Here is a 57,671-nt window from a genome sequence, read left to right on the forward strand (position 1 = left end):
TCCGGGGCGGCGATCTTTTCGGTTCCGCTGCGTCAACCGCTTGCCGGTCGTCGGATGTTTTCCTTCGAGCAGAGCGTTGAACTCTTCCTTCTTGACCTGCGATCCTGCTCCCAAACCAAGAACCTCGGCGCCGCGGCCATGCCAATGACCGGCGACTTCCTGGCCGAGATAATAATCGCCTCGGGTCAGGACCTGATCAAAGTATTGCTGCGTTCCGGAGACGCTTTTTCCTTGCGTGGCGATGAGCATGTTGAACCATACGGATGACCCAAGAACGGGGCAACCAAGAGAAGCATTTTTCGATAGGCTTGTCTCCTAAGCAGTGCTTAGGCGGTTCAAGCGTGTCACGGATGACCTGCAACCGCAACGTGCCGAATAGGATTCAAGAAAAGTTATTCACAGGTTCCATCTTGAGGCGGGCCGACTTCCACCGCGACCAGCAGTCGCACGAGATCGGAGATTCGGCATTGATGCCGGGCACAGTGGATCTTGAGCCGCGTGTAAAGATCTTGGTCCATATCCAGCGTCAGACGCTTGGTCTTCTTGCGGGGCTCAGGCATAGGCTCCGGCGATCGGTTTTCGACCCAATCATCGGCTTGCGGTTTCGCCTGCGGGCGGACCGCCATTTTAATCTGCTTGCTCATGTCAACCTCCTTAGTTCATCCATGAATCGTTCGATCTCCTTCGTCGCCTTCTTGTCGGCTTGATCCAGCACGGTGCTGCCAGTGACGATGCTTTCGGCGAACGCGACCCGCTGCCCGATATCGCTGGAGAGAATCGGGACCTCCAGTTCCGCCAGCGTTGCCCGCACGTCCCGTCCGATCGCCGTATTGGCGATTTTACGATTGATCGCCAACACGCATTTCAGTTCCGGCTTGTAGACTTGAGCTTCCCGGATCAGATCGACCGTTTCCGCCGCCGCCCACACATCCATCGGCGAGGGCTGCAACGGAATAACGACCACATCCGCAGCCAGAATGATCGACCGCGCCAACTCCGCGAGCCGGGGAGGGCCGTCAATGACCACGTCGTCGTAGTCCGACGCCATCATCTCGATTTCTTTGTGAAGCGTCGCCTTTGCCATCCCGACGACACTGAAATCAGGCGTCTCCCGAAAGTTCGACCAAGCGAGAGCGCTCCCTTGAGGATCGGCGTCAATCAGCAAGACGCGCCGCCCATAGCGAGAAAGGGCAGCCGCCGTATGGATAGAAAGAGTCGTCTTGCCGACGCCTCCTTTTTGGTTCAGAAAAGCGTAAATCATCAATGCCGTATCGTCGTGTTGCCGCATTTGCGCGGTTACGACTTGACGGTATCAATCTCAATGAAATTTCGCAATGATCTAACGAAGGTTATCCACGAAGTTAGACTTCGCATAGCGCCCTTCGTAGGCTTTGGGGGTCTACTCCTTTATTTTTGCAAATGAACCGAGAACCGGATACATTCACAGTCTTCGATTTGAGAATGTGGGCGATATTGTTGTGGCCCGTCGAAGTATGGAATTTAAACGCGTATATCGCCAAGCGAAGAATCGACATGACCGCGAGGATACTCGAGCTAGACGCCATGGTGCGTTCAATCGAAGTCAACAAAGGATCTCCTCATGCACTTTTTCTTGGTGCAGGTGCATCGCTGACCTCCGGCGTGCCGTCAGCATGGACATGTGTGCTACGTTGGAAACGCAATATCTTTGAAACCAAAAATCCCGCATTAAAAACTGCAGTTTCGGAGATTAGTTTGCCGTCTGTGCAATCTCGCATTGACGATTGGTTGATAGCCAACGGGATTTGGCCCGACGATGATGAAGACGATTACAGTTACTTCATCGAGAAATGCCATCCTATCGAAGAGGACCGTCGAAGATTTTTTCAGAAGTTGATCAAATCTGCGAATCCTCATACGGGATATAAACTATTGGGATTGCTTGCTGAAGAAGGAGTTATTCGAAGCGTTTGGACGACAAACTTTGATGGGCTTGTCGCGAAAGCCTTACTTTCCAGTTCGACAATGTCTCCCGTAGAAATCGGCATTGACTGTCAGGGTCGTATTGATCGACAGGACGACACAAATGAACTCATTTGTGTTTCATTACACGGCGACTATCGCTATGACAAGTTAAAAAACACCGAGACTGAGCTTCAACTTCAAGAGGCCACTTTAGAAGCAAAGCTAGTTGAAACACTTAAAAGTCAATCACTTATAGTCTCGGGATACAGCGGCCGAGATCGCTCAATCATGGCCGCATTCGAGAAGGCAATCCTTAATCAAAAAAGCGGCGGCAACATATATTGGTGCGGCTTCTCAGAAACTCCCCCTAGTGCGGTCGATGATTTGCTTGCTCGCGCAATTCACGCTGGACGTCAAGCGTATTACATTCCTGACGTGAGCTTTGACGAACTAAACATAAGACTAGCTCATCAATGCCTAACCGGGGCAAAGGCAATCCAGGCGGATGAAATTATCGGATCGGCAACGCTCGTTTCCACTCCCCTGAAGACCGCTTTCTCGTTAGCCCCTTCTAAGACGACGGGACTTATAAGGAGCAATGCATTTGCGCTGACATTGCCGACGGAAGTCTACAGTTTTGCTCTCAAAGAGTGGCCAATTGAGGGGCGTTGGAAATGGCTTAGAACTCGATCCTCGAACAATGGATTTAACGCGGTCCCATTTTCCAATGCTGCGCTAGCAATAGGCACGCTAGATCAAATTAAGGATGAATTTGGCAATGAAATAGATGGTGAAATTCATCGTTCACCAATTACTGATACGGACATGAAGGTAGTTGATGGTGCTGTTTTTTCACTGGTTCAGAAGAGTCTGGTCCAATCAATTGCATCCCATCGCGGCCTTGATACCAATCACAGAGATCTAGTCTGGGATCCCGTTCAGATTGATAGCGTTCGACAAGGCAACGTGACGTATGGGATTTATCGCTGTGCACGCATCGAAATCCGATTGATCGATTCAAAAGTGCATATTACGCTGGATCCTACGTATTACGTGCCTGTTCCCGACGGGGACGTAAGCGACGGTCACCAAGAGGCGCGGAAGTACAAACTCGGCTACCAACATAACGCCGACTATGCCAGAGATCTCGAATACTGGCGCAAGATTCTGATTGGCGACACTCAAGTCACCGATGCGGTCGAGTTGGACTTTCCCCCCAACACTGCAGCATTCAAGTTTAGGCTAAATTTACGGCCTTCGTACGCAGTGATCAATGACGGCAAGGCTCAGGCAATCCCTTTATCCGACAATCACCGAGTATTGATCAAACACTCGGGGAAAGTCTTTCCAGAACCACAACTACTTTTCGCGACGGAGGCAGGCTGGAACCCTTCGAGTGATACTTTCCCTTTACGAGGACTGGCAAATCATGGTCCTTTTGATGCGGAATCGGTCAAAGCGATGCCACAGAATGACATTCAGCTTTCGATTATCTGCCCAAAGGCCGAAGCACAGATGCTCTCACAATTTCTTTCCACCAGTGATTGTAAAGCGAACGCGAAACGTCCAGGTGAATATGTCGTAGATTTCAAGGGATTTTCTGATGTGTTCCGTTGCAACCTAGTCATTCCAGGGTTGTCCGATCCAAACTGGATCACCTTGCCTGAACTCCGCTCGAATCAAGAAGCTCTTAACGGATGCCAAGAATTGACATCGAATTTGTGCGCGGCATTGACAACGGCATCAGCCCTGGGACGCTCTGTTGCATTAATCTTGACGCCCAATCGCTGGGAGAAATTCCGATCCGCAGAAACCGACGAGCACAACTTTGACGTACATGACGACGTTAAAGCCTTTGCCGTTCGAAAGGGGATTGCAACTCAGTTCCTAGATCAAGACACTCTCTCGCCTTACGACCAATCACGGATCTGGTGGTGGCTTTCTTTAGCTATTTATACGAAGGCCATGCGAACGCCTTGGGTACTGAAGTCTCTGGATACAGACTCTGCGTTTGTTGGTCTCGGGTATTCAATTGATCGTGGGTCCGACCGCGACCAGAAGATAGTCCTTGGGTGTAGTCATATCTACAATGCTCAAGGTCAAGGGCTGCAATTCCGGTTACGGAACATTCAGGATCCACGAATTCGAAGAGATAGAAACCCTTATCTAAACTTTAATGAAGCGAGGCAGCTGGGGGAAATGATCAGGCAGCTATTTTGGGAGTCGCACTATCGGCTGCCCAATCGGGTTGTCATTCACAAGCTATTTCCGTTCACCTACGAAGAGATCAAAGGAATCAAGGCAGGATTGAGCGGGGTGGCTATGCTTGAGTTGCTCGAAATCAATCATGAACCATCGCTTCGGTTCTTGAGCTCAAGGTTTCAAAATGGGCAGTTCCAGATCGATGGATACCCGGTAAAACGAGGTACAGCCCTTAAGTTGTCTAGCGATGAGCTACTGCTATGGGTTCATGGTGCAACATCGGCAGTAAACGACAAAAACACTTATTTTCAAGGAAAGCGTCGCATCCCCACGGCGATCGCACCATAAATCACGTCCCCAGCAACACTTCCAACAAGTAGGCGTCGTTCCTTCCAGCTTTTAGCCGCTTGTTCTTCACGCCCACCTTCGCCGTTTTGTTGTTCTTCAACAAGCTCAGGCTTGTTCTTCTTAGCAGACTGAAGTTGACGTCGGCGTGGCCTTTGCGGATTCGACTTTGGTCTTCGCCGAACGTTACGTCGAGTTGCCAGTGGAGCGAATTCTCAATGCTCCAGTGCCCTCGGACCGCTTCGGCGAAGCGTTTGCCGGTGAGATATTTGCTCACGATGTAGTAGCGTACTTCACTCGTCTCTTTGCCGTTTTGCTTGACGATATTGATCGTCATTCCGATCGCCTTCAGCTTCGTCCAACGCGAGGCGTACGGAAAATCATCGGCGTCGATTGGACAGAGATAGTAGTAACGCGACTCTTCGCGGCCATGCCCTTTCTCGTGCGTCTCGTGGCGGTGAACTTTCATTTTCGCAAAGTCGATTTCCATCGCAGCGGCGAAGTGATCGCGAATCGCTTGATGCAGATAACGCTGATTCCCTTTAATCGCCAGACAGTAATCACCGCCTGCGTTAACGATCTTGGCGGCGATCTCTTTCTGACAACCCATCGCGTCGATCGTCACCAAACAGCCGGAAACCTCGATGATTTCGAGCAATTTCGGAATCGCCGTGATCTCATTACTCTTCGCGTCAGTCGCGACTTGCCCGAGACTCACATGATTGGCGGTCGCCCAGGCGCTGACCATATGAATCGCGGCCTTGCTGCTGGCGGCGTCAAAGCTGCGCCGCAAAGTTTTGCCGTCGATCGCGATAATCTGCCCATCGGTAATCTCTTGCAACGAAGTGATCCAGCTAAGCAAACACTTCTCAAATTCAGCCGGCTTCAAAGCGCCGAGAATCGCGTTGAAGCGATCATGCGAAGGAACGCCGGTGCTCATGTCGAGGAACTGCGAAAGCCACTCTTTCTTGTCTTCGGCCCAGTCAGTGATCGCAACGAAATCATCTGCTCCACCTAGCACCGCACAGAGCGACATCGTGACGATGTTGACTAGCGGATAAGTTACCTTGCGAGTCCGCGGATCCGTCAGATCGGCGAAGTGTTCTTGAATCGAAGCGCGCGATGAAGACGACATGCTGAACAACTCTCGGCAAGACAAACGCTTGGCCGCGATCAAGCAATCACGAAACCGCCAAGACGCACTTGCCGGATTGTCGCAGGTTGCCCATCATGGCGCAATCGCCGTGGTCGCATCCCCAGTCCTGTCGTCATCCGTAGGTATGCAGGTACGTCTGATATTGCCATGATCGCCAACGAGATTCTTGGGTTATCGAAGATGGACTGGAATTCGGGGGAGCTCTACTCTCGGCTTCCGGCGACCGTCCAATCGTCCAAAACTATCGCTCGGATCGGCCGCCGACTTGCAGCTGTCGGCCATACGTCATTCGACTATCGCCTCTTTATGTGAGTGCCCATATCGCAATGCTCCATAACGCTTTCTCTAAAGGCACTCGGTGACACGGCAAGTCACTTTTGGAAATTACGCAATAGGTATTCGTCATGGCAAACGCTCCCAACAGCTGGTTCTCGCAGTGGTTTGATGAGGAGGAATGTATCATTGAAACAGTTACCGTGTTGAATGAGTCCGAAAACGGCCGTATCGCTGTATTTGAACAATTTGTTACGGTCGCCGTAGATCACGTAATTGGACTGAAAGTTATCGAGAGTCTTGGAGGGTTTCCACAATCGACACATGTTCTAAAAAACAGGGTGCCAGCCGGAAAAATTGCCCGGTCTGGGTTTCTTGGAGAGATCCTAGCAACGGAATACGTCGACGAAATCACGGAGTTTAATGTTCCGGTCCGCAGGCTACGACACCGAGATACTCGCAATCTTGCCATGCGTGGCGACGATGTGCTTGGCTTTCACGTTGAGGAGCCAAACGTAAAAGTAATAAAAGTAGAGGCAAAGAGTCGCGACAGACTTAAAACCGCCACGATATCCGAGGCTCGCAATGGATTGGCGAATCACGAAGGACTTCCCAATCCAGAAACGTTGGCTTTCTTGGAATGTCATTTGCGACAGCAGGGCCGGGACGAGGAAGCAGATCCAATCACAAGACTGCAAAAGCAGTCAATTCATGCTTCCAATATTTGCCACCTCGTGTTCACTGTTTCCGGCAATAGTCCAACGAGCTTTCTCGAAGGCAACAGCACAGCCGTTTGCCAGGACATCGAGCTACGACTTTGCGGATGTCGACTCAGGCATCATGCAGAATTTGTAAAGTCGGTTTTCGACGCATGCTTACAAAGGGGCGAAGCCGATGGAGTCGCCTGAAGAATTGACGGAGAAGCTGCGAGAGCTCTGCGAATCAGGAACGCGAGGGAAATTGCTTGCAAGAGGCTTGGCTCGCGGCATGATTTGGGATGACGGTGTTCTTCCAGAGGGCAGTCCAAACTTTTCACCAAGCCTGACTAATGACCTTCTAAATCATGGATATCTGGTACTTGGATGCGCCATACGACTGCGATCACTTTCATTGCGTGAGGATATCCCTGATACGGACGTTCTAGATAGCTCCTTTCTGACTGCTGCCGAATGTATTGAGGCAGTGGTTCGTTACGGAGAAAGACGAAACGATCGTGGGTTTCATCTTACTATCGCTGCCGCAGCCTTTCACCTTGCTCATTATGGCGCAAGGTCGTTCTCGCTACTGGCAGAGAATACGCAATTATTGAATCTAGTTCACAATGAACAAATCTTGGTCGCCTTGATGCAGCGTCGTCTTGATGAGCTTGAACGTCTCTTAATCGACTGGCTAAACGACGAGAATTTTACGGATGCGGGAATTTCCGCGTCTCTAGAATCTGATGACGATCAAGTCACTGTCGAAAATGCCGCCTATCTCGCAATTACCCGCGTATTCAACCAAGCGATAGCAACTTTTGAATTTGCGGTGCGAACAGGAGAAAACCAATTTGCGGCGAATGCAATCGAGATGCTTGATAAATGTGTCAACGCGGCAGATCGTTTGACACACGTCCCACTCTGGTGGATTTGCGTGCTTGCCCGACATTTAATCGATGATCTTTGGGGACGCAGCCTGCACCAAATACTTCCGCTTGCGCCAAATGACGATGACAACTGGAACCGCTTGCGAGCAGACTTCATTGAACTGCTCGGTCGACGGAGCATTTCAGAAATTGATCTCTGGCCATCACAAACACTGGCGGCAAAGCGTGTTATTGACGAATCAGACAGCCTCGTCGTTGCTTTACCAACAAGCAGCGGAAAGACGCGAATTGCCGAATTGTGCATTTTAAAATGCCTCGCCGGTAAACGGCGTGTAATTTACGTCACTCCATTGCGTGCTCTATCCGCGCAAGTTGAAGGAACATTAGGTCGGTGTTTTAAACCTCTTGGCTTTACTGTAACGAGTGTTTACGGAGCAAGCGGCATCGGTGCAAGCGACGTTGACACCATGAGGTCCGCAGACATCGTCGTAGCCACGCCAGAGAAGCTAGACTTTGCAATTCGCCAGGACCCTGATGCCATTGCGGATGTTGGCCTGATCGTACTCGACGAAGGACACATGATTGGGCTGAGCGAACGCGAAATTCGCTACGAAATTCTTGTACAAAGGCTTCTGCGGAGAGCGGACGCGGACAAGCGGCGAATCGTTTGCCTTTCTGCGATTTTCACGGAAGGTGCCGCCTTCGATGCGTTTACGCAATGGATTCGATCAGATAACGATGGCAACGCGATTCAGTCAAATTGGCGTCCCACGCGACAAATACCAGCAACACTTCGCTGGACTGATTCACGCGGTTGGCTTGAATATCGAGTTGCCGGCGAAAAGGTTTTCATTCCACGATTTATTGAAGAAGCATCGCCGAAGCGACCGCGCCGCAACCCTTTTCCACAAAACCAGGCCGAGCTTGTGGTAGCGGCCATTGAACGTTTTAGTGATGATGGCCACTCTGTTTTACTGTATTGTCCATTGCGTTCATCGGTGGAAACAGCCGCCGAAACTTTTTTGAAAATGGAAAGTTATGGATATGCAAAGAGCCATCTTCGTACTGAAGCGGCTATTGAGATTAAAAGGGCTCTAAGTATCGGCGAGGAATGGCTCGGAATAAGTCATGTCGCAATCCGTGCCTTGCGACTTGGCATTGCAGTGCATCATGGGCAACTTCCTCGGCCATTTCTTTCCGAGCTTGAAGACTTGCTGAAGCGTCAAGTGCTCTCTGTTGCGATTTCTTCGCCGACCCTTGCCCAAGGAGTCGATCTGTCATTCGGTGTCCTTATCTTCAAATCGCTTTGGAGGAGTGGTGAATTGATTAAGGCGAAAGAATTTGCGAACGTCATAGGAAGAGTAGGCAGAGCGTTTGTTGACATTGATGGGATCTACGTACTTCCAGTACTTGAGCTTGCCCCTGGAAGGGAGGCAAACAGGCTCGACGAATTCCATCGACTTATACGGCACGCAAAAAGTCGCGAGCTCGAGAGCGGGCTCTATCTTTTGATTTCTATCTGTCTTTCGAGACTAAAAAGAAAACTCGACTTGGAAGACAATGCACTTAGCGACTATGTCTTAAATCAGCAACAAGCGATCGATACCATGGCTGAGGGCTCAGATGAGAATGCGGAGCAGATGGAGATTATCCTTGCGGAGTTGGATGCTGGTATTCTGGCACTTGTCGATAATTTGGAGTGCGATGATTCGCAGATTGCATCGAAGCTAGACGAGGCACTGAACAATTCGCTTTGGAAACGCCGACTGGCAATTAAAGAGCTAGAAGAACGGCGAAACCAGATAGCAATGCTCCACGGAAGAGCATTGCACATTTGGAAAAGAACAAATGTCGCTCAGCGAAAAGGCTTCTACTCAGCAAGTATTGGAACCGAATCAGGCTTGCAAATTGTAGCTAATCGGTCAGAACTCGAATCGCTGCTGGAATCGGCGACTAAAGCAATTCGAACTGGTGCGGTTGAGCAACTCTCGGATGATTGTTGTAAACTTGCGAAAACTCTGTTCCAGTTCTACCCATTTCAGCCATCAATGCCAGCAGATTGGGACGAATCAACATGGACGGCGATCCTTGATGCCTGGATCAAAGGGGCTGCTCTCCACCGAGTCACGAATTCCGCAGGAATTGCATTTGTGCAGGAAGCCATCATTTATAGGCTCGTGTGGGCCATTGAATCCGTGAGACTCGTCCTGAATAATCTTGCTGAAAACACAAAAGATGGCCTAGTTATCAATGATGATCGTACATTCGTTGCGATCTGCTTAACTTATGGCGTTCCCAAAATGTCAGCAGCACGCATGCTCGAATGCGGCATGGAATCTAGGCTGTTGGCAGTTCGCATTGCAAAAGAGCTAAATCTCAACTTCACGAAACGAGACGAATTGATCGACTGGTTAATTCAGTACAAGGAAACGGAACCACTGACATTCTCCGAGGAAGAACGCACAGCATGGCAAAGGTTCGTTGATAGAAATGAATACTCTTTTGACCTGTGGTTGCATAGAAATGACGTATATGAAGTTCGCCTCGGAAGTGGAATCGAAGTTGAACTGGGCAAAAGCATCAGAATAATCCCGAACGAAAATGGTTCGGCGGAATTGTACACTCCAGATTTTGAATGGCTCGGTCGTACCAAATCAAATGTTACCGCCGAGCGGTCACTAATCGGGACGACGATCGAACAAGGCAGGGTGATTGCTAAAACCTTCGGACCACCCAAACGATCGAAGGGCACATCGGCAAGCCACAACAAGTGATGGCCTGTTTCTCGAGGCAACTCCCGTTCCAATTGCTATCAAAGTCTGGTTGAGCGAAATCTGCTGATTCTTCGCGTTTTGCGACGAAACTCGACTTGCCATAGTGGGATGTCTGTGCCCGATGTCATGAGTGACGGCGATTGGATCGATAACGCACTCCTTGGTTACCGCCTCAGTGGCGCACGAACGTCTGATGCCGTTGGTGATAAGGGACACGCCGACGCCTCTATGATTCGCGGCAGTTGGCGTTTCATCGCGTCTTTCGTCCAGAAGCGAAAGCGCGCATTGCGGAATGGGACGCTGGCTGGTCGATTCTTCCCCAGGTGGCCGAGTCAGGGTTTTCTATGCGGGGGGACCCATGTCCATCCCTTTGCGCCACTTTAGGACCTGGTCGACACGAACTGACTTAATTGACCTTACGGTCGAATTGTGCTTTAACGCTCGTAGGGCAAAGCAGAAACGGCAACGGCAGTCCAATGTCACGTATTTTGGAGATGACTGCCGCCCCTGAGGGATAGAGGCCGCATGGCGAAGAAGAAAAAAACTAGCAAGCCGAAGCACGATGTCTATCAGGAAGTGACCGACCGAATTCTTGGCTACCTGGAGCAAGGCGTCGCCCCCTGGCGAAACCCAATCAAACGCGGCTCCGGCGACGGCTGGCCGAAGAATCTCGACAGCGGCAAGCGTTATCGAGGCATCAACGTCTTTTTGCTTGGCTTGCGATCCTGGGAGAGCGGTTACTCTTCCGATTTCTGGCTGACTTTCAACCAGGCGAAGGCCCGCGGAGGTCAGGTTCGTAAAGGGGAGAAGGGATCGCTTGTCACCTTCTTCAAGATGTACGCGACCAAGGATCAAGAGACTGACCATCCGATCGAGATCCCGATGTTGAAACACTTCATCGCCTTCAATGTCGAGCAGATCGACGGCATTGAAGCCCCCGATGCCCCAGCAGAGAACCCGGACGCTACGCCGTTTGAACCGCTTGCTGCAGCCGAACAAATTGTCGCCGGATACGCATCTCGGCCGGCGGTTGAACATGACGGCGGGAGCCGGGCGTTCTACCGCCCGCGATCCGACAGCGTTCACCTGCCCAAGCAGGAACGTTTTGACGACCGAGAGAGCTATTACTCGACGCTCTTTCACGAACTAACTCATTCTACCGGGCACAGCAACCGCTTGAACCGCGGTCTCGACACTGAGCTAGCGCCGTTCGGTTCGCCCGACTACAGCCGCGAAGAGCTGGTCGCAGAAATGGGCGCCGCATTTCTCTGCGCCGTGAGCGGGATCAGCCCACCGGCCATCGAGCAATCTGCGTCGTATCTGCAAGGCTGGATCAAGGTCCTCAAAGGGGACAAACGCTTGGTCGTTGGCGCCGCCAGCGCGGCACAGAAAGCGACCGATTGGATCTTGGGCGAGAAGTTCAACGATGCCAGACCACCGCCGGAAAACGAGGCTTCAAGCGATCCATCGGTGAATCCTTTGCCGTCGAAGCAGAACAACTCCGCCTCTCAACTTGATTTGTTCTGATCTCCCCGCCCATGTTAGTATTTCACGCCCCTTTCTTTCCCACCGCCTTCAAAGCCTGTTGCCGCAGGAACTCCGGATTCCTCGCGATGTGCGAATAGACGCGACTAACCATCGTCGGATCTTTATGCCCCATCAGATGGGCGACGGAGATCGGATCCACGCCCCCTTTAGTCAGGGCTTCCGTCGCGAAAGAGTGCCGGGCGCCATAGGCGATCACACGGAAGCCGACCGTTTTGCTGACGCGGGTCAATTGGCAGATGATCGCATTTTTTGTCCAGGGGAGACCGCGGGTATTGCGAAACAGAATGCCGGACGGCCGGTCCTTCGCCAACCGGCGGAGAATGGCCTTCGCCTCGGGGACCAGATAAATCACACGGGCCTCGTGTTCTCCTTTCGATTCGTCCGTCGGGAAGATGACGAGATCGTCGTGAAGGTGACGGGCTTCAATGGTTCGGGCTTCCAAGGGACGGCAGCCGGTAAGATAGAGAAAGTCGAGCAATTCGCCCAAAGGTCCGGGAACATTCTCTCGAATGAGCTTCCATTGCTCCGGGGTATAGAAAACGTCGCGTCGTTTCCGTTTCGGCTTCTTCATCCGCTTGATTGGGTTGCGGTAGAGATATTCTTGCTCGACCGCCCAGTTCAGCATTCGCTGCACGATACCGACGACATCATTTTGCGTGGTCGTGCCGACGGCCAAGCCTTCGTGCCATTTGGAAACGTGGTGTACCCGCAGCTGGGAAGGCCGCATTCGCCTGCCGACGCTGTCGATGAACGACTTCAGGTAGCGCTTGTGCAGTCGATAGGTCGCCGGCTTGCGGTTCGCCTCGCACCAGTCGAGGTAGACTTGGGAAAGCTCATAGAGAGTGGTAAGTTCGTCCTTGACCTGCTCGCGATCGGCCATTAATTCGTGAAATTTGGCATGGGCGGCGTCGCGGTTTTTGCCGAGCGAAATCTGCCGGCCGGCGATGCTGCAGTACCAGCTTTTGGTCTGCTTGCGGTAGAAGGGTTTTGGCTGCCGCGGCATGAATAGCCTCCGTTTCGTGCATTGAATCGTGCATTGGACGATTTCATGCTTGGAGGCCTAGCGGCGAAAGGCAAGTTTTGCCCGAGAAAAAAGCGAGTGGGCGATGAGGGACTCGAACCCCCGACATCTTCGGTGTAAACGAAGCGCTCTAACCAACTGAGCTAATCGCCCGCGAAGCCCGAAATAATAGCGTATGGCAAGAAAGATCGTCAATCGGGCGCCTTTTGACGTTAGGGGGAGGAACCTTTCGCGGGGAAGGCTCGCTATAATCTGGAAATAATTCGCAACTCCCTCCGTCTTCACTACTTACTAACACCTTGATATTCCTACGCATTCTGTTGTTGGCGGCCCATTTGGCAGGCATGAATTTCGCCGCGGCGGGTCCTTTGGCGGCAATTTGGATCGATTGCCGCGGCGGTAAGCAACGGGATGAGCCGCTGTTTCGCCTGGCTCGCACCGTTACTTGGTGGTCGCTTGCCGCATTTGGGCTGGCGATGCTGCTGGGCGCCTTGAATGGGCTATTAATCTGGGCAAGCGGAGAACGAGAATTCTTCGCGACATTGCTCCGGTTTTGGGAGACGAAAATCTTCTTTGGCTGGTGGGAGCTCGCTTTTTATGGGGCCTGCGTCGGCGGCTTTCTGCTGTGGAGATCGTTTCGCCCGTTCGCGACGCGCTGGGAGCGGATTGTTTCGCGGTTCTTGCTGCTGCTGGCCGGCACCAATTTGCTGTACCACTTTCCGCCGCTGTTCAGCGTGATCCAAATGCTGGCGCGCGAAAATGAGGCCACCGGGCCAACAATCGATTCGAGCGAGTTTCGCAGTTTGATGGCGACTCCCCAGGTAATCTGGCTCACCGTCCATTTTTTGCTCGCGTCGATATCGGTAACCGGCATGCTGACGGCCCGGTTGGCGCTCTGGCGACTGGAAACTAGCGACGCTGATCCGATCGTGGCGCGAGCCTCGTTGACGGCCCTGATTGCGACGCTGTTGCAATTGCCGATCGGCACGGCGTTTCTGTTGGCGTTGCCGGCCGGCGAGCAACGGAGCTTAATGGGAAGCGATATGCTGGCCACCGGATTGTTCGCCGTCGCGCTGTTGTCGGCGCTGTGGCTGATGCATGTGCTGGCCAGCGCCGCGTTTTTTCAGCGGACGGCACGCCAAGTGAATCAGGCGTTGGCGACCATGCTGGGCGTGATCGTACTTATGACGGCGGCGATGTTGACCAGTCGCTTGTAAGCGCTGCTCTAGGCAGTCCCGTTCTGCTCCGTTTCAATAGAAAAAACGACGCCACCTTCTGTGAGAAAAAACATGTCGATTGAAATCGCCGCCATCCGTGACGCCGAATCTGGCGCAACGGCCGAGATCGCCGCCGGTCTTGGTTTCAACTGCTTTCGCTTTTCCGTGCCTGACGGCGAGAAGTCGCTCGAAATTCTTTGGGCCGAAGAAGGGTTTGAGACCGGCACTCGCCGTGCTTCGAGCAGCGGCATTCCCCTGCTCTTTCCTTTTCCGGGCCGCTTGAAAAAAGGGGTCCTCGCTTGGGAAGGGAAAGAGTATCACGTGCCGGAAGGGGATGGCGCCGGCAATGCGATTCATGGATTTGCGCATACGCGTCCGTGGCGCATCGTCGCGCAAACCGAAAACAGCGTGACCGGAGAGTTCACCGCTTCGATCGACGATCCCAGCATCCTGGAAATGTGGCCGGCGGATTTCCAAATCAAAGCGACGTACGCGCTGCACGGCACGACGTTGTCGGCGACGTACGAAGCGACCAATTGCGGCGATGCTCCGTTGCCGTGCGGGCTGGGCACGCATCCCTACTTTCGCGTTCCCCTGGGAGGCGGCTCGGCCGACGCATGTCAGATTCATGTGCCCTACAGTTGCCAATGGGAGTTCGCCGACAAGATGGCGACCGGCGCCAAGCTGCCGACCGAGCCGCTGAACGCGCCGTTCTCGGCCACGGCGTTTGATAACGCGTTTGGCGACCTGCAGTGGGCCGGTGGGACTTGTTTGACTTCGATCGAAGATCCGGAGAGCGGCGTGAAAATCACGCAGAGCTTCTCCGAAGAGTTCATCGGCGTCGTCCTCTACAACCCAGGACACCGCGAGGCGTTTTGCATCGAGCCTTACACGCTGATCCCCGATGCGTTTCAGCTGGCGGCCCAGGGCAAAGATGCAGGCCTGCGCGTCCTAGCGCCAGGCGAGTCCTTCACGGCCAAAGTCGACATCGCTGTGGCGATGACCAAGTGACCGTTGCGTAGACAGGGCGAACAATTCTCTTCGTCGCCCAAAGCGCAAGTTTTGAGGTGGCGCAATTTTGCAAACCGACTACGTTGGCCCAGATAGCTCCGCTATCTGGGCCAACCAGAAAAATAGCGCAAGCGAGGGAATGCGGTTCGCCACTTCCATCTGTGTTGGTATCGCCAAGCGGATTCCCTCGCTTGCGCAGCGGGCTAGTGTTCTGTTGGTTCGAAATATCGCAACTTCAAAACGGGCTACGAAGAGGAAGCTGTTCGCCGAAGTCACTACAAAAAAAGACCGTGGGGTTAACCACGGTCTTTCGCATTTCACACGCTGAGTTCTGATTGTCTACGGCAAAAGCTTATTCGGCCGCAACCGGCAGCTTGCCCGCTTTGATCAGTTCGCCATAGGTTTCGCCCGACGGCGATTTTTCGCCTTCGACCTTCACGATGGCGGCGAGGATCACTTCTTTGCCTTTGTCTTTGTCTTCTTTCAACAAGGCGACGATTTCGGCCTTGTCGAGCAGTTTGTCGAGAGCCACGCCGTAAGCGTTACGGTCTTTCTTCGACTTGCCTTCGTGACACAAGTTGCACTTCACTTCAGCGACTGCGGCAGCCAGCGACTTTTCGGCATCGGTCTTCGGCTCTTTGACGTTGTACTGTTCGACAAACACGTCCATGAACGGTTTGATCGCGAACGCTTCATCGGCGGTGACGATTGCGGCGACAGCGCCCAAAATCAGACAAAACAGAACTTTCTTCATCCTTACTCCTCCAAGGGTTTACGCGAGACCCGCCTAGCAGCTAACAGGTTGTACGGCAAACGGTCTTTTTTCGGTGGGATATTGGCAGGGAGGGCGCGTGTGGAATATGCCGTTGCCATTCTAGTTAAACTGCACGCAAATTCCGTGTCAAGCTACTCCCTCTGCTGATTTCCCTAAGTTTATCCCCTTAGTTTACGCTGCAAATCATCTAAAGGGCTAAATATTTGCCGGAAGTTTACTTCCCATGGTCCAAACGAGGGTCCAACGCGTCACGCAGCCCGTCTCCTAGCAAATTAAAGCCCAGGATTGTGACAGAGATGGCTAGTCCCGGGGCAATCGCCGGCCAGATGCTGGTCGAGAGGTCATTTTTCGCTTCGGCCAACATTCCCCCCCATTCCGGGACGGTGGGATCGCCGCTGATTCCTAAAAAAGAAAGTCCGGCGACTTCTAAGATCGCGCTTCCTAGTCCCAGCGTCGCCAACACGACTAGCGGTCCTACCAACCCCGGTAACAGCGACCAGAAGAAGATGTGCCGCGTTGTCGCGCCGGCGGCGACGGCGGCCGTCACATAGTCTTGCGAACGCAACGTCAGCGTCGTGGCGCGTATCTGCCGAGCAAAGATCGGAATGTTGATCAGCCCCACCGCGATGATCACCGCCGGCCAGCCGGGCGCTAGCGCCGCCATCACTAGCAGCGCAATCAAAATCGCCGGAAACGCCAGCACGACGTCGATCGAGCGCATGATCACTTGATCGACGGCGCCAGGAAAATATCCAGCCGCCGCCCCCAACGGAACTCCCAGAAAAATCGCCAACACGATCGACAAGCTGCCGGCGGTCAGCGAGAGACGCGATCCGTAGATCACCCAGGTCAGCACGTCTTTCTCGTTGGTGTCGGTTCCCAACCAATGCGCGGCGCTGGGAGGCGTCAATTTTTGATCGCGCTGGTCGATCGGATACGGAGCGATCAGACTAGCCGTCATCGCGACCAGGCAAACAAACACGACGACCACGCCGCCGATCAAAGCGCCGCGATTCGACACAAAACGTTTCCAGGATCGGTTCATCGTTACGACTGCGTCCGGATACGAGGATCAAGCCATAAGTACGCGATGTCCAACAACAGATTCGCCGTCACAAACATCGCCGCAATCACCAGCGCGCCCCCCTGCACGACGGCGTAGTCTTGCTCACGCACCGCCGTCACCAGATAGCGCCCCATGCCGGGCCAATTGAAAACGGTCTCGGTTAAAACGGCGCCGGAGAGGAGCATGCCAACCTGGAAGCCTGCGATGTTGACGATCGGCACCGAAGCGTTTGGCAGCGCGTGACGCCACACGATCCGCCATAGTGTTGCGCCTTTCGCTTTCGCGGTTCGCAAATAGTCGGACGATAAGACCTCGAGCATGCTGCTGCGGGTAATTCGCGAAATCACGGCGGCAGGAATGGTCGCCAGCGCGACTGCCGGCAGCAGCAGATGCCGCACCGCATCAAGCGCCAGCGCAAACCGTCCCGTAAAGATCGCTTCGCACAAGAAGAAGTCGGTATGAAACTGGGAGATCATCGTCGGCGCAACGCGGCCGCTGGTCGGCATGCTGGTAAAGATGGTCATCAAGCAGATCCCCAAAAAGAAGACCGGCACGCTGACGCCGAGCAGCGCAAACGTCATCGCCGCGTAATCGGGCCAACTGCCGCGCCACAGCGCCGATGCGACGCCGGCGCAGATCCCCAGGGGAACCGCTAACAAGATCGCCGCGATCGACAATTCCAACGTGGCCGGAATCGTTTCGGTCAGGCGCTCGGCGACCTGATCACCATGAAAAAACGACACGCCCAGATCGCCGCGCAGCAGTTCGCCCGGTAAATCGATCAATTGCGCCAAGATCGGGCGATCCCAACCTTGATGGGCCATTTCGGCGGTAACGCGCGCTGGCACGCTATGTTGTCCGAATCGCGCCAGCGCCGGATTGCCTGGCAATAGCCGAATCGCAACGAAGATCAGCACGACGGCGACCGCGACGGTCGCCAGCGACTGCAACATACGAACGAATAAGAAACTCCACACGGCGACTTCGGCCCTTCGTCTACTTGGCCAACTTCGAAAGTCGCAAACGGTTCAGCGACGAGGGATGCAGCAAATAGCCAGAGACCGCATCGCTTTGCACGTTGCGTACCGACGTATGAACAAGCGGAACCAACGGCGCGTCCGCAAAAATTTGTTCTTGCGCTGCACGATATAATTCGGCGCGCGTCTCCTGGTTCATTTCGACTTTCGCTTGGGCCAGTAAGTCGTGAACTTTTTGGTTGCGGTAACGGCTCATGTTGTTGCCGCCGACATCGTTGATATTGTCGAGATCGAGCAGCGTATAGAGAAAGTTGTCGGGATCCGGCATGTCGGCCGTCCAACCGGCCAGCCCCAACTGATGCTCGCCGCGCGTCATACGGCGGAAGTGCTGCGAATTTTCGTTCGTGACGATCTCGGTTTCGATCCCTACTTTGGCGAGCGAGTCTTTGATAAAGATCGCCGTTTGTCGCGGCTGCTGCATGTAAGGACGAGGATCGGTCATTACAAACAGTTGCAAGCGAATCGGCGTCGGCACGCCGTCCGCCGCCGCTGCGGCCAGCAGTTGTTTCGCCTTCTCGGGATCGTACTCGCGATCCGTCAGATCAGTATGACTTCCCCATAACGTTGGCGGCACCAACGTGACCGCTTTCGTCGCATGTCCCGAATAAGCCGACTTGATCAATTGGTCGCGATCGATCGCGCACCAGATCGCTTCGCGAATGCGCTGATCGTCGAGCGGCGCTTTGTCGTTGTTCATCGTCAGATAGCCGGTATTCATCCCCGCCTTTTCCTGCACGATCACATGGGGATTTTTGGCGAGCGAATCGATCTCGGCCGGGGGCAAATTGTCGGCGATGTCGATCTCGCCGCGGAGCAACTGTTTGACCCGCACCGCACTTTCGCCGACCGGCAAAAAGATCACGCCGTCAATCTCGGGCCGGCCGCGCCAATGATCGTCAAATGAGAGCAGCGTCAACTGTTGATTGACGTTCCAAGAGTCAAACTGAAACGGGCCTGTACCGACCGGATGCTTCCAGAACTCTCCTTCGTACTTTTTGACGGCTGTCGGACTGACGATGCTCGCTGGAAACATCGCCATCGTCGTCAGAAACGCCGCGAAGGGACGCTTCAGACGAACTTTGACCGTCAGCGGATCGACCGCCGTGACCGACTCGATCGCTTCAAAGCTTTGGACATACGGAATCACCTGATCAAAGACGAACGGGTGCATCGGAACCGTCAATCGCTCAAGCGAAAAGAGCACCGCGTCCGCATCCAGCGGCGTACCGTCATGGAACGTCACCCCCTTGCGCAAGTGAAACGTCCACTCGAGCCCATCGTCGCTGGTCGACCAAGACTCGGCCAGGCTCGGGACAAGTTCGAGCGTCTCATCATCATAGGTGACGAGCGTATCGTAGATGTTGCACATCACGGTGACCGATTCGCCGATGTCGGTATGGATGGGGTCCAACCGATCGGCGTCGTCGCCGCGCCCGTAAATCAAGATATTGCTCGGCACGGCAGGGCCGCCGCATCCGAGGAAAGTAGAGACGATCAGACAGAAGAGAAGCGAGCGCATACGTTCTTTCGATTAACTGCGTTCGGGGCTGGGGACCGTATTCTAGCGCCAAACGCGCCATGGTCACAAGCCGCGCAGAGGAGAATTACGGGAGTTCGCCGGTAGAAACGCCAACGTTTGTTGTCGCGGACGCGTCAGGCGGAAATTTTGGAAGTTTCGCAAAGTCGGCGCCGGCGATTTCGGCGCCTGCTTTTTTGTCATAGGCGTAATTCGCGTCCGCTTCCGCGTTCAAGCGATAGTCGCTTAGTCGACGCTGCGAATAGGGGGGCAATTGATCAAGCGGTTGCGCCCAAGCGACCGGATCACGCTTCCCAAATTTATCTCCCTCGACTGCGGCGCCCCACATTTCGGCGTGCAGCGCTTCGATCTCCAAACGGGTCTTCTTCTCCCAGAAAATCTGCCGCAGACTGCTGGTCAAATCGTAAAAGTTGTTGTCCCCTTTGAATCGCACCGCATTGAGATCGGTCAGCCGGGCGCTGGGAGCATGATCATATTGCAGCAACATCGCTTCGCTGGGCGACCAGCGGACGATGCAATCGGTTAGGGTCGCCTCTAAGTCGCGTTGTTCGGGAAATTCGGCCGAACTCTCCAAGCGGAACAGGCCTTTGGCCGCGGCGGCCGTCACACGGTTCAAGCGGACGTCGATCAGATCGGTCGACGCTTTCGTCGAACCTTGCGCGTCGAGCAGCACGCCTGAAACCGCCAGCAAGCCGTTTTGCCAATCGAACTTGAATTGCGCCGCCTGATCAAGATGCACGACGTCTGTCTCTCCCCGAATCACCGTATCGACCAGCGAGATCGACGGGGGACGAAACATCATCACGTCCGTTGTAACGGCCGGCGTCATCGCGATTGTGACCGGTCGGCGAAATACCGAGGGCAAAACGGCCATGTTGGCCGGAGCAACCACGGTAAACGTACAACGATTGGTTTTGATCGCGCCGCCTGTCTCGAGCAAAAACAGACAGCCTGGATCGACCGATGCGTCGGTCGTCTCTAGTCGAAACGCGATGCCGTCAAACAGCGCCTGGACGCGTCCGATTCGAATCATGTTGCGATACATCGACATCGCATTGATCGCGATCGTCATTTCGGGGGCAAAGCCGATCGCCGCACGGAGCGTGATCTTATCGGTTTCCATATCCCCTTCCAGCAGCAACGGCGCGTCCATTTTGACGGGGCCATTGAAACGCAATTCGATCGTATCGATACGACTGTCAAGCTTCGCCTTGGTGACGGCGTCATAAATCAGACTAGCGCTCGCTGTGTTGACGATCTTTACATTCGGCATTTCCACCGTCGCCGGCGGCAAGATCATCGGCGCAACGGGAGATTCCAGCGGATTCGAGCCCCGCCCAGGCGGAGTCGTCGCCGAGTCGGGCATTGCTCCTGACCGAACTGGGTCAGCAATAATCGGAAGCACGCGATCATTGCGATTGACGGCGGCCGGATCATTGCTGGGGGGACTATTGAGCGTACGACGTCCGCTGTGGTCTTGAAAAGTGAGTTCCGGCAACAAGTTGTTGCTGCTACGCGCCGACCAGACCGCGTCCATCACAAAAAAGATGGCGATAAACGCCAGGATCGGTGCGATCCAGGGAAAATGACGTTCGACGATCGTCGGGGGTTGAACGTCGGCAGCGATCGTCATTCCCCCGCCGTGCTGCAGATGGATTCCCAGGTCTTCGCAAAACAACAACATCTCGGCGATAAACTCGGCCGGCGTTTGATAACGATCCTGCGGGTTCTTGGCGGTCAATCCACTCAGCAGCACCATGGTCTCATCGGGCAGATCGTCACGCAGTTCGCGAGGATCAAGCGGTTCGTCACTGCTGTGGCTGAGCAACTTCTGCAGGACCGTCCCTTCCGGAAACGGCGGTCTGCCGGTCAACATGTAATAGAGAGTGCAGCCGAGCGAATAGAGATCGCTGCGCACGTCGGCCAAGCGCGGATCCCGCGCCTGCTCTGGCGAAATATAGTCAAACGTGCCGAGCGTGACTCCACTCGCGGTCAAATCACCATCGCCGGCGTCGACTTGATGCAAGCGGGCCAGTCCCATATCGACGAGCTTCGCCAGGCCGCCGGAACTGACCAGAATGTTGGAAGGTTTGATGTCGCGATGAACGATGTCTCGCTCCGAAGCATGATGCAACGCTTCGGCGATTTGCAGCGTATAGTCGAGCGCCTGCTCGACCGGCAAGGGACCGTCGCGATCGACCAGATCACGAATGTTGTGCCCTTCGATGTACTCGAAGACGATGTAGTTCCACTCGTTGTCGGTACCGACGAAGTAAACGCGGGCAATGTTCGGATGATCGAGCCGAGCAGCGCTTTGGGCCTCGTTGCGAAAACGGCGCACCGTTTCTTCGCTGCCGTTGTTTTCGCGCGATAAGACCTTGATCGCGACTTCGCGTCCTAGCAGCGTATCAAAACCGCGGAAGACGGCGCCCATGCCGCCGGCGCCGATGAACTCGCGCAGTTCGAAGTGCCCAAGCGTTTGCCCAACCAGGTCGCTGCGGAGCCAAGCACTGTTGATCGGGCGAATCGTGGAACCGCCGTTGCGTTCGGCACGGTCCCGCGCCGAGATGACGGTCGCCTGCTCTTCGGTCGTCATCAACATCTCAGGCGCGGCGGTCGACGGCAAATCGCGCGCAGAAGCCGCCTTCGTCTCGCGCTTGGCGGAAGCGCTAGACAAGGACGAATCATGCGTCACATCAGCGTCGGGCGAATGAGAATCCACGACCGCGATTACCTCGCAGGAGTCAGAGAGGATTTAATGGATGAGCAAAAACATGTCGCCAACGAAAAGACAAACCGACATGCTTCCTTTAGCTGATTCTAGACACGGCGTCGCAATCGTCAACTGAATGTCTCGTGTGCTAATGACTTACGAAGATCTCTGGGGCCCCAGTAGCGACCATGCTAATTGCGCCGATCATACCGCTCCCGCTGCCGTCAAGCCATCGCTGAAGCGTTACGCCATGTCGCCGGCGTGGATCTGACAGTAGCTCTCATAACGGCGAACGTCGAGGAATCCGTCGGCGACAGCCCCTTTAACGCCGCACCCCTCTTCGTGCGTGTGCGAACAGTCGGGAAAACGGCACCCCGTAATAAAAGGACGCAGATCGCGAAAATATCCGGCGACTTCTTCCGGAATCACGTCCCATAGCTGAAACTGCCGAATCCCCGGCGTATCGACCACATGCCCCCCGGCCGCCAGCGGAACCAAGCTAGAAGTCGTCGTCGTATGGCGCCCTTTATCGGTCGTTTCGCTGACGTGACCAACTCGCAGGTTCAAACCCGGCTCGATCGCGTTCAAGATGGTCGATTTGCCGACGCCGCTTTGGCCCGAGAGAACGCTCGCGCGATCACGGACGGCGGCCCGCAAGCGCTCAACGCCGATTCCCTCGGTCGCGGACAACAGAATGACCTGATAGCCCATCTGACCATAGACGCCGACCAGCGGCTGCAAATCGGCGGGATCGATCAGGTCGACTTTGTTAATGCAGATGACCGGCGTGATGCCTGCTTTTTCGGCGGTGACCAAATAGCGGTCAATCAAGTTCGGCTTCAGATAGGGTTCGGCGGCGCTGGCGACAATCAACAGTTGATCGACGTTAGCCACAATCACATGCTGCCGACGTTTGCTGGCTCGGCAGAGGATCCCGTAGCGCGGTTCGATGCTCTCGATGATGCCTTCATGATTGTCGGCGGGTCGAAACCAGACGCGATCTCCGGCGGCGACCACATGCCGCTGATCGGTCGAGAGCGTTTTTAACAGACGCCGCGTGGCGCACTGATACATCTGACCGCTCGCCATTTCGACTTCGCTGACCAGACCGCGCACGCGCAACACGCGCCCCTGCAGACATTCCGATTGATCGACGTCGATATGCAGTTCGCCATCTTCGCCTTCGGCGGCGCCGTGGACCGTTCGCTTGCGGGTCAGGTCTCCCTTGCCGCTCAGACGTTCGGCCGAAGCGAGCTTGTCATGATTGATCTCGTCTTTGGCGAATTGACGAGTTAAATCGGCGTCGCGAACGCGCGAGGAGCGGTTCTTGCGAAATTCGGTGCGAAACTTTTTGGAACTGCGCTTCGCCATAGGATATTGCGACTACGCCTCTTCCGATTTCGCGCGCGGAGGAGCTTCGACGCCAGGCATCCCGTTACTCGCTTCGTACGGGATCTCTTCGAGCTCCGCCGTCTTGCGCAACGCATGGACCGACGGACCGATCAGCGCGGTGATCTCTACGTCTGACAACTCTTCTTTATCGCACAACTCTTTCGTCAGGCTTTCGAGCTTGTCTCGATTCTTCAGCAAGACGTCGTAAGCGCGCTTCGCCGCGTCATGCAAAATGCGGGCAATTTCTTCGTCGATCACCTGCATCGTGTGTTCGCTGAATAGCCGAGACTCGTGCATTTCGCGTCCCAGGAACGGATCTTCGCCTGACATCTTGTAGCTGACCGGTCCGATCCGCTCGCTCATGCCCCACTGAGTCACCATCCGGCGAACCATTTTCGTGGCTCGTTCCAGGTCGTTCTCGGCGCCGGCGCTCAGCTCTTCGTAGGCGATCTTCTCGGCGGCGCGGCCACCCAGGATAAACGCCAATTTGTCAAACAGTTCGCTCTCACTAACGTTCATCCGCTCTTCTTCAGGCACCGTTTGCGTGACGCCGAGCGCACGACCACGCGGAATCACCGTGACCTTGTGCAGCCGATCGACCCCCGGCAGCAGCCAGGCTAACAGCGCGTGGCCCGCTTCGTGATAAGCGGTCTTCTCCTTTTCTCGCGCGACCAGCGTCTCTTCGCGACGAGCGCCCATCAAGATTTTGTCGCGAGCGTATTCAAAGTCGATCATGTGGACTTCCGTCTTGTCTTGACGGGTCGCCCAGAGCGCCGCTTCGTTGATCAGGTTACGGATGTCAGCGCCGGTCAGACCGACCGAACCGGCCGCCAAACGCTCCATCGAAACGTCATCGGACAGCGGCACGTTTTTCACATGTACTTTGAAGATTTCCAGGCGCCCCTTCAAACTGGGGCGATCGACCGTGATATGCCGATCAAAGCGGCCTGGTCGCAGCAAAGCGGGATCGAGCACGTCAGGCCGGTTGGTCGCCGCGACGACGATTACCGTTTCGCCCTGCGTGAACCCGTCCATCTCGCTCAAAATTTGGTTGAGCGTTTGCTCGCGCTCGTCATGACCGCCGCCAAGTCCGGCGCCGCGTTGACGCCCGACGGCGTCAATTTCGTCAATGAAGACGATGGACGGCGCGTTGTCTTTGGCCGTTTTGAACAAGTCACGGACGCGACTAGCGCCGACGCCGACAAACATCTGAATAAATTCGGATCCGCTCACCGAGTAAAACGGCACTCCCGCTTCGCCGGCGATCGCGCGAGCCAAGAGAGTTTTGCCGGTGCCGGGAGGCCCGATCAGCAGCACCCCTTTGGGGACCTGACCGCCGAGACGTTGGAATTTTTCAGGCTTCCGCAAAAAGTCGACGATCTCTTGCAGATCGCTTTTGACCCCTTCCAGTCCGGCGACGTCGTTAAACGTCACAGCGCGGCGGTTGGCTTCGTACTTCTTGGCCGGGCTCTTGCTAAAGCCTGACAGAAAACCGCCTCCCATGATCTGATCGCGGCTACGGCGGAAGCTGTTCCAGATCAGCAACAACACGACCAGCGGCAACAGGGCGAATAGCACGCCCAAGATGACCATGCTGTGGTTTTGTTCTTTGTAGGCGAACTCGACGCCGTTCTCGGTCAGCAGCGTGGTCGCTTCGGCCGCGGCGGCGTCTCCGGCGCGGATGTTCACCCGAAATTTCGACGGCAGCTCGATTGGGTTGTTGTTTTTATCCTTTTTCTCAACAATCTTGCCGTCGGCGCCCTCTTCGCGCGCATGAACCGTGCGAATGAATTCGCCGGTGATTTGCGCTTCATCAATCAAGACATCTTTGACGTTATGATCTTTGACTTGCTCTTCGAATTTCGAGTACGAGATGAGCCCGCGGTTGGAGCCTCCAGGAGACGCCAACAGCATCACGACCAGCACCGCGAGTAGCAGCATCACCAAAAAGATGCTGAACTGGGGGCGGAAGCCGCTTGGTGCGGGCTCGTTTTTCGGATTCTCTTGATTCGGATCGTTTGGCTGTTCCGCCATCCATATTCCCTTACAGGGACCAACTATTGATTTGAAACGCGGCAGGATCGACACGCAGGATACGGCGCAAATCGCCGCAAAACCATAAGTATTCTTACCTTTTGCATATCAAGTTGCCCACCCCTGAGGCTTTGAACATGGCGACTTCGCAGCCGCAAAACCCGCAAACTACGCCTGTTCGACGCAAAGCGGCGGTCGCCGTAATCGTGCGTCAGCGGCGACTCTTGGTGATTCGTCGATCCGAGAAAGTGGTCGCGCCCGGCAAACTTTGCTTTCCCGGTGGCGGCATCTTAGCGGACGAGTCCGAGCGTGACGCAGTAATTCGAGAAATCCAGGAAGAAATTGGGGTCGCCTGCGTACCGTTGCAAAAAATCTGGCATAGCCAGACATCTTGGGGCACCGAAGTCGCTTGGTGGGAGACGGCAATCGATGCGGCGGCTTCCTTGACGCTCGACGCGGAAGAAGTCGCCGAAGCCGTCTGGCTACACCCTACCGAGCTGCACGCCCGCGCCGATCTGTTGCCGAGTAACTACGAATTTCTGTCGGCCTGGAAAGCGGCAAAATTCGCCATCGGCGGATTTAGCGACCCGTTTGCCCCGCATGGCGGCGATTGAAGATCTCGGGATCAAACGGATCTCGTGACTGATAACCGCCGCTTTGCCCAGCAGCAGCCGGAGCAGGCGTATTAGGCGTTCGCCGAATGTTGCTCGGCAGAGAACTCGGAACCGCATTGGACGAGGGGCCCGGCGTCATCCGTGACGACGGAATCGGCGTCAGCGTCTCCTGAAATCCGACTTGCTGCACATCGTTCTTAAGCGGTCGCACTTCGCCGCGCGGTTGAACGCTGATCGCCCATGCTCGCAAGGCTGCGAGTTGTCGCGGCCACGCGTTCGTTTTCGTGTTGATTTTGTTGCCGTGCGTGTCGTACAGTACTTCCAATAGGGGGATCGTGCCGTTTTTGAGCTGGGCGACATCGTAGGTCGCCTTCATATTTCGGAGAGTCAAACGACGCGGCATCAGCCCGTGCCCGCTCTGAATCAATTGAAAATCGGAAACGGTTGAAGCCGAACCATGGCACTGCGACGTGGAACAGGCGTTTAGCAAGATCGGCTGGATGATGGTCGCAAACTGCCCCACCGCTTGGGGGTGAAACTTTTTGGTGAATTCTTCTAATTCCTTGTCGGAGATCACGGCGGGTCCGGCCTCAACTGGAGAGTCTTCGTTGGCCGAAGTCAACGCGATATCGGGTTGCTGGACCAGCGAATCGAGTCGCCGACGCGACATTTGCCCCATCGCGTTTTCTGGATCCGAGCGTTCGACCCACCGCAAATGGTGGTCAGCTTCCGAAAAAAGTTCGGATCGCATGCACCATTCGGCGATCTCTAAGCGTCCGGCGATCGTATCCAACGATACTTGTCCACAGCGGTACTCGTGCGCTTCGGCCAAGTTCGTGCAGCGATACTGCACTTGCTTGGAGGAGACGCGAATCACCGCATCCTCGTTGATCGCAACCACATACGCATCGCCAGACACGGTAATCGCGCCTGCGAGCGTATTGCCGTTTTTCAGCAACAACACGCCATGCGTGGGGCCGATCCACCCTTCCTGGCAAAGAGCGGGGGAAACGGTCGCCAACGACAACAACAAGATGGTCAGTATGCGTTTCATGGGGGTCGAAGGCTATCGATCCGCTTGAGACGCGTCAATCGCAATTTGCAGCAGCGGCAAAATGCCGTTTGTGAAGAGAATTTCACTAAAATCCGCACAACCCGTTACATGTCAACAACTTCCGGCTTTATTCGACTACTAGCAAAACCACGTCGCCGTAACTATATTGGAGCTTTCGTCACTTCAAGCTGGCATGAGTGCAGCGAAATGGATGGCAACTGGGTACGGCACGAGACCATTTTCGTGGGTCGCGTACAGGGAGTCGGTTTTCGCGCGACGGCGCAAAATATTGCTCGCCGCTATCCGGTCGTTGGATTCGTCCAGAATCTGGCGGATGGATCGGTGCAATTGGTGATCGAAGGCGATCCCGAAACATGCCGCCAGGTGGTGTATCACATCGCCGACCAGATGGAAGATTTTATTGCTGAACGAAAAATGCTCTCGAGTGACGCTACCGGTGAGTTTGCTTCGTTCGATATTCGTGACTGACATTCGCTTATCCCGTTTTCTCCTCCTCCGCTCAGGACGATACGACGCGCTATGACGCCACTTCTCGCTTTCTTCCACATGTCGTCAAAGAACTTCGGTCACTGGGTCACTTCGCTGTGGCTGTTTGGCATAGGCGTTATCCTGGGCGGCCTGGTCGTCTTTGTCGCCTGGTCCGTGGTCAAGGCGCTCGCCCCGAAGTATGCCGACCGCTGCGTTGAAGCGCTGCGGGGTTCAATCTTGTTTCCGATCACGATGGTGATGTTGATCTGGGCGGCGATCGGCGTTTTTGGAACCTTTGCGGTCCAGGAACCAACCGCGATCCTCAACTCACTCCGTCGACTTCCGTACGCCGGCGCGACCGATCACAAAATTGAGATCCCGGCAACGTCCGAACTGAACGCCGATGGCACGGTTCCGACCGTGGACCTCAACATCCAAGTCGATTCCGACGAACTCTCGAAACTCGAAATCGACGCGACTGGACGCTTTGACTTGGTCGCGCGCATTGTCGGCGAGCCGGAAGACGTTGCAACCTACACCATCCGAGAAGCTTCGGTCTGGCAATGGACGCGCGGCGACAAAGCGTTTCTCTCGCGCAAACTACCGCCGGGACAAATGGTCGAGTTCTTTGCTCGCAATGACACCGAAACCCCGATCGAAGGGGTCATGACGGTCACGATCGAGCCGGAGCATGTGGAAGCAGTCTCGATCTTTTCGACCGCACTGATCGTCGCGACGCTCTACTTTGTCTACTTTGGCTACTCGATGTTCTTCCCGAAGACGGTCGCAATTTCTGAGGCGACCGCAACGTCCGAAATCTCCCAACTCCTGTTCATGCTGTGCGCCGTCATCGGCTGCTTGTTCATGATCATCGCGATTTACCTGCCGTATCAGACCTTTGGCGAAGACATCAAGGTCCTCAAACATACCGGCCTCCAGGTGATGCTGATCTTGGGGATGATCGTCGCGATTTGGGCCTCCAGTACGTCGATCTCGGACGAAATCGAAGGCAAGACGGCGCTGACGCTCCTCTCGAAGCCGGTCAGCCGTCGCCAATTCATCATCGGCAAGTTCCTGGGCATCGTCGGCGTGGTCGCGGTGCTGTTTGTGATGGTCACCCTCTTCTTCCTGCCGGCCGTCGCCAGCAAGCCGATGTTCGACTCACGCGAAGGCGCCACCTTCGAGTACGAACGCTTTGGCGAAAAGGGGATCAGCTGGCAACTGCTGCACGAAGAAACGGTCGACGTCGTTCCCGGCATCGTGCTGGTCTTTCTCGAAACCGTCGTCTTGGCGTCGGTCAGCGTCGCGATCTCGACGCGCCTGCCGATGATCGCCAACTTTATGATCACCTTTGGCGTCTATGCAATGGGTCACCTTACCCCGGCGATCATGCAAGTTTCGGCCCAAGGGTTTGAACCGGTGAAGTTTGTCGCCAGTTTGTTGGCGACCGTCTTGCCGGTGCTAGAGAACTTTGAGATTTACGGCGCCATCTCTGCAGGCCGCGAGGTCCCGATGGAGTACATAGCGCTATCCGCACTCTTTGCGATGCTCTACAGCTTGATGGCGATGTTCTTGGCGCTAATTTTGTTTGAAGACCGCGACCTGGCGTAAGACCGGCGGATGAAAGTTCACTGCCAAAAAAAAAATGCGACGCTGCCCAACAGCGTCGCATTTTTTTTTTGCGCCGCGCTACTCTTCGCCTCGCAGAACAATGCCAGCCAAGATCACGCTGAACAGTTTCGCAACGGGATCAAGCTGGGGCTATTTCCGCCATGGAACGTTCCCGGCCGCTTGGATCTGACGACGCAGCGCGTTGGCCATTTCGCGGTAGATTTTGGGGGCCTTCTGAACCAGGTTGTTTTGCTCCTGGGGATCTTCACGAAGGTTGTAAAGTTCGAGCGGGCTGTAAGGATCATTTTGCATCAACTTCCAGTCGCCGCGCACCAGCGCCTGATAATCTTTGCCGCCGTACCGCAAACCACCTTCGCGACGGACAAAGTACAGATCACGGGGCCGAGCATGGAAAGCCGGCTTTCCCTCCAGAATCGGCAATAGACTCACCGCGTCGAGTTGATCACTCGGATGGCGGCCGGCTAGTTCAAGGAACGTCGGAAAGACGTCGAAATTTAAGCCGGCGTAGTCGCTGTACGAGCCTGCTTTCACCTGGGCGGGCCAGCGGACGAAGAACGGAACCTTGAGGCCGCCGTCATAGTGGCTTTGCTTGCCGTCGCGCCAAGGGTCGTTGTTTTGGGCATGCGGCAAACTGCCGCCGTTGTCACTGCAGAAGACGACCACGGTGTTCTCGGCCAGTCCAGCGTCGTCAAGCGTTTTCAAAACGCGGCCGACCGCGTCGTCCAGGTGCTGCACGAAGGCGACGTTCGCGGCCCGCTTTTCATCAAGATGCGGTTGTTCCTGTTTCACCTTGGCCAGCCAATCGGCAGGCGGCTGAATCGGAAAGTGGGGCGCATTATAGGCCAGGTACAGAAAGAACGGCTCGTCAGCGCCCGCTTGTTGCTGGAGATACTCTTGCGCCCAGGTCGTGAACAGGTCCGTCGCATGCCCTTTCGGCTCGATCGGCTGATCGTTCAACCGCATATAGTTGACGCCGTGCCGCAGGTGGGTCGTGTAGCTGTCCATCATGTCTCCCAGGAAACCATGGAAGTGATCGAAGCCGCGTTGGTTGGGCGTATTGGGAGACTCCAAACCGAGGTGCCACTTACCGACGATCGCGGTGCGATAGCCGGCCTGCTTCAACTCGGTGGCCAATGTCGGAACCGACGGCGCGAGATAACCCCACGAGTTCTCAGGCTGCGTACGAATCACGCCAGGCACGCCCACTCGGTCAGGATACCGACCGGTGAGCAGCGCGGCCCGCGATGGTGAGCAAACCGTGCAGTTGGCCCGCATGCTAGTGAAGGTCATTCCCTGCGCGGCCAAGCGATCAAAGTGGGGAGTAGCCACGTCCGATTTGTGATAGGTCGAAACGTCGCCGTAGCCCAGATCGTCGGCAAAAATAATCAGAAAGTTAGGGCGAGCGTCAGCCGCGTTCACGGCGGGGACCAAAGTCAACAATGTCAGCGCGGCGGACAAGACGTAGCGGAAGAGAGGCAAGTTCATAGCGACGGCTCGATAATGAGGATTGGCAAGTTGGGGAGCACGCTGCGCAACCGCACAGCCGGGGGCTGCTTAGCTTAACAGGACCGCGCCCCGGCTCGCTACTTTTTCGCCGGGAATCACCAGCAGGCCAAGAAACGCGAAAGCCCCTCGCAAGCGAGAGGCTTCGTCTAGTATCAGCTGCGCAAGCGGGATCGTCGCGCGACTACGCCGCTTCTCGTTTTTGCGGCGCCAAACCTGGCATCGGCGTGAATTGCGGTCCGCGTACCGAGCGTTGAGCTTCGTGCCAGACGTGACGTTGCACGCTTTTGGCGACCATGTTGGCGACGATGACCGCTTCGCGTCCTGCGGCGCCGTCAACCCGCGGCTTTTCGCCCGTTTGCATCGCATGCACAAAATCGGCCTGTTCGTCGGCGATCGCATTGGTCGCCGGCAATTCGACTTCTTCCAGGGGCAGAAGCGACTCGAACAAGTGCTGGCGAATATGGTCCTTCTCGGCCTGCGGCAACGCGTGAACGTCTAAGTCGCCTGCGGCTAGGCGCGCGTCAGGCTTGATCGACTGCAACTTACGGCTGCCCATATCGATCTGCACAAAGCCGCCGGCATGGAAGACCTTCATCTCACGACGCGGCGCAAAGCTGCTGCGCGATGCGGTCAGATTGGCGACACAACCGTTCTCGAAGGTCAAACGGGCCTGCACCATATCTTCGTGTGGTCCAAAGATGGTCGCGCCGATCGCGTCGACTTCGACCACATGGCTGCCGGCGAGCGACAGCACCAGGTCGATGTCGTGAATCATCAGGTCGAGCGTGACGCCGATATCGACCGAACGGAACGAGTAGCCGCTGGTTCGCGACGCTTCGATATACCGCGGACGATCAATCAGCTGGCTCGCCGCAACGAATGCGGGATTGAATCGTTCGACATGTCCCACTTGCAGGACGCGACCATACGTTTTGGCGAGCGCCAACAAGCGATCGGCGTCCTCAATCGACAAAGTGATCGGCTTTTCGATCAGCAGATCGACTCCGCTGGCAAGCAGATCGGCTGCGACTTCATAGTGATATTGCGTCGGCGTCGCGATGATCGCAGCGTCAAACTGACCGGCGATTTCGTGATGGGACGCGTAAGCGGCGACTCCATTCTCGGCGGCGGAAGCTTCTCGCGCCGCGGCGATCGGATCGACGATCGCGACCAGCTCGAGCCCGGCGGTTTGCTTGGCCAGACGAGCATGAATTTTTCCGAGGTGACCGGCGCCGATGACGGCGAGACGACGATGCAGCATGGCGGAATCCTTTCCAGCCTGATTGCTCGTCGCCGATCTAGAATGCAGCGACGATCGTACCTTGAAAATATAACTAGGCCGAACGTCGCAGGCCCAGTTGAACTTGATTTTCGAGCAGCAATTGCTTGACCAACTCGGCGTTCAAGCGATGACCGCTGCGATAAGCGATAACCGAACCGGCGATATCACAGCCGGCGAGCGCAAAGTCGCCAATTAGATCAAGCGTCTTGTGACGCACGCATTCGTCGTCAAAACGGAGCTCGTTCTCGATCGGACCTTCCGGCCCAAAGACCACAAGGTCTTGAAAACCAACTTGCTTGCATAGGCCTTGCGAGCGCAACCACTCGGCTTCGCTTTCCAGCACAAAAGTGCGAGCCGATGACAATTCGTGCTCAAAAAACTTAGGCGTCAGCGAGCCGGTAAGCGTTTCGCGACCGATTGGGCTATTAAAACCGTAGTCGAGTCGATATTTGAAATCGAGCTGCAACTTGTTGCTAGGCCGAGCTTCGACCCAAGCTTCGTCATCGCCGACACGCACGATGTCAGAAATCACCAATAACTTACGAACCTCGTCTTGCTGGACGATTCCGGCCTGGCGAATCGCTTCGACATAGGCGGCGGAAGAACCGTCGAGCCCCGGCATCTCGGGCGAAACGACTGCGACTTCGCAGTTGTCGACCTGCATGCCGGAAAGAGCGGCCAACACATGCTCGACCATTTCGACCGAGGCTCCACCCACCGTCAGATTGGTGCGCCGCGGCACTTCGATCCGATTGCTGACCAGCGCCGGTACGCGCGGCCGACTGGGCAGGTCTTCGCGAACGAAGGTGATGCCGGCGTCAATCGGAGCCGGCCGAAATTCGACGCGGTTCGATTTGCCTGACCAGTAGCCAATACCTTCGACCGAGACGCTCGATGCGAGAGTTCGTTGGAAACGATACTCGCCGTCGTAACGCAGCAACTGTTTCTTCATGGATGCCGAATGCGCAAATGGGTGTGCTGCAAATATCAAGCGGCGGTAGGCGCAACTGCCTCCGCCGCGATTACGACAAAGTCGTGACTAGCGAGGAATCAGACCATTTTGCGGGCGAGCCGTCGCCGGAACGCCAGCGTTCAGCAAAGCAAGCACGTCTTGGGTGATGTCGATCCGGTTTTGATAGATGACCGGACGATTGATGCCTTCCAACACCGATTGACGGTTGTCGGCTTCGATCTCGGTGCTGTTGTAACGCAAGACCAACGCGATGTTGTTACGTTCAGCGAACGCAGCGACGGTACGTTTGACTTGATCGTAGACGTTGAAGTAGATGCGGGCTTCTTTTTCCATGAAGTCCTTCTTCTGCAGCGTCATTTTGACTTGCAGTTCCGACTGCTGACGAGCCACTTCTTCTTCTTTGACTTTGTAGTCGGGCGAGCCTGGCTTGTATTGCGAGCTGAGCTCTTGAATCATCTTGGTGATTCGGTCGCGTTCGGCGCCGATCGTCTTTTCAGCGGCTTCCACTTCAACTTTGAAGTCTTCCATTTGCCGTTTGAAAAGGGCGTGACCCTTAAAAACCATGGGAATGTCGATCACGGCGACATTGGTGCCCGACTGGGCGTTCGCCGCTTCCGCGACGAAGTTGACGAAGATCGCGGTGACCAAAATCGCGGTCAAAGAAAACAGTCGCTTCACTTTCAGCACTCCTTGCTGTGTTTGAATTGGTCGTCCTGACCCCGCGGGCGATTTTCGCCGTAATACGTCGGCTTTACGGGCAGCGCGACGGATGCGGATGCTGTCAAACGAGCGGCATTCTGCCTGGAAATTGCAAACGGGTAAAGTCCAATATTCCGCACTTCCGTAATGCTGCGGAAACTCCCGAACCGATACGACTCGGCCTTCTCGATGGTTCACACAATTCGAGAAGATTTCATCGCCAACTTGGTTCTTATCGGGGCGCAGCCAAGGTTACCGTAAGCGTAATTTCCATTCCATCCCGCATAATCGTCACCTTCGCTTTTTCGCCTGCTTTGAAGCCTCGCAGCGCGCCATCAAAATCTTCGAGCCCCGCGATCTTACTGTCGCCTAATTGGACGATGATGTCGCCGGCTTTCAGCCCTGCTTTGTCAGCGGGGCTTTCGGGCGAAACTCCTTGCAGCGCATAACCTTTGCCCACCACACTGAAGTCGGGAATGCTGCCAAAATAGGGGCGTGAACCCGTTCGCCGCTCGGTCGATTCAGGAGCGATCGCCACATACTCCGGCGGCGCCGGCATTGCATCGATTGCTAGCGCCGCATCCGCCAGCATGCTGGCGATTCGCCGAATTCCAGCAATGTCCAATTTTTCGACGTCGTCGCTCGGGCGGTGATAGTCGTCATGCGTGCCGGTAAAGAAATGCATCACCGGGATTTCTTTGGCGTAGAACGACGCGTGATCGCTAGGCCCGTAGCCGCCGGGATCTTTGGTGACGACAAATTGATAATCCCCGTTCAACTGGTCGATCAGCGCTTCAAATTCTTTCGCCGTGCCGCTGCCGCTGATGATCAGCTTTTCATCTTTCAGACGGCCAACCATGTCCATGTTGAGCATCGCGACCGTCTTTTCCAGGCTGAAGACCGGATGCTTGACGTAGTAGGCGCTGCCCAGCAGCCCTCGTTCTTCGCCGGTGAACCCAATAAAGACGATCGTCCGCTGCGGCTTCTCGTCGCTTCCCACAATTCGCCGCGCCGCTTCTAACAGTGCGACGGCGCCAGAAGCGTTGTCATCGGCGCCGTTATGGATTTCGTGCGTCCAAGGCGCCAGACTTCCTTCTCCTCCGTAGCCAATGTGGTCGTAATGAGCGCCAATCAAAATGATTTCGTCGGCCAAGGGACCTTCGCCGTGCAGTACGCCGATCACGTTGCTGACTTCCGCTTGCTCGCGGATCACTTCGGTCTCGCCGATCGCTTTCCACCCGGTTACGGCGACGCTTTGCGGTTTTTGCGTCATGTTGATGCTGGCTTCCAATTCGGCCAGCGACTTATCCAGGGCCTGCTGCACAACCGGGTCGATCGCGCTGCGCAGCGCGAAATAGACCGGCAATTCGGGATGACTTGCGTCACTGCCGGCGCCGAGGAACGGAAGCACTTCATCGGTTCCATCCTTTAATTTCTCGCCGCTCTCGGCGATGGTTTTCGCCAGATCGGTCAGCTTGTCACGCAGTTCGGTTTTCTGTTCGTCCGCCGCGTCGGCGTCGAGTGCGGAGAATTCGGCCTGCGTCTTGGCGATATCGGAGACCGCCGTATTCCAAACATTCTGTTGATCTTCGCGGCGCGATTCTAGTTCGTCGAGATTGTTGACCATAATCACGGCGGCGGCGCCATGTTGATAGGCGTTGGAGATCTTGCGGCTAAAGGTCGCATGCCGCGTCGGATGAGGACCGCCAAAGGCGCTATGCGGATTGTGGGGATCTCCCTGCGGCTCTTTCCGCAGCATCAAGACCGCTTTCCCTTTGACGTCCGTGTCGGCGTAGTCGTCATACAGCAAGTCAGGCGCGGTGATTCCGTAACCGACAAAGACGATCGGCAAATCAAACTTGCCGCTGCCGCCAGCCGCCAACGGATTGAACTGCTTCCCCAACTCCAGCGGCGCCGCTTCCTTTTGATCGGGGCCGACCAGTTTCAGCAAGTTTTGGTCGGCTGGCCCCAATTTGGCGTCGGTGACGACTGTGAAGGATTGAAACGGCTTTCCGCCGACCGCCGTCGTATCGAGCCCGATCGACTTCATCTGCTCGGCCATAAACTGCGCCGCTTTGGTCAAACCGGCGGTGCCGACTCCGCGTCCTTCCAGCTCGTCCGATGCGAGAAAACCGACATTCTCTCGGATCCGCGTGTCGGCGGCTTTTGCGGCCGACTCTTTTTCCGCCATCAGAGGGGCGGCCAGCAGCGGGCAAATGACCACCGTGACCCAAAACGTGCTTGTGATTCGCATATTCAGCGGTATCCCAGTAATCCGGAGATAGTTCATGTAACTTTTTTGCAGTACAGTCGATTCTTTTCTAGCGGAGACCGCCGGTCAACCATTGCCGTCGCCGCTCCATTTCCCCTGCTGTCAAGCGTGATTGCTACTTCCCACACTGACCCGATAAAATAAAGACTACTTCGATTCGCCAGCATGGGAGCTAAACGTGCCGTCCCTTTTCGTCATTCAGGGCAACGATCAAGGAAGACGTTTCGAGCTGAACGACCCGGTCGTCACTCTCGGTCGTGACCGGACCAATACGATCCAAGTGCATGATACCGAGATTTCGCGTCGACATGCCGAAATTCGTCTCGATGGTCAGCGCTATGAGCTGGTCGATCTGGAAAGCTCCAACGGCTGCTTTGTCAACAACGAGGCGATCCAGCGCGCCTTTTTGACCAGCGGTGACCGCGTCCAACTTGGCCGCACGCTGATGATCTTTACGCATGCCGAAACGGCCAGTGACACTCGGGCGACCCACGCGGGCCCGCAGGTTCGCCAGGAAAATTCGACCGACGGCTCACGCATCATTCGCACGGTCCATCACAGCGAGGGAAGCCAAATTTTCATGCTCCCCGGCGGCGACGTCGAATCGGGCGATTGGTTTCATGCGGCCCGGGCCAATTTGCAGTTGATGTATCACACCGCGCTCGCGGTCAGTCGTACGCTCGATATTGATCAGTTGCTCGACTACATCATGGGACTGGTCTTCGACTGGATCGACGCCGATCGGGGATGCGTGATGCTGCTGGACGAAGAATCGCTTCACTTCACGCCGAAGGCGCGCCGGTTTCGACCAGGCCGCGCCGGCGCCGACGAAGCGATCGTGATCAGCCGGACGATTCTCGATTTTGTCCTCGAAAAGCGGGAAGGCGTGCTGACCACCAACGCCAGTGACGATGAACGCTGGGATCCCGCCGGCAGCATCATCACGCAAGGCGTTCGCGAGGCGATCTGCGTTCCGATGCAAGGACGCTACGGCATTGTCGGCGCGATCTATCTCGATACGTTCACCGCGCCCGGCGACATCGGCGGGCCGCAGCGAAAACGCCGCTTTAATGACGATCATCTGAAACTGATGGTCGCCGTCGCTCATCAAGCGGCGCTCGCCGTAGAAGACACGAACTATTATTCGGCCGTCGTGCAGTCCGAGCGACTCGCCGCCGTTGGTCATGCGGTCGCGGCGATTTCGCACCATGTGAAAAACATCCTGCAAGGAATCCGCGGCGGCAGCTATCTAGTCGAAGAAGGAATCAAAGGGACCGACGTCAATTTGATCGAAAAAGGTTGGGGGATCGTTGAGCGGAACCAGGATCGGATTTCGACCTTGGTGATGGACATGCTTTCGTACAGCAAAGAACGAGAGCCTGACCTGACCGCTTCGGACGTGAATGACACGGTCGGCGACGTTGTCGAACTCATGCAGTCTCGCGCGGCCGAACAGAGCGTTCAACTCCTCTATTTCCCGCTCCCGACCGAAATGCAGTTGATGTTTGACGCCGAAGGACTGCATCGCGCCGTGCTAAACGTCGTCTCCAACGCGATCGACGCCTGCCTGTCGGCCGACGAGCCCAAAGTGGAAGTTTCGATCGTCCTGGACGAGTCGGCGCAGCGCCTGAACATCGATGTTGTCGACAATGGGTGCGGTATTCCGGCCGAGAAGATCGAGTCGATCTTCACCGCATTCGAATCGTCCAAAGGAAATCGGGGCACCGGACTCGGCCTGCCGGTCAGCCAAAAAATCTTGCGTGAACACGGCGGCGATATCGTCGTTCACAGCCAGGAAGGGGTCGGCAGTCGCTTTACCCTCTATTTTCCGGTGCATGTCGCCGCCGCGTCGATGCTCGATCGCCCGACGCAATCGGAATAGCGCGGCGCCGGGTTGACCGCGATAGCTCCGCTATCGGGGCGGCGGAGACGCAAGCGGACTCAGTTCTCCGTTGGAAGCGAGCAGGCGTAGGGAAATGTCAAACGGCCACCAAGCCGCCGCATGAACTCCGACTGCGGATTAAGTCCGCTTACCAACGATGTCGGCCCTGATAGGCAAGCTGGCCAACCGTGAACAGCCTGACTACCCTTTGTACCCGGCCGGTTTGCCGACAAACGGATTCTCGGCGATTTCTTCGGCAATGGTCGTTTCTGGTCCATGTCCTGGGTAGACGATGAATTCGCCAGGCAGCGTAAACAGTTTGTCATGAATCGCGTCGCGCAGTGCGCCGAAATCGCCGTCAAAGAAGTCGGTCCGGCCGATACTGCCGGCGAATAGCACGTCGCCGCCGAGCACCACTTGGGCGTCGTGGATCACAAACACGACATGGCCGCTCGAATGCCCGGGAGCGTCACGAACTTCGAGCTGGATCCCGGCTAGGTCCAAAACGGCGCCCTCGTCCACCAATTGATCGGCGGGGGGGCTGATCAAAGCGACCCCAAACGCCGCCGAAAGATTTTTCTGCGGATCGGTCAGCTTATCGGCGTCACCGCGGCCAATAATCAGCGGCGCAGCGGGATAACTCTTTTTCAGCGCGGCATTTCCGGCGATATGGTCACTATGCCCGTGCGTATTCAAAATGGCGATCGGCGTCAGGCCGTGCTCCGACAAGAAGTCGAGAATTTTCTCTGGTTCCAGACCAGGATCGACGACCAGACAGTCGGTCGCGCCGCTTTGGCGGACGATGTAGGTATTTTCGTCAAACGGCATGCTGATGATAGCGTCGATATCAAGCACCAGGTTTCACTCTCCACAAATTTGGGCAGTTCAGGTAGAATTTTGCGGCTGGACCGGTTAAACGTGGATTTGGGTAAACCTTACCGGTTCGCACTGTTATTGTAATTTTTCCGCCCGGGCAGGGCGATAAGACCGAGCAGCCAGCATTTTACGGCTGATCTCGGCGAACCAATGCCCCGGTCGTTACGAATCATACGTATTCGAGTCCACTCGCGACGCACGGAAGCCGCGTGACGCAGAAAAATCAGGGAGAAAGAAGATGGCCGAGCCTACCATATCGCGACGCCGCCTGTTGTTGGCCGCTCCGGCGCTGACGCTGGGCGCCGCCTCTTTGCTTCGCGGCGAAGAAGGCCGCAACAATCTGAAGGAACCGGTTTACCGAGTTTCTAACAATCCAAACGCGAGCCAGCCAGTCGCCGCTCAGCATCCGCTGGCGCCGGCCATGGAGATCGCCAAACGGGGTCTGGCGCAGATCGACCAAAACGTGCGCGACTACGAATGCACGCTCGTCAAACGAGAACAGATCAACGGCAAAGTGCTCGATCCAGAGTACATGTACACCAAGATCCGCAACGAACAAGTCGACGCCAACGGCAACGTCATTGCCCCGTTTAGCGTTTACATGAAGTTTGTCGCACCGGCCAACGTCAAGGGCCGTGAGGTGATCTACGTCAAAGGTCGCAACAACGGCAACCTGATCGCGCACGAAGGGGGCAACCTCCTGAAGTTCGTGACCGTGCCGCTCGACCCGAACGGCATGATGGCGATGCGCAACAACCGCTATCCCATCACCGAAATCGGCATCCGCAACTTGATCGTTCGCCTGATCGAAGTCGCCGAAGAAGACATGAAGTACGGTGAATGCGAAGTGAAGTTCTACCAAGGCGCCAAGATCAACGATCGCATCTGCACCGCGATCGAAGTGATCCACCCGACGCCGCGGTCCAACTTCCGCTTCCACAAAGCCCACATCTTCATCGACGATCAACTGCAAGTGCCGATTCGCTACGCCGCTTGGGATTGGCCCAAACAGCCAGGCGCCGAGCCGATGCTATTTGAAGAATACACCTACAGCAACATGAAGCTGAACAACGGCTACACCGACGCCGACTTCGATACGAACAACAAGTCGTACGCGTTCTAGTCGGACGGGTGCTGCTGCAAGAAAAGTGAAAAGGCGATCTCCATGGAGGTCGCCTTTTTTTGTGCGCGATCCGATTAAAAAATGGGGTCAGGTCCCACCCTTTAATCCTGCGGCAATCGCAGCTGCATTCCCGGCTTCATCTGATCGGGATAGTCGCCGATCACATCGCGGTTCAAACGGAACAGCTCACCCCAGCGAGCGGCGTCGCCCAAAGTTTGGCGAGCGATCGTCGCCAGGTCATCGCCGGGTTTCACTTGATAGGTGCTGGGCGCCGATGCGACTGGCGGCGTTGATTTGACCAGCGGTTGGGCTGATGTTTGCGCCCGGTCCGACAACGGCTGTGGCGACTGCGTCGGGACGATGCGCTGGCCGGGAATGAAACTGCCGCTGGAGATGATCTGCTGGACCCAACTGGGATCAGCTTCTTTCGTGACCCCTTTTTCCGTATCGGTCGCGACTTCGATCGTCGGGGGCAACCGCTGCGGAGTTTCTTTTTCGGCAGGCGAGATTTTGGTCGTGCTGGCGTTTTGGGCCGGTACATAGTTCGACGGCGTCGATGCGCTGGCGGTCGACGCAAACGCACGATTCAAGCGCGGCTGCGGTTTTGACGCGACCGCGATCGGCTTCTGCGGCTCGATCCCAGCATCGGTCGCTTGCCACGACGGCCGAGTTGCAAGCTTGGCCCGATTAAGCGGCTCAGCGACCGGTGACGGCGTCGGCGGTTTCGTTTCGACCACCGGGGCCGGTTTGATCGGTCTCGCTTGCGACGGGGTCTCCACCGGCTTCGCGGAAGTCTTCTCGCCGACGATGCGAAGCGACGCGCCTGAATCCGTCGACTGCGGGGGAGCTTCGGCAATTTGCACCGGCTCTGGCCTCTTCGGCTGGCTCGGCTTCGGCTCACTGGTCGCCGGCGTTTCGACCGGCGCCGTGCTGCCGGAAAAGCGAGACGCGATCGCGCCAATCGCCGTAGAGACCATCGACGCTGCTGGTTTCGGCGCTGCTTCGGCCGCAACTTCCGCAGGCTCTGGCTGCGCTTCTGCGGCCGGCGGTGCGGCCGGCGAGAAGCGACTCGAAAATCGTCCCAGCGGCGGCGCTGCTTCAACCGGCGTGGTATCAACCAGCTCCGCTGTTGGTTCCGGTTCGTCTTTCACGGCGACGGCGGTGGAGACCTGTTCGGCGACGGCAGTCGCTTCGCCGTTCGTCAACGGGATCGCAAAGCGCGAAGGGAACGGCACGCCGCGCGAAACGGCGACCGGCTCTTGATAAACAGCCGTGCTCGTCGGCTCACTCGGCAAGGAAATGACGGGCGCTGTCGAGTCATCGCTGGCGGCCAGCGCCGATGGCGCCGAGATCGCGGCGGCAGGAACGGTTGGCGCCGGGCTCGGATTGCTCGAGACTTGCGCAAGCATCCACATCCGCTTGACAGCGGCATAGGTCAGCACCGCGGCTAGACAGCCGACGATCGCAAATCCGATCCGAGCTTCCTTGCGCACCTTATTCACTCCTTGCGACCACCTCCTTTTACGGTCGGCAGTCGACGCTAGCGTGAGCCGCGTCCTGGCTCAAGCCCAATTCCTCGCATGCTTACACACGTCGAGCAACGCGCAGCTTGGCGCTGCGGCTGCGAGGATTCCGCATGATCTCCTCTTCACTAGGAATTATCGGCTTTTTGGTCATCGGTTCGAGTCGTTCATCTTCACGAAACGCTTCTTTTACTCGACGATCTTCCAAAGAATGGAAGCTGATGACAGCGATTTTGCCGCCTGGGCGGATGAAATCGGGCGCTGACTTCAAAATGCTCTCCAGCGAACTGAGCTCTCGATTCACCGCAATTCGCAGCGCTTGAAAGGTTCGCGTCGCCGGATGGATCCGTTCACGCGCTCCGCGGCCCGGGTAACAGCTCGTGACCAGCTCGGCCAAATCGCTTGCTAGCAAGAACGGTTTTTCTTTTCGCCGCAGGCAAACTTTTTTGGCGATCCGGCGACTCAGACGCTCTTCGCCGTTTTGATAGATCACGTCGGCGAGATCTTTTTCGGAGAGCAGATTCACCAGATCGGCGGCGGTGTCCCCTTCGGTTTCGTCAAAGCGCAGATCGAGCGGCCCGTCGGAATCAAAACTGAATCCACGATTACGATCGGCCAACTGATCGCTCGAAAGCCCTAGGTCCAACAGCAGCCCGTCGATCAGATCGATCTCGAGGTCCTGAAGCACGCTAGGAAGCTCACAGAAGTTACGCTGCGTGACTTTGATCGGTAGGCCGCGTAACGACTGTTCGGCTCGCTCAATCGCCGCCAGGTCGCGATCACAGGCAATCACCAACCCTTCGTCCCCCACGCGCTCGGCCAACTGCCGCGTATGTCCTCCGCCGCCCAACGTGCCATCGGCGAAGGTTTGCCCCGGTTGGGGATCGAGATACTCGATCGTCTCGGCGGGAAGTACAGAAACGTGAACGGTCGAAGTCATGTGCGGCGAAGTCAGAAATAGCGAAAACGGCGGAAAACGCAGGCAATTTGCCCATGCGTCAGCTTACCGCATCACCGCTCTGAACACATGACCCTCTCCTTTTAGTATCCGCAGCGCAAGCCGGAATGCATGTCGACATTAGCCGCACGGCGTTAGCCGCGGTTTCTGGCAAGAACTTATTGTTGACGCAAATCTGGAGACAAGAAACCGCGGCTAACGCCGTGCCGCTGATTTTGGGAGAGCGCCGCTCCGATAGCGAAGCTATCGCGGCCCACCATCGAGCGGAGAATTCGCCCAAGAAAGAAAAAACCTCGCCGCAGGCGCATCCATGCGCCCGGCATCGGCGAGGTTGGCGAAGACGGCCGCTGCACTTGCCGCTTCGCCAGCAGTTCGCCAGACCGGGAGAATCCTTCCCCCCAACAAGACGAACGGACGGACGTTCAATCAGCGTCGCCCAATGACGACTTGCCTAAAGGTAAGAATCGTTACGAACGGGTCAACCTGCGTTTTCCGCAAGCACGACCGCTAGCATCGCGTGATAGCACGCTTAAAGAATGACGCTGATGGGCGCTACGTCACGGGAGAAATCTTGGAGAAAATTTCCAACACGCTGCGGGGGTCACGCTAGCATGCCGGTCTGCGATTTCGCCGCGCAGCGATAGATCTTCGCGTGTCGGCGGACCATCTTGTCGAGCGTAAAGTGCGCTTCGATTCGCGCCCGGTTCGCTTCGCCTAGCTCGACGCGCAAGGTCGCATCCGCTGCTAGCACGCTGACGCGACTGACGAACTCGGCGGCGTCGCCGATCGGCGACAACTGCGTCTCTTCGTGCGGTCCCAATAACTGGGCGACCCCTTCCACGTCGGTCGCAACGACCGGCAACCGCGCCGCCATCGCTTCGATCATCGCATTCGGCATTCCTTCCCAGCGCGACGAGAGCAAAAAGAGATCGGCGTCGGTCAGCAGTTGCGGCACGTCGGCGCGGCGCCCCAAAAATTGAACCCGATCGACCAGATGCAGCTGGCGCGCCTGTTCTTTCAACGCCGACTCTTGCGGGCCGGCTCCGACGATTTGCAGTTCCCAGTCGTCGGCTTGCAGCAGCGAATCGCGCAGCGCGTTCAGCAACCAGTCAAAGCCCTTCTGCGCATCCAGCCGCCCGACGGCGATCATCCGCTTGCGCCCATCGATCTGCTTCATCCCAACATCCTGGATCGTCTGTTCGTCAAAATCGGCCAGGTCGATTCCGTTGGGAGTCACCAGCGTGTTGACCTGCAAAACTGTCTGGGCGAATTCTTTGAGTCGGCGGCTAACCGCGAGCGTTAAATCTGCTTTTTTTGCATAGTAGCTTTGCAGCCAGCGCCGCCAAGAACCTTGCTCGACAACGCGGAGCCCGTGGATGAGTTTCGCTTTCCTCCGGTTCCCCATCGCCATGCTGGCGGCGATATTGGCATGAAAGAGAAAGCTGTGGACCACATGCGGCTTCAAGATTTGCAGCGCACCGGCTAAGCGGCGAACCGCGATCGGAAGCCGCCATTTCGAGTCGCACCGGAGAAACAACACGTCGATCCCCTGCTCTTCCAGCTGCCGAACCAGCACGTCGCGGCCCGGCGCTGGACGGGATGCGAGCGAAATCACCGTCACGCGAAACTCGGACCGATCCAGCCGACAGGCCAAATTGGCCAGACTGCGCTCGGCGCCACCAACTTCGAGTTCCGTAATCACAAGCGCCACTCGAATCAGTCCCGATGAGTGGGTTGAAGATTTTGCAGGCGTCACTGTCACTCTTCTGGCGGCCTCGGGTAGAAAAAAAACAACGCTTGCCTACGATATTGAAAATGCGTCGCATGCGAACTGTTCGACGCTCATGCCTTTAAAGCCCACGCCTTATGACCAGCATCGAACAATACGACTATAGACTACCGAAAGAATTGATCGCGCAAGAGCCTTTAGAGAAAAGAGCGGATGCGCGGCTTTTGGTGGTGGATCGCAAATCGGGCCAGATCGAGCATCGCTATATCCGCGATTTGCCCGAAATTTTGCAGCCTACGGATCATTTGGTGCTGAATAACACCAAAGTCGTCCCTGCACGGCTGGTCGGCCGGCGCACACTGACCGGCGGACGCTGGCAAGGGCTGTACCTAGAGTCTGACATCAACGGGCATTGGCTCGTCTTGGCCAAAACACGCGGCAAGATCGCCGCCGGCGAGATGGTGACGCTCGAAAACCGCGAGACCAAAGAGGATATCTCGCTACGACTAGTTGCGAGTCTAGGCGTCGGAATGTGGGCGGTCGAACCCGAATCAAGCGAGTCGACGCTAGAAATTTTGGAACGAGTCGGACGCGTTCCCCTGCCGCACTACATTCGCGAAGGGGAAATGATGCCGGACGACTGGAAACGGTATCAAACTGTTTTCGCCGAACAGCCCGGCGCCGTCGCCGCTCCGACCGCAGGTCTTCACTTTTCGACCGAGCTGCTGAAAAAGCTGACCAACAACGATTTGCTGGTCGACTACGTGACGCTGCATGTCGGCATCGGGACGTTCCGACCTGTTTCGGTCGATCAGCTCGATGAGCATGTCATGCACAAAGAATGGGGCGAAATCCGCGAAGAAGCGGTCGAGCGCATCCTCGAAACCAAGGCCGCTGGCGGCCGCAACATCGCCGTCGGTACGACCGTAGCGCGGGTGATGGAAACAGCGGCCCGCTCCGGCGAACTACAGCCGTGGCGCGGTCAAACCGATCTCTTCATTCGTCCCCCGTTCGAGTTCCATGCGGTCGACGCACTGCTGACCAATTTTCACCTCCCCAAATCAACGCTGCTGATCTTGGTGCGGACCTTTGGGGGAGAAGAGCTAATGCGCGAAGCCTACGCCGAAGCGATTCGCGAAGAGTACCGCTTCTACAGCTACGGCGACGCAATGTTGATCTTGTAGCCGCCCTGCTGAATCCACGCGTGCTGAACATCCTTGGGTTTTGCCTGGCCGCAATGGGAACAGTCGCCGGGTCGAAGTCGCGTCTGAAAACGCGTATACTCTGCTAGCAGTCCGAGACGTCGTTCCACTCAATCGAAAGGAGTCGCCATGAGCATCGCCCAGGTCGAACATATTCTGGTTGTTCCCACCGCCGAATTCCGCAATCTGGGCTATTTTCAGGGCTTCTCTCCCGACGCTCCACGCTATCTCAAGCATCTGCTGCAGCCGGCCCTGATCAGCTTCCGTCCGCGTCCCGAGATGGAAGAAGATCCCAGCTTCAAGCAGTTGATCCCCTACGTCATTTTTGAGTACGTCGACGCCGATGGCGAAGCATGGGTCTTTCAGTACGTCCGCGGCAAAGGGCAAGGCGAAAGCCGTTTGCATAGCAAACGGAGCGTCGGAGTCGGCGGGCACATCTCGAGCGAAGACGCCGCCGAGCATCTCTCGGGCAATCCGTACGAAGAAGGGATGCGCCGCGAACTGGACGAAGAAGTCGAGATCGGCTGCGAGTACGAGATCGAATGCGTCGGCCTGATCAACGACGACCAAAACCCAGTCGGCCAGGTTCACCTGGGCGTCGTCCATCGCTGCCGCGTCGTGCAGCCGGCGGTTCGCCCCCGCGAAAGCGAAATCATCGAAGCCGGTTTCGTTCCGGTTTCGCAGCTGCTGGAAGAGCTCGATCGCTGCGAAACCTGGTCGAGCATTTGCCTCCAGGCGCTCTACGGTTAGCATAAAGCGGATGACCTGTCCGCTTTGCTGGCGAATCCTACTTTGACCGCTCGACCGATCTATCTCGACAATCACGCTACGACGCGCGTCGACCCGCGCGTTCTCGCGGCGATGACCCCGTACTTTCTCGAAGAATACGGCAACGCCGGCAGCGTGGGACATTTGTTTGGTGAAGCGGCCCGCGACGCAGTCGAGCAGGCGCGCACTTCGATCGCCACCGCGGTCGGCGCCGAAGCGAACGAAATCGTCTTCACCAGCGGCGCAACCGAAAGCAACAATCTGGCGATTCGCGGCGTCTTGCAACAACGTCGCCGCCGCGGCGACCATGTCGTCAGCGTAACGACCGAACACAAAGCGGTGCTCGATCCGTTGGCCAAATGGGCGCGCAAGGGATTCGACGTCACACTCCTCTCGCCGCAGCAGCAAGGCGCCGATCACGCCGGCCAGATCGACCCGCAGCAAGTCGCCGATGCGCTGCGCGACGACACCGCGCTCGTCACCATCATGGCCGCCAACAACGAGATCGGCGTCCTCCAGCCCCTCGCCGAGATCGGCCGCATCTGCCGCGAGCGCGGCGTCCCGTTTCACTGTGACGCGACTCAGTCGGTCGGAAAGATCCCGCTCGACTTCGACGCGCTCGGCGTCGACTTGGCCAGCTTCACCGCCCACAAGTTCTATGGCCCCAAAGGCTGTGGAGCGCTTTACGTACGCCGGAGCGGAAAACGAATCCGACTAGAACCGCAAATCGACGGCGGGGGCCAAGAACGCGGAGTTCGCAGCGGAACGCTAAATGTCCCCGGCATCATCGGCATGACCAGCGCCTTGCAACTTTGTTTGGCCGAAATCACGACCGAAATTCCCCGGCAAGCGGCGCTCCGCGATCAACTGCTGGTCGGGCTGCAAACGGCGATCGAGGGGGTGACCCTCAACGGCCCGCTCTGCACGCCGCCGCTGCGACTTGCCGGCAATTTGAACGTTTCGCTGGCCGGCGTCGACGGCGAAGCGCTGATGATGAACGTCCGCGAGATCGCCGTATCTTCTGGCAGCGCCTGCACTTCGGCCAATCCAGAACCAAGCCATGTGCTGCAGGCGATCGGCCTGTCCGAGGACGCAACGCGGAGCAGTTTGCGATTTGGTCTTGGCCGATTTAACACCGCTGACGATATTGAGTTTGCCGTGACCCACGTTGCGGCGGCAGTGACGCGGCTGCGGAAAATGGTCAAACCGACCTGATTTGCCGTAAAACAGGCCGGATCAGGCAGCGAATACGGGCGCCGGACTTTCTTTTTGGCGGCGTTTCGTATAATTTAGACATCACAATATGTGAAAAGTTATTTCCCCAAAACAGTTTGAGGAGCAGATATCGATGGCGGTTGAAATTACCGAAAATGCGGCCAACGAAGTCAAACGCATCATCACCGATCAAAAGCATGATCCGGGCACTATGCTCCGTTTGGGCATCGCCGGAGGCGGCTGCAGCGGATTCTCGTACAGCATTACGCTGTCGCAAGAATTCGATGATGAAAAAGACAACAAGTACGACTTCCACGGTCTCCCGGTCGTCGTCGACAAGAAGAGCCTCCTGTATTTGGACGGCACCACCGTCGACTTCTACACCGGCGTCGATCGCCATGGGTTCACGTTCAACAACCCGAACGCGGTCAAAACCTGCGGTTGCGGCAGCTCGTTCCAAGCGTAGTTTGCTCGCTTCAAGCCAAATCAAGAGAAGCCGTGACGCTCGTCGCGGCTTTTTTTTGTGCGCTGCGGTATAAATGGAACAGAGTCGAAAACCTCCAACGAAATTGCCCCATGACCACCACGCAAACCGACGAATCGAAATCGGCCATCGCCTGGTACGAATTGTCCCTGCTTCTTTTGCTGGTCTGTGGCAGTCTATTAACGCTGGGATGCGCCGCCCAAAGCAATGACGACCCGCTAACCACGGACGAGCAGACCGAGCGCGCAGAATCCAAATTGGACATCGCCGCCATCGCTTTGGAGGAAGTAGAGCGACGCACCGGCATTCCCCGAGCTCAGCTAATCACGGATGTCGAACGGGAAGACTATGGCTGGTCGGTGTTGATCATCCCCAAACAGGATACTCCCGGCGGATTTTGCACCGTCACGATCGATCAAAATGGCGCGGTGACCGGATTCTATGGGGGCGCGTGACTCGCACTATAAAAATCGAGCGGCGTCTCTCTAGTCCCGCAACTTGGCCCGCACATCCATCCGCACAAACCCCAACAGATTTTTACCACTTCCACCCATTTAACTCATTCGCATTCACAACATTCGCCGCCGGCCACCGAGCCTCATACAAATCCAGAATGTTCTGGGCCGCCATCGTCGACATGTCCAACAGCGATTGCTCATCCAGTCCGGCCATGTGGGCGGTGAAGTAGATGTTGTCGACATCAAGCAGCGGGTTCTCTTTGTCGATCGGTTCTTGTTCAAACACGTCGAGCGCCGCGCCCCGCAGTTTGCCCCCCTTCATCGCGGCGGCGAGTTCCGGTTCGTTGACCAATCCGCCGCGCGATGTGTTGATCAGCAGCGCGTCGTCTTTCATCAGCGCCAGCGACTGTGCGTTGATGATTCGCTCGGTCTCCGGCGTGCAGGGAGCGTGCAGGCTCACCACATCGCTGCGGCGCCAAATTTCGTCGAGCGCCACCCGTTCGACTTCACTTGGCCCGCCCGCCGGTGCGATCGGATCGTAGGCGATGACCTGCATGCCGAGCAAAACCGCAGCCTTCGCGACCTCTTTCCCAATCACGCCGTAGCCGATGATTCCTAGCGTCTTGCCGTAGGCTCGGGGACCGGCGGTGCGATCCCAGTCGCCAGCGCGGACCTGCTTGTTTTGCGAGATCACGTTGCGATAGATCGCCAAGATCATGCCGATCGTATGTTCGACAACCGATTGGTGCAGCGTGCCCGGCGTGCGGCAGACGGCAATGTTTTGCTCGGTCGCGGCGGGAACGTTGACCGAGTCATAACCGACGCCGACACGCGAAACGACACGCACTTGCGTCCGGCTTAGCACTTCGGCCGTGTAAGGCTCGGTGCTGCAGATCACTCCTGCGGCTCCATCCAGTGCTGCGACCAAATGGTCCGGTTCCCACAGCGACTTTGACAAGTCGGCGAAGCGGACCTCAAATCCAGCCGCTGTCAGCAACTCGTAATAGGGCCAACTGGTCGCTAAAAAATGAGACGCGGTCACGACGATCGTAGGCATAACGGGCAGGCTCGGGGGACGAGGAGATGCATGGAAGGAGAAAATGTCAGCAAAACTCAGGTTCTAACGCCAAAGGTTCCCCCGATCAATCCTTTGCGCCAGCTTTCCGCATCGCGGCGGATCTCTTAAAATCGGAGGATTCTATTGCATCCCCAAGCGACGTGAGGGCGGCGTGAACTCAGCGGCCAAGATTCATATTATCGGCATCGGCGACGATGGTTTTGACGGACTCACCGCTCAGGCGACCCAGCGCATCGGCGCGGCCGACCTGATCATTGGCAATCCCCAAGCACTGACCTACGTCGATTCGGTACAGGCCGAAAAACTGCCGGTCGGCGCCGACTTAAACGCAATCGTCGAGCGGGTCAAAGCCTCTTCCGGCAAGAATATTGTCGTGTTGACCAGCGGCGATCCGTTGTTCTACGGCGTCGCTCGCTACTTGTGCGACGTGATCGGCAAAGAACATTTTGAAGTCCTGCCGCACGTCAGCAGCATGCAGTTGGCCTTTGCGCGGGTGAAAGAAAGCTGGGACGAAGCGTACTTGGCCAACTTGGCGACGCAGTCGCTAGAACGGGTCGTGCAAAATGCTCGGCTTGCAGAGAAGGTTGGGCTGTTCACCACCGACGAGCACACGCCGGCCGCGGTGGCGAAAGCGCTGCTCGCGCTCAAGCTCGATTATTTCTCGGCCTATGTCTGCGAAAACCTGGGATCCCCCAACGAACGGGTCACCCAAGGCGAACTGGCCGAAATCGCCGAGCAGCAATTTGGCCTGCTGAACGTCATGATCCTGGTTCGCAAGCCCGGCGTCCCTGATCGACCGATCGCACTGGTCGGCAAGCGACTCTTCGGCAACCCAGACGAAGTCTTCCTGCAATCCAAGCCAAAGCGAGGCCTGCTCACTTCGGCCGAGACGCGCTCGATCGCACTTTCGCAATTGGATCTCGGGCCGACCAGCATTGTTTGGGATGTCGGCGCCGGCAGCGGATCGGTTTCGATTGAAGCGGCGATGATCGCCGCCGAAGGCGCGGTATACGCGATCGAAATGGATCCAGAAGATCACGGCCTGATCAAGTCGAACGCCGACACGTTTGGGGTCACTAATCTGACGCCGATCTTGGGTAAAGCGCCGGAAGCGTGGGAAGATATCCCCGATCCTGACTGCATCTTCATCGGCGGCGCGGGTCGCCATGTTCGCGGCATCATCGAACCGGCCTTTGCGCGTCTGAAACCCGGCGGGCGGATCGTGCTGAACATCGGCAGCATCGAGAACCTGCACGAAGTGCATGAGCTGCTGCAACGCTTGGCCGGCGAAGCCCGCGCGACGATGATCAATATTGCTCACAGCACCTACCAGTTGGAACGTCATCGGTTCGAGTCGCTCAATCCGACCTTCCTGATCACCGCGATCAAACCGGTGAAGTCGTAACAACCGACTTCGCCCCTTCGACGCCCGTTGAATTGACTTCAGGAGCCGCAACCGCGTGACCAACCTTGACGACTATCCGCAGCTAGACGTGATCGCCGTCGGCGCTCATCCCGATGATGTCGAGATCGCCTGCGGGGGAACGCTGGCCAAGTTATGCCAACAAGGTTACAAAGTCGGCATTATCGACCTGACCGATGGCGAGCCGACTCCCCGTTCGCCGGGTCCAGAGGTTCGTCTGGCCGAAGCGCAAGCCGCCGCCAACGTGCTGGGCGTCGACGTGCGGGTCACGCTGGAGCTGCCCAATCGCCGCTTGTTCGATTGCTTTGAATCGCGCGTCGCGCTGGCGAAAGAGTTCCGTAAGTATCGCCCCCATGTCGTGCTTGGATTTGGCGGCAAGACGCCGCTCGCTTCGCCCGACCATTGGCAAGCGATGCAGATCACCGACGCGGCGACGTTTTACTCGCGTCTGACCAAGTGGGACGACCACTTCGACGGCCTGCCGGTCCATACGATCGCCAAGCAGCTTTACTACCGGCTGGTCTTCGAGCCGATGGAACATCCCGAAGCGCCCGGCTCGTTTGTCGTCGACATCAGCGACACGCTCGAGACCAAAATCTCCAGCGTCCGCTGCTACGCAACGCAGTTTCCGCCCGAGAAAGACTACGTCTTCGACCGCGTCCGCGGCGCGGCGTCCTTCATCGGCTCGCAAGCCGGGTTTGTCAGCGGCGAGTTGTTTCACACGACGCGGATGATTGGGACCAAGGACATGGTGAAGTTCCTGTTTCCAGAGTAGTTGGACGTCGGGTCGACTGTGCGGGCCAGGCCACGCAATGAAAATCGTGCGAGCCTCGAACAGCTGGTCTGCGAAGCGGCCCCTACAAGTTGGAGATCGCCGCCGGCTGGACTTCTTCCGCAGGCGCCGTCGGCATCGCCTGCTTGCTGACGATCACGTCGGACGCAAAGACGCAGCGATCAGGTTTGGCGCCGGCGACGGTGTAGAGATGCCCTTTGGCGGTCAGTTCGTCGCCGAGCGAGGTGAACCCCAACTCTTTCGTCATCAGATGTGCGATCGCGTCGCTGGTGAGGGTGAAGGTTAACTTGCGGAGCGATCCGTTGAGCGTGGTCACGACCAAGGTCTTCCCGTGCAAGCTCTTCACCACCGCGGTGATGTTTTGGCGATGGCCTGGCTCCACTTCCGGCGGCGCAAAATCGCCGGGAGCGCTCATCACGTCGATCGCATCAAGCGGCTCGGCGCCATGCCCATGGGAGTCGACCTGGCCGAGAAAGCGAACCAACATGCCGGACTTCAACCAAGCGGCCGGCACATCGCCGGTCACGTCGACGCGTGAAACGCCGGCCGGATGCGTCACAATCATGTCAATCTTGCCGTCGGCCTGTTGCAGCAGCACGCTGCTCTTGCCGACTTGAACCACGCGACCGCTGACCGATACCTCAGGCAACGTGTCGATGTTCAGCTTGTTCTTCTCGACCGGAACGGTGACCGACTTGTTGGTCCCCAGACATGCGCCCAAGTTGTGGAGGTTTTCATACTTCAACTCCATCTTGGCCGAGCGATAGAAGACCGGCCAATGCAACGTTCCATCGGCCGCGACCGGCGGAGTGTCATCCATTGGTTTGGCGTAGGGGTTGTAAGGCCCAAGTTGCGCAAAAACCGGTCGGGGAAGACTACAAAAACAGGCCGCTGCGCACAGCAGCGCAAGACAGGAACGAAGCATGATGGGGTGGCGCCTGGGGGGGGGCTGGATGCAATTCTCGGTGGGCAAGTGCAACGACAAATCCCAGTAAACACCACGCACGGTTACACGTAAATAAACGTGAATGTCTTTTAATCTTGCGCCGTTTCGCCGTGGTACAAATCAAAGCTATCGCCCGATACCACGAAATATTTCCCCTCGGCCTCGACTTCGGCTACATTGGATCGGGTCCCGCCTCCCCCCTCTCCCGCTTTGGATACAACGTATGATCTTGCCCATCAAACGTCTTGCTGGCTCTTTGTTCGCGCTCTCGCTGTTCACCCTGTCACTGCTAGTCGCTCCGCTGCTCGGCGGCGATCTGCAGATGAAACTTCGCTCTCAACAAGAGACGAAGCCCGATAGCGGCCTCTATCACCCACAGACGCATGATGAGCGGTGGAAACCGGAGCAGACGGCGATCATCGTCTGCGACATGTGGGACCTGCACACTTGTCAGAACGCGGTGCTGCGTGGTCAAGAGTTCGCGCCGCGGCTGAACGATCTACTGAAGCAAGCCCGCGACCAAGGCGTGACCATCATTCACGCTCCCAGCGGTTGCATGGCGAACTACGCCGAGCATCCAGCTCGCCTGCGGGCCGAGCAAACGCCGAAAGCGGGCGATATTCCTGCCGACATCAACCAGTGGTGTCATCAGATTCCGGCGGAAGAAAACGGAGTCTATCCCGTTGATCAAGCCGACGGCGGCAACGATGACGACGCCCAACAGCGCGCCGCGTGGAAAGCCAGCTTAACCGCCCAAAAGCGAAATCCGGCGCGACCTTGGATCAAGCAAACCGACCTGCTGCCGATCGATCCGGCTCGCGACTACATCAGCGACCAGGGAGACGAAGTCTGGAGCATCCTCGCCGCTCGCAACATCGACAACGTCATCCTGACCGGCGTGCATACCAACATGTGCGTCCTCGGTCGCCCGTTCGGCTTGCGACAGCTCGCGAAGAACGGCAAGAACGTCGTCTTGATGCGTGACCTGACCGACACGATGTACAACCCAGCCTCATGGCCGTACGTCAATCACTTTACCGGCACCGACCTGATCGTTTCGCATATCGAAAAGCATGTCTGTCCGACCGTCTCCAGCAACCAAATCCTGGGAGGCGAAGAGTTCGCCTTCGCCGCAGACACGCGACCGCACGTGGTCATGGTGATGGCCGAAGGGGAATACGAAACGGCCCAAACTCTGCCGCAATTTGGGGGCGACTTTCTCGGGCGAGACTTTCGCGTCAGCTATCTCTACGGCAGCGAGACCGATCCCAACGATATCCCTGGCTTAGAAAAAGCGTTGGCCACGGCCGACGTGCTGCTAATCAGCGTGCGCCGCCGCGCCTTGCCGCCCGAACAGATGGAAGCGCTGAAAAAGTATGTCGCCGCCGGCAAACCGATGGTCGGCATTCGCACGGCGAGTCATGCATTTGGACTGCGCGGCAAACAGCCCCCGGCCGGGACCAAAACTTGGGAAGAGTTTGACCAGGAAGTCTGGGGCGGCAACTACAGCAACCATTACGCCAATAATCTGAAATCGACGATCGAAACGGTCGAAGCCAACCAGAAGCATCCGATCTTGCGCGGCGTCTCACGCGAGCCGTTCACCCAAAACGGTTCCCTCTATCAAGCTGCTCCGCTGGCCGCCGGCGCTACGACGCTGTTGACCGGAACCGTCGCCGGGAAACCGGCCGAACCGGTCGCGTGGACTTTCCGTCGCGCGGATGGGGGCTGGTCGTTCTACACGTCGCTCGGGCACAAAGTCGAATTCCAGCAACGCGCGTTCCAGCGTCTGCTGCTCAACAGCATCTACTGGGCGGCTGGACTCGAAGTGCCGGCTCATTTTGATCTGAACAAACCGACGCCGCCGCAGCGGAAAAGCTAACAGGCGCCTTCCGTATGCAACTGGTCCCCTGCTCTCTTGAGAAACATGGGTCGGCGATCCTGGCGATCTTCAATCATGAGATCGCCAACTCCTCGTCGTTGTACGAATACGTCCCGCGAACCGCGGCGACGATCGAAACCTGGTTCGCCCACAAAGCCGCCGGCGATTGGCCCGTGATCGGCGCCGAAGCGGACGATGGCCGCTTGATGGGGTTCGCGACGATGGGCCCCTTTCGCCCGCAGCCGGGCTACAAGTACACGGCCGAACATTCGATCTACATCCAGCAAGACTTCCGCGGCCAAGGCCTCGGCGGCGTCCTGCTGCAAGAGATGATCGCCCAAGCAACCGCGAAAGATCTCCACTGCCTGATCGGCGTCATCGATCAGGCGAACCAGGCCAGCGTCGCGCTGCATCTTAAGCATGGGTTTGTCTTGGCCGGCGTGATGCGCGAAGCGGGGTTCAAGTTCGGCGGTTGGTTGGACGCCGGCTACTATCAACTGGTGCTGCCGACTCCGCAGACGCCGGTGGATGGGTGAGGCCTCTTTCGGGAATAACGGCGGCAGGCGTCACGCCCAGAGTCGATCGCAAAGCAAAGCTGGGGGGGTCACGTCTCGTGTTGCTCTATCACGCCTATCACTGCTCGTTCTGAGCGTGCGACCTTGGCGAATGACCCCACGCTGGAACGCTCCCGCCCAACGTACAAAACTTGGGGTACTTTCGCCGCACACGGTACCAAGAGACTGCCTGAAGCCAGTCGGAGCCGGAGGAACAGGGGTTTGAAACGCCGCCCCCCCGTCGATTAAAAGTTCGATTGCAAAAGGCCGGGTAAATTGTAAAATAAAAAATCTATTCCTAACCCCCCTGATTTTACTGAATAGGACCTTCTGTCATGAAACGCAATCGCTACTGCTTGGCAGCTGGATTTACCCTGGTTGAGCTATTAGTTGTAATTGCGATTATCGGCGTGTTAATCGCACTTTTGCTTCCTGCAGTTCAGCAGGCTCGCGAGGCCGCACGCCGTTCTCAGTGCACGAACAATCTCAAACAGATTGGCTTGGCGATGCACAACTACCATGATGTGCAAAATGCCTTTCCCCCAGGCTTTAACAACAAGCTGGGCTGGAGTTGGGGAGCAGCCATCTTGCCCTTTATCGAACAAACCAACGTCTTTGAGGCATTGGACAAGACCAGTAACAGGACCGATTTCGATGACGCGGCCATTCTGGCGGCTGCTCGCACCGTCATTTCTGGTTTTCGTTGCCCTTCCGATTCTGCTCCGGATCTCAATGACAAAGCGGCCCCACTCTATGGACCAGGAAGCGGTCGCACCAAGACCCAGGATCTCGCACTGAGCAATTACATCGGGTCGATGGGCAATGATGGTGGAGCCACTGCGACGAACACGAAGGGGAATGGAGTTTTGTGGCCCGGAAGCAACGTAAAGCTTCGTGACATTCTCGATGGGACCAGCAATACGATTATGGTGGGGGAACGCGACTATTTCTTTCATCGCGGGTCAAACTGGGCCGCCTCGACGGATTCCTCCGGCGGAAGCACCAATCGCCATTACACGCTCAGCAGCACCGATACGACATACGGCTTGATCAACGGAACGAACAGCAACTGTTTTGGCAGCCTTCACCCCGGTGGAACGATGTTCGTCTTCTGCGACGCTTCGGTTCATTTTATCCCGGAAACCATTGACGCTACGAACGATACCGGGGCAGATATGAGCACTTACCAGCGTCTGGGCAATAGCCAAGACGGCTTGGCGATTGGAGCCTATTAAGGAACATGAAAACTCCAACCTATAACGATCGATCGCCGCTGCGCCGTCAGCCGACCGCCAGCACGCTTTCATGCCTGATGCTTGGCTGCCTTCTCGCCAGCATCGGTTGCGGCGGCCCAAAATATGGGGCAATGCCCGTAGAAGGGACTGTCACACTCAACGGCGCCCCGCTGCCTAACGCTCGGGTCATGCTCTTTCCCAAGGCGGGAAGACCAGCCGCAGGCATTACTGACGACGCTGGTCACTACGTATTGGCATATACCGTTTCGGTGACGGGAACGCCACCAGGAACATATCGTGTGGAAATCAGCACGGCGTACGAGACCCCAGAACTAGCGAACAAGCTAGAAAAAGTGCCGTCGAAATACAATAAAGAGACCGAGCTTTCGGTCGATGTTGTCGACGGTAACAATGTGTTTGATTTCGAGTTAACGGATTAACGCCGAGTGGCGCTCCACGCCGTTCACGCTTTTACTTCAACTCGAACTGTTTCACTTCTCAAAGTCACAACTTTATCGGTGCTGCGCTCTCCGGCGGCCGTAAGGTTTTGGGCGTTTTTTCCTGGATTTGCTGCGGCTTTCCTGATTGGTCTTGTAGGCGATCAGCGCTGGAGCGAGATCGTCTATCAGCGCGGGCATTCGTCGCACTTCTTCCTGGCGACGAATGCCGTCGAAATATTAATTTTATGCGCGTCGCGGGCCCTCCAGCCCGTATCTTCTCTTTGGACTAGATCGCTCCTCTTCATCTGCCGAGAATAACTTCACCGCTCGTGAAGATTTTCGCCAGCGCTGCAGCGCCTGCGCCGCACTCGAAATGCCGCCCCCCTAGGAGCCACTTCCATGACAGCGTCGCGCGACGCCCCGTTGGAACCTGTCGGCAAGACGGTCCAGCAATATATCGACGAAGCGCCTGTCTGGTCAGACGGCACCGCAACGACCTCGACGCCGCTAACGCCGATGCAATGGCGCATCTGGTGGCTCGCCGCGGCGGGGAAGTTTTTTGAAGGGCTGGTCGTCTTCATGACCGGCGTCGCTCTGCCGCTGTTGGCGGCCGAATTTTCGCTCGGCCCTGCCGCTCATGGGATTGTCGGCGCTGCGAGTCTGCTCGGCATTTTGATGGGGGCGACGGCGCTGGGGGGTCTTGCGGATCGGTTCGGCCGCAAGCCGATGTTCATCGTCGAAATGGCGATCTTCACCGCGTTCCTGGTCGCGGTCACCTTCAGCCCCAATTTTCCCTTCCTGGTCGTTTGTCTGTTTGGTCTCGGCGCGGCGCTCGGCTGCGATTATCCGACGGCCCATCTGATCATTTCCGAAAGCATGCCCAGCAATGCGCGCGGCAAGTTTGTCTTGGGCGCCTTCGGCTTTCAAGCGGCCGGCGCACTTTTTGGCGCC

General features: G+C 56.7%; 47 protein-coding genes and 1 tRNA gene (2 of these 48 running past the window's edge). 23 read left to right on the top strand and 25 right to left on the bottom strand.

Annotation, left to right across the window (positions count from 1 at the left end; all coding sequences use genetic code 11):
• The 3 genes from mobF to parA all read right to left on the bottom strand — a co-directional run.
• On the bottom strand, positions 1–249 hold the 5' end (the start) of the coding sequence (gene mobF / locus DSM3645_RS19920; protein WP_002654161.1) for a MobF family relaxase. 2,655 nt of this gene lie to the left of the window's left edge; only the first 249 of its 2,904 coding nucleotides appear in the window; the start codon lies at positions 247–249; the stop codon falls past the left edge of the window.
• Positions 250–392: 143 nt separating this feature from the next.
• Entirely contained in the window at positions 393–644 is a 252-nt protein-coding gene (locus tag DSM3645_RS19925; RefSeq protein WP_040352845.1) for a plasmid partition protein ParG, read from the bottom strand.
• Positions 641–1,261 carry a ParA family partition ATPase gene (gene parA / locus DSM3645_RS19930; RefSeq protein ID WP_040353104.1) on the bottom strand — a complete coding sequence of 207 codons (621 nt, stop codon included), beginning with the start codon at positions 1,259–1,261 and terminating at the stop codon, positions 641–643. The genes DSM3645_RS19925 and parA overlap by 4 nt, the downstream gene beginning before the upstream one ends.
• A gap of 302 nt (positions 1,262–1,563) precedes the next feature.
• On the opposite strand from parA, the gene DSM3645_RS19935 reads away from it, so the two are divergent.
• Entirely contained in the window at positions 1,564–4,494 is a 2,931-nt protein-coding gene (locus tag DSM3645_RS19935; RefSeq protein WP_237564895.1) for an SIR2 family protein, read from the top strand.
• A gap of 1 nt (position 4,495) precedes the next feature.
• Here DSM3645_RS19935 and DSM3645_RS19940 read toward each other — a convergent pair whose 3' ends face one another.
• The gene (locus DSM3645_RS19940; RefSeq protein ID WP_002652115.1) at positions 4,496–5,626 is read right to left on the bottom strand and encodes an ISAs1-like element ISBlma8 family transposase; all 1,131 of its coding nucleotides are present in this window, start codon (positions 5,624–5,626) and stop codon (positions 4,496–4,498) included.
• 425 nt (positions 5,627–6,051) lie between these two features.
• Here DSM3645_RS19940 and DSM3645_RS19945 point away from each other — a divergent pair, with 425 nt between their 5' ends.
• From DSM3645_RS19945 to DSM3645_RS19960, 3 genes are all read left to right on the top strand, one after another.
• Positions 6,052–6,828: a Hachiman antiphage defense system protein HamA gene (locus DSM3645_RS19945; RefSeq protein WP_050769466.1), complete on the top strand. Its 777-nt coding sequence runs from the start codon at positions 6,052–6,054 to the stop codon at positions 6,826–6,828.
• Positions 6,815–10,279 carry a DEAD/DEAH box helicase gene (locus tag DSM3645_RS19950; RefSeq protein WP_050769467.1) on the top strand — a complete coding sequence of 1,155 codons (3,465 nt, stop codon included), beginning with the start codon at positions 6,815–6,817 and terminating at the stop codon, positions 10,277–10,279. Before DSM3645_RS19945 ends, DSM3645_RS19950 begins: the two co-directional genes overlap by 14 nt.
• 525 nt (positions 10,280–10,804) lie before the next feature.
• Positions 10,805–11,806, top strand: coding sequence for an ArdC family protein (locus tag DSM3645_RS19960; protein ID WP_040352848.1), 1,002 nt, complete (start codon positions 10,805–10,807; stop codon positions 11,804–11,806).
• Positions 11,807–11,828: 22 nt separating this feature from the next.
• On the opposite strand, the gene DSM3645_RS19965 is transcribed toward DSM3645_RS19960, so the two are convergent.
• Together DSM3645_RS19965 and DSM3645_RS19970 are read right to left on the bottom strand one after the other, a co-directional pair.
• Positions 11,829–12,830 (bottom strand): tyrosine-type recombinase/integrase, encoded by a 1,002-nt coding sequence (locus DSM3645_RS19965; RefSeq protein WP_202594993.1) that lies wholly within the window; start codon positions 12,828–12,830, stop codon positions 11,829–11,831.
• A gap of 97 nt (positions 12,831–12,927) precedes the next feature.
• Positions 12,928–13,001: transfer RNA gene (locus DSM3645_RS19970), tRNA-Val, on the bottom strand.
• 146 nt (positions 13,002–13,147) lie between these two features.
• On the opposite strand from DSM3645_RS19970, the gene DSM3645_RS19975 reads away from it, so the two are divergent.
• On the top strand, positions 13,148–14,065 hold the full coding sequence (locus DSM3645_RS19975) for a hypothetical protein (RefSeq protein WP_237564896.1): 918 nt from the start codon (positions 13,148–13,150) through the stop codon (positions 14,063–14,065).
• A gap of 72 nt (positions 14,066–14,137) precedes the next feature.
• Entirely contained in the window at positions 14,138–15,076 is a 939-nt protein-coding gene (locus DSM3645_RS19980; RefSeq protein WP_002654254.1) for an aldose 1-epimerase, read from the top strand.
• Between the two features lie 352 nt (positions 15,077–15,428).
• Here DSM3645_RS19980 and DSM3645_RS19985 read toward each other — a convergent pair whose 3' ends face one another.
• The 7 genes from DSM3645_RS19985 to ftsH form a co-directional block, all read right to left on the bottom strand.
• Positions 15,429–15,830: a hypothetical protein gene (locus tag DSM3645_RS19985; RefSeq protein ID WP_002654257.1), complete on the bottom strand. Its 402-nt coding sequence runs from the start codon at positions 15,828–15,830 to the stop codon at positions 15,429–15,431.
• A 235-nt stretch (positions 15,831–16,065) separates the two neighbouring features.
• Positions 16,066–16,896, bottom strand: coding sequence for an ABC transporter permease (locus DSM3645_RS19990; protein WP_040352850.1), 831 nt, complete (start codon positions 16,894–16,896; stop codon positions 16,066–16,068).
• 2 nt (positions 16,897–16,898) lie between these two features.
• Complete coding sequence (locus DSM3645_RS19995) at positions 16,899–17,894, bottom strand: ABC transporter permease (RefSeq protein WP_040352851.1); 996 nt, start codon at positions 17,892–17,894, stop codon at positions 16,899–16,901.
• 19 nt (positions 17,895–17,913) lie between these two features.
• Positions 17,914–19,473, bottom strand: a complete 1,560-nt coding sequence (locus DSM3645_RS20000; protein ID WP_040352852.1) for an ABC transporter substrate-binding protein — start codon at positions 19,471–19,473, stop codon at positions 17,914–17,916.
• A gap of 85 nt (positions 19,474–19,558) precedes the next feature.
• A complete protein-coding gene (locus DSM3645_RS28695) occupies positions 19,559–22,213 on the bottom strand; it encodes a serine/threonine-protein kinase (RefSeq protein ID WP_081444941.1) in 2,655 nt (884 codons plus the stop codon).
• Between the two features lie 234 nt (positions 22,214–22,447).
• A complete protein-coding gene (rsgA, locus tag DSM3645_RS20010) occupies positions 22,448–23,575 on the bottom strand; it encodes a ribosome small subunit-dependent GTPase A (RefSeq protein WP_040352853.1) in 1,128 nt (375 codons plus the stop codon).
• Between the two features lie 12 nt (positions 23,576–23,587).
• Complete coding sequence (gene ftsH, locus DSM3645_RS20015) at positions 23,588–25,630, bottom strand: ATP-dependent zinc metalloprotease FtsH (protein WP_050769469.1); 2,043 nt, start codon at positions 25,628–25,630, stop codon at positions 23,588–23,590.
• A 137-nt stretch (positions 25,631–25,767) separates the two neighbouring features.
• Here ftsH and DSM3645_RS20020 point away from each other — a divergent pair, with 137 nt between their 5' ends.
• Positions 25,768–26,244, top strand: a complete 477-nt coding sequence (locus DSM3645_RS20020) for an NUDIX domain-containing protein (RefSeq protein ID WP_050769470.1) — start codon at positions 25,768–25,770, stop codon at positions 26,242–26,244.
• Here DSM3645_RS20020 and DSM3645_RS20025 read toward each other — a convergent pair.
• Positions 26,210–27,298 (bottom strand): hypothetical protein, encoded by a 1,089-nt coding sequence (locus DSM3645_RS20025; protein WP_002654281.1) that lies wholly within the window; start codon positions 27,296–27,298, stop codon positions 26,210–26,212. The genes DSM3645_RS20020 and DSM3645_RS20025 overlap by 35 nt on opposite strands.
• A 45-nt stretch (positions 27,299–27,343) precedes the next feature.
• Here DSM3645_RS20025 and DSM3645_RS31005 point away from each other — a divergent pair, with 45 nt between their 5' ends.
• Together DSM3645_RS31005 and DSM3645_RS28700 are read left to right on the top strand one after the other, a co-directional pair.
• Positions 27,344–27,787, top strand: coding sequence for an acylphosphatase (locus DSM3645_RS31005; protein WP_202594994.1), 444 nt, complete (start codon positions 27,344–27,346; stop codon positions 27,785–27,787).
• Between the two features lie 51 nt (positions 27,788–27,838).
• A complete protein-coding gene (locus DSM3645_RS28700) occupies positions 27,839–29,398 on the top strand; it encodes an ABC transporter permease (protein WP_050769471.1) in 1,560 nt (519 codons plus the stop codon).
• A gap of 150 nt (positions 29,399–29,548) precedes the next feature.
• Here the strand turns inward: DSM3645_RS28700 and DSM3645_RS20040 are convergent, their stop codons facing one another.
• The 5 genes from DSM3645_RS20040 to DSM3645_RS20060 form a co-directional block, all read right to left on the bottom strand.
• Positions 29,549–30,904, bottom strand: a complete 1,356-nt coding sequence (locus tag DSM3645_RS20040) for a sulfatase family protein (RefSeq protein ID WP_040352855.1) — start codon at positions 30,902–30,904, stop codon at positions 29,549–29,551.
• Between the two features lie 202 nt (positions 30,905–31,106).
• Positions 31,107–32,186, bottom strand: a complete 1,080-nt coding sequence (locus tag DSM3645_RS20045; RefSeq protein WP_002654301.1) for a Gfo/Idh/MocA family oxidoreductase — start codon at positions 32,184–32,186, stop codon at positions 31,107–31,109.
• Positions 32,187–32,259: 73 nt separating this feature from the next.
• Positions 32,260–33,159 (bottom strand): UDP-3-O-acyl-N-acetylglucosamine deacetylase, encoded by a 900-nt coding sequence (gene lpxC / locus DSM3645_RS20050; protein ID WP_081444944.1) that lies wholly within the window; start codon positions 33,157–33,159, stop codon positions 32,260–32,262.
• 87 nt (positions 33,160–33,246) lie between these two features.
• On the bottom strand, positions 33,247–33,858 hold the full coding sequence (locus DSM3645_RS20055) for an OmpH family outer membrane protein (protein WP_040352856.1): 612 nt from the start codon (positions 33,856–33,858) through the stop codon (positions 33,247–33,249).
• 253 nt (positions 33,859–34,111) lie between these two features.
• Positions 34,112–36,133, bottom strand: coding sequence for a M20/M25/M40 family metallo-hydrolase (locus tag DSM3645_RS20060; protein ID WP_002654308.1), 2,022 nt, complete (start codon positions 36,131–36,133; stop codon positions 34,112–34,114).
• Between the two features lie 196 nt (positions 36,134–36,329).
• On the opposite strand from DSM3645_RS20060, the gene DSM3645_RS20065 reads away from it, so the two are divergent.
• Entirely contained in the window at positions 36,330–38,033 is a 1,704-nt protein-coding gene (locus DSM3645_RS20065) for an ATP-binding protein (protein ID WP_040352858.1), read from the top strand.
• Positions 38,034–38,234: 201 nt separating this feature from the next.
• Here DSM3645_RS20065 and DSM3645_RS20070 read toward each other — a convergent pair whose 3' ends face one another.
• Positions 38,235–38,888: an MBL fold metallo-hydrolase gene (locus tag DSM3645_RS20070; protein ID WP_202594995.1), complete on the bottom strand. Its 654-nt coding sequence runs from the start codon at positions 38,886–38,888 to the stop codon at positions 38,235–38,237.
• Between the two features lie 259 nt (positions 38,889–39,147).
• Between DSM3645_RS20070 and DSM3645_RS20075 the strand changes: the two genes are divergently transcribed.
• Complete coding sequence (locus DSM3645_RS20075; RefSeq protein ID WP_040352860.1) at positions 39,148–40,032, top strand: DUF1571 domain-containing protein; 885 nt, start codon at positions 39,148–39,150, stop codon at positions 40,030–40,032.
• Between the two features lie 101 nt (positions 40,033–40,133).
• Here the strand turns inward: DSM3645_RS20075 and DSM3645_RS31655 are convergent, their stop codons facing one another.
• The 3 genes from DSM3645_RS31655 to DSM3645_RS20095 form a co-directional block, all read right to left on the bottom strand.
• Positions 40,134–41,525 carry a LysM peptidoglycan-binding domain-containing protein gene (locus DSM3645_RS31655; RefSeq protein WP_040352861.1) on the bottom strand — a complete coding sequence of 464 codons (1,392 nt, stop codon included), beginning with the start codon at positions 41,523–41,525 and terminating at the stop codon, positions 40,134–40,136.
• Between the two features lie 91 nt (positions 41,526–41,616).
• Entirely contained in the window at positions 41,617–42,495 is an 879-nt protein-coding gene (rsmH, locus tag DSM3645_RS20085) for a 16S rRNA (cytosine(1402)-N(4))-methyltransferase RsmH (RefSeq protein WP_040352862.1), read from the bottom strand.
• Between the two features lie 619 nt (positions 42,496–43,114).
• Positions 43,115–44,215 (bottom strand): glycosyltransferase, encoded by a 1,101-nt coding sequence (locus tag DSM3645_RS20095; RefSeq protein WP_040352864.1) that lies wholly within the window; start codon positions 44,213–44,215, stop codon positions 43,115–43,117.
• Positions 44,216–44,379: 164 nt separating this feature from the next.
• Between DSM3645_RS20095 and queA the strand changes: the two genes are divergently transcribed.
• The 5 genes from queA to DSM3645_RS20120 all read left to right on the top strand — a co-directional run bounded on the left by queA (position 44,380) and on the right by DSM3645_RS20120 (position 48,366).
• Complete coding sequence (gene queA, locus DSM3645_RS20100) at positions 44,380–45,426, top strand: tRNA preQ1(34) S-adenosylmethionine ribosyltransferase-isomerase QueA (protein WP_002654333.1); 1,047 nt, start codon at positions 44,380–44,382, stop codon at positions 45,424–45,426.
• 147 nt (positions 45,427–45,573) lie between these two features.
• Positions 45,574–46,194 (top strand): NUDIX domain-containing protein, encoded by a 621-nt coding sequence (locus tag DSM3645_RS20105; RefSeq protein WP_002654339.1) that lies wholly within the window; start codon positions 45,574–45,576, stop codon positions 46,192–46,194.
• Positions 46,195–46,236: 42 nt separating this feature from the next.
• On the top strand, positions 46,237–47,427 hold the full coding sequence (locus tag DSM3645_RS20110) for a cysteine desulfurase family protein (RefSeq protein WP_040352865.1): 1,191 nt from the start codon (positions 46,237–46,239) through the stop codon (positions 47,425–47,427).
• Between the two features lie 133 nt (positions 47,428–47,560).
• Positions 47,561–47,893 carry a HesB/IscA family protein gene (locus tag DSM3645_RS20115; protein WP_002654343.1) on the top strand — a complete coding sequence of 111 codons (333 nt, stop codon included), beginning with the start codon at positions 47,561–47,563 and terminating at the stop codon, positions 47,891–47,893.
• Between the two features lie 110 nt (positions 47,894–48,003).
• A complete protein-coding gene (locus DSM3645_RS20120) occupies positions 48,004–48,366 on the top strand; it encodes a hypothetical protein (protein ID WP_040352866.1) in 363 nt (120 codons plus the stop codon).
• 82 nt (positions 48,367–48,448) lie between these two features.
• Here the strand turns inward: DSM3645_RS20120 and DSM3645_RS20125 are convergent, their stop codons facing one another.
• The gene (locus DSM3645_RS20125; RefSeq protein WP_040352867.1) at positions 48,449–49,426 is read right to left on the bottom strand and encodes a phosphoglycerate dehydrogenase; all 978 of its coding nucleotides are present in this window, start codon (positions 49,424–49,426) and stop codon (positions 48,449–48,451) included.
• A gap of 172 nt (positions 49,427–49,598) precedes the next feature.
• On the opposite strand from DSM3645_RS20125, the gene DSM3645_RS20130 reads away from it, so the two are divergent.
• Together DSM3645_RS20130 and DSM3645_RS20135 are read left to right on the top strand one after the other, a co-directional pair.
• Positions 49,599–50,852 (top strand): bifunctional cobalt-precorrin-7 (C(5))-methyltransferase/cobalt-precorrin-6B (C(15))-methyltransferase, encoded by a 1,254-nt coding sequence (locus tag DSM3645_RS20130; protein WP_040352868.1) that lies wholly within the window; start codon positions 49,599–49,601, stop codon positions 50,850–50,852.
• A gap of 55 nt (positions 50,853–50,907) precedes the next feature.
• Complete coding sequence (locus DSM3645_RS20135; RefSeq protein ID WP_040352869.1) at positions 50,908–51,645, top strand: PIG-L family deacetylase; 738 nt, start codon at positions 50,908–50,910, stop codon at positions 51,643–51,645.
• Between the two features lie 82 nt (positions 51,646–51,727).
• Here DSM3645_RS20135 and DSM3645_RS20140 read toward each other — a convergent pair whose 3' ends face one another.
• On the bottom strand, positions 51,728–52,588 hold the full coding sequence (locus DSM3645_RS20140; protein ID WP_131282750.1) for a hypothetical protein: 861 nt from the start codon (positions 52,586–52,588) through the stop codon (positions 51,728–51,730).
• 244 nt (positions 52,589–52,832) lie between these two features.
• Between DSM3645_RS20140 and DSM3645_RS29700 the strand changes: the two genes are divergently transcribed.
• The 5 genes from DSM3645_RS29700 to DSM3645_RS20160 form a co-directional block, all read left to right on the top strand.
• Positions 52,833–54,491, top strand: a complete 1,659-nt coding sequence (locus tag DSM3645_RS29700) for a ThuA domain-containing protein (RefSeq protein WP_081444947.1) — start codon at positions 52,833–52,835, stop codon at positions 54,489–54,491.
• 14 nt (positions 54,492–54,505) lie between these two features.
• Positions 54,506–55,027 (top strand): GNAT family N-acetyltransferase, encoded by a 522-nt coding sequence (locus DSM3645_RS20150; RefSeq protein ID WP_040352871.1) that lies wholly within the window; start codon positions 54,506–54,508, stop codon positions 55,025–55,027.
• 353 nt (positions 55,028–55,380) lie between these two features.
• Positions 55,381–56,280, top strand: coding sequence for a DUF1559 domain-containing protein (locus tag DSM3645_RS20155; protein ID WP_040352872.1), 900 nt, complete (start codon positions 55,381–55,383; stop codon positions 56,278–56,280).
• A gap of 5 nt (positions 56,281–56,285) precedes the next feature.
• Positions 56,286–56,720 carry a carboxypeptidase-like regulatory domain-containing protein gene (locus DSM3645_RS30300; RefSeq protein ID WP_131282752.1) on the top strand — a complete coding sequence of 145 codons (435 nt, stop codon included), beginning with the start codon at positions 56,286–56,288 and terminating at the stop codon, positions 56,718–56,720.
• A 399-nt stretch (positions 56,721–57,119) separates the two neighbouring features.
• Positions 57,120–57,671 carry the 5' end (the start) of an MFS transporter gene (locus DSM3645_RS20160; protein ID WP_040352873.1) on the top strand. It continues 933 nt past the right edge of the window, so the window shows 552 of its 1,485 coding nt (coding positions 1–552); the start codon lies at positions 57,120–57,122; its stop codon lies beyond the right edge, outside the window.

This window comes from Blastopirellula marina DSM 3645, assembly GCF_000153105.1.
GTDB lineage: Bacteria > Planctomycetota > Planctomycetia > Pirellulales > Pirellulaceae > Blastopirellula > Blastopirellula marina.

Excerpts from the sequence above, each read along its gene's own strand:
- DSM3645_RS19925 (WP_040352845.1), bottom strand. The coding sequence starts at position 644 with ATGAGCAAGCAGATTAAAATGGCGGTCCGCCCGCAGGCGAAACCGCAA.
- parA (WP_040353104.1), bottom strand. The coding sequence starts at position 1,261 with ATGATTTACGCTTTTCTGAACCAAAAAGGAGGCGTCGGCAAGACGACT.
- DSM3645_RS19935 (WP_237564895.1), top strand. The coding sequence starts at position 1,564 with ATGGTGCGTTCAATCGAAGTCAACAAAGGATCTCCTCATGCACTTTTT.
- DSM3645_RS19940 (WP_002652115.1), bottom strand. The coding sequence starts at position 5,626 with ATGTCGTCTTCATCGCGCGCTTCGATTCAAGAACACTTCGCCGATCTG.
- DSM3645_RS19945 (WP_050769466.1), top strand. The coding sequence starts at position 6,052 with ATGGCAAACGCTCCCAACAGCTGGTTCTCGCAGTGGTTTGATGAGGAG.
- DSM3645_RS19950 (WP_050769467.1), top strand. The coding sequence starts at position 6,815 with ATGGAGTCGCCTGAAGAATTGACGGAGAAGCTGCGAGAGCTCTGCGAA.
- DSM3645_RS19960 (WP_040352848.1), top strand. The coding sequence starts at position 10,805 with ATGGCGAAGAAGAAAAAAACTAGCAAGCCGAAGCACGATGTCTATCAG.
- DSM3645_RS19965 (WP_202594993.1), bottom strand. The coding sequence starts at position 12,830 with ATGCCGCGGCAGCCAAAACCCTTCTACCGCAAGCAGACCAAAAGCTGG.
- DSM3645_RS19980 (WP_002654254.1), top strand. The coding sequence starts at position 14,138 with ATGTCGATTGAAATCGCCGCCATCCGTGACGCCGAATCTGGCGCAACG.
- DSM3645_RS19985 (WP_002654257.1), bottom strand. The coding sequence starts at position 15,830 with ATGAAGAAAGTTCTGTTTTGTCTGATTTTGGGCGCTGTCGCCGCAATC.
- DSM3645_RS19990 (WP_040352850.1), bottom strand. The coding sequence starts at position 16,896 with ATGAACCGATCCTGGAAACGTTTTGTGTCGAATCGCGGCGCTTTGATC.
- DSM3645_RS20000 (WP_040352852.1), bottom strand. The coding sequence starts at position 19,473 with ATGCGCTCGCTTCTCTTCTGTCTGATCGTCTCTACTTTCCTCGGATGC.
- rsgA (WP_040352853.1), bottom strand. The coding sequence starts at position 23,575 with ATGGCGAAGCGCAGTTCCAAAAAGTTTCGCACCGAATTTCGCAAGAAC.
- ftsH (WP_050769469.1), bottom strand. The coding sequence starts at position 25,630 with ATGGCGGAACAGCCAAACGATCCGAATCAAGAGAATCCGAAAAACGAG.
- DSM3645_RS20020 (WP_050769470.1), top strand. The coding sequence starts at position 25,768 with ATGGCGACTTCGCAGCCGCAAAACCCGCAAACTACGCCTGTTCGACGC.
- DSM3645_RS20025 (WP_002654281.1), bottom strand. The coding sequence starts at position 27,298 with ATGAAACGCATACTGACCATCTTGTTGTTGTCGTTGGCGACCGTTTCC.
- DSM3645_RS28700 (WP_050769471.1), top strand. The coding sequence starts at position 27,839 with ATGACGCCACTTCTCGCTTTCTTCCACATGTCGTCAAAGAACTTCGGT.
- DSM3645_RS20040 (WP_040352855.1), bottom strand. The coding sequence starts at position 30,904 with ATGAACTTGCCTCTCTTCCGCTACGTCTTGTCCGCCGCGCTGACATTG.
- DSM3645_RS20045 (WP_002654301.1), bottom strand. The coding sequence starts at position 32,186 with ATGCTGCATCGTCGTCTCGCCGTCATCGGCGCCGGTCACCTCGGAAAA.
- lpxC (WP_081444944.1), bottom strand. The coding sequence starts at position 33,159 with ATGAAGAAACAGTTGCTGCGTTACGACGGCGAGTATCGTTTCCAACGA.
- DSM3645_RS20060 (WP_002654308.1), bottom strand. The coding sequence starts at position 36,133 with ATGCGAATCACAAGCACGTTTTGGGTCACGGTGGTCATTTGCCCGCTG.
- DSM3645_RS20075 (WP_040352860.1), top strand. The coding sequence starts at position 39,148 with ATGGCCGAGCCTACCATATCGCGACGCCGCCTGTTGTTGGCCGCTCCG.
- rsmH (WP_040352862.1), bottom strand. The coding sequence starts at position 42,495 with ATGACTTCGACCGTTCACGTTTCTGTACTTCCCGCCGAGACGATCGAG.
- queA (WP_002654333.1), top strand. The coding sequence starts at position 44,380 with ATGACCAGCATCGAACAATACGACTATAGACTACCGAAAGAATTGATC.
- DSM3645_RS20105 (WP_002654339.1), top strand. The coding sequence starts at position 45,574 with ATGAGCATCGCCCAGGTCGAACATATTCTGGTTGTTCCCACCGCCGAA.
- DSM3645_RS20115 (WP_002654343.1), top strand. The coding sequence starts at position 47,561 with ATGGCGGTTGAAATTACCGAAAATGCGGCCAACGAAGTCAAACGCATC.
- DSM3645_RS20120 (WP_040352866.1), top strand. The coding sequence starts at position 48,004 with ATGACCACCACGCAAACCGACGAATCGAAATCGGCCATCGCCTGGTAC.
- DSM3645_RS20125 (WP_040352867.1), bottom strand. The coding sequence starts at position 49,426 with ATGCCTACGATCGTCGTGACCGCGTCTCATTTTTTAGCGACCAGTTGG.
- DSM3645_RS20140 (WP_131282750.1), bottom strand. The coding sequence starts at position 52,588 with ATGCTTCGTTCCTGTCTTGCGCTGCTGTGCGCAGCGGCCTGTTTTTGT.
- DSM3645_RS29700 (WP_081444947.1), top strand. The coding sequence starts at position 52,833 with ATGATCTTGCCCATCAAACGTCTTGCTGGCTCTTTGTTCGCGCTCTCG.
- DSM3645_RS20150 (WP_040352871.1), top strand. The coding sequence starts at position 54,506 with ATGCAACTGGTCCCCTGCTCTCTTGAGAAACATGGGTCGGCGATCCTG.
- DSM3645_RS20155 (WP_040352872.1), top strand. The coding sequence starts at position 55,381 with ATGAAACGCAATCGCTACTGCTTGGCAGCTGGATTTACCCTGGTTGAG.
- DSM3645_RS30300 (WP_131282752.1), top strand. The coding sequence starts at position 56,286 with ATGAAAACTCCAACCTATAACGATCGATCGCCGCTGCGCCGTCAGCCG.